The sequence below is a fragment of the Streptantibioticus parmotrematis genome (assembly GCF_019890615.1).
Lineage (GTDB): Bacteria > Actinomycetota > Actinomycetes > Streptomycetales > Streptomycetaceae > Streptantibioticus_D > Streptantibioticus_D parmotrematis.
On sequence record NZ_JAINVZ010000001.1, the window covers coordinates 337,837 to 393,835 of the forward strand.

The 55,999-nt window shown below is 72.7% G+C and carries 58 protein-coding genes and 1 pseudogene (2 of these 59 running past the window's edge); 35 read left to right on the forward strand and 24 right to left on the reverse strand.

The genetic code is table 11. The annotated features are described in order from the left end of the window. From K7472_RS01570 to K7472_RS01610, 9 genes are all read left to right on the forward strand, one after another. A protein-coding gene (locus K7472_RS01570) for a VOC family protein (protein ID WP_222973174.1) crosses the window boundary here: on the forward strand, window positions 1–86 show its end. The gene continues 325 nt to the left of window position 1, outside the view; the window shows 86 of its 411 coding nt (coding positions 326–411); its start codon lies beyond the left edge, outside the window; its stop codon occupies window positions 84–86. Between the two features lie 239 nt (window positions 87–325). Next, the gene (locus K7472_RS01575) at window positions 326–493 is read left to right on the forward strand and encodes a hydrophobic protein (protein WP_222973175.1); all 168 of its coding nucleotides are present in this window, start codon (window positions 326–328) and stop codon (window positions 491–493) included. Between the two features lie 239 nt (window positions 494–732). Further along, window positions 733–1,923 (forward strand): carboxylate-amine ligase, encoded by a 1,191-nt coding sequence (locus K7472_RS01580; protein ID WP_222973177.1) that lies wholly within the window; start codon window positions 733–735, stop codon window positions 1,921–1,923. Next, window positions 1,920–3,017, forward strand: coding sequence for an iron-containing redox enzyme family protein (locus K7472_RS01585; protein WP_222973178.1), 1,098 nt, complete (start codon window positions 1,920–1,922; stop codon window positions 3,015–3,017). The genes K7472_RS01580 and K7472_RS01585 overlap by 4 nt, the downstream gene beginning before the upstream one ends. A 15-nt stretch (window positions 3,018–3,032) precedes the next feature. Beyond that, complete coding sequence (locus K7472_RS01590; RefSeq protein ID WP_222973179.1) at window positions 3,033–3,704, forward strand: HemK2/MTQ2 family protein methyltransferase; 672 nt, start codon at window positions 3,033–3,035, stop codon at window positions 3,702–3,704. Beyond that, window positions 3,685–3,930, forward strand: a complete 246-nt coding sequence (locus K7472_RS01595) for a CDGSH iron-sulfur domain-containing protein (protein WP_222973180.1) — start codon at window positions 3,685–3,687, stop codon at window positions 3,928–3,930. Before K7472_RS01590 ends, K7472_RS01595 begins: the two co-directional genes overlap by 20 nt. 245 nt (window positions 3,931–4,175) lie before the next feature. Further along, window positions 4,176–5,501 (forward strand): PP2C family protein-serine/threonine phosphatase, encoded by a 1,326-nt coding sequence (locus tag K7472_RS01600; RefSeq protein ID WP_222973181.1) that lies wholly within the window; start codon window positions 4,176–4,178, stop codon window positions 5,499–5,501. Window positions 5,502–5,743: 242 nt separating this feature from the next. After that, window positions 5,744–6,028: a Rieske (2Fe-2S) protein gene (locus K7472_RS32380; RefSeq protein ID WP_372457882.1), complete on the forward strand. Its 285-nt coding sequence runs from the start codon at window positions 5,744–5,746 to the stop codon at window positions 6,026–6,028. 74 nt (window positions 6,029–6,102) lie between these two features. Continuing rightward, window positions 6,103–6,906, forward strand: coding sequence for an SDR family NAD(P)-dependent oxidoreductase (locus K7472_RS01610; protein ID WP_222973182.1), 804 nt, complete (start codon window positions 6,103–6,105; stop codon window positions 6,904–6,906). Between the two features lie 64 nt (window positions 6,907–6,970). Here K7472_RS01610 and K7472_RS01615 read toward each other — a convergent pair whose 3' ends face one another. The 10 genes from K7472_RS01615 to K7472_RS01660 form a co-directional block, all read right to left on the reverse strand. After that, window positions 6,971–7,387 (reverse strand): gas vesicle protein K, encoded by a 417-nt coding sequence (locus tag K7472_RS01615; protein WP_222973184.1) that lies wholly within the window; start codon window positions 7,385–7,387, stop codon window positions 6,971–6,973. Between the two features lie 53 nt (window positions 7,388–7,440). Then, on the reverse strand, window positions 7,441–7,713 hold the full coding sequence (locus tag K7472_RS33630; RefSeq protein WP_372457890.1) for a gas vesicle protein: 273 nt from the start codon (window positions 7,711–7,713) through the stop codon (window positions 7,441–7,443). Window positions 7,714–7,757: 44 nt separating this feature from the next. Continuing rightward, entirely contained in the window at window positions 7,758–8,612 is an 855-nt protein-coding gene (locus K7472_RS01625; RefSeq protein ID WP_252394912.1) for a GvpL/GvpF family gas vesicle protein, read from the reverse strand. Further along, window positions 8,609–9,034: a gas vesicle protein gene (locus K7472_RS01630; protein ID WP_222973186.1), complete on the reverse strand. Its 426-nt coding sequence runs from the start codon at window positions 9,032–9,034 to the stop codon at window positions 8,609–8,611. The genes K7472_RS01625 and K7472_RS01630 overlap by 4 nt, the downstream gene beginning before the upstream one ends. A 61-nt stretch (window positions 9,035–9,095) precedes the next feature. Continuing rightward, window positions 9,096–10,316 carry an SRPBCC family protein gene (locus tag K7472_RS01635; RefSeq protein ID WP_222973188.1) on the reverse strand — a complete coding sequence of 407 codons (1,221 nt, stop codon included), beginning with the start codon at window positions 10,314–10,316 and terminating at the stop codon, window positions 9,096–9,098. Beyond that, a complete protein-coding gene (locus tag K7472_RS01640) occupies window positions 10,309–10,938 on the reverse strand; it encodes a hypothetical protein (RefSeq protein WP_222973190.1) in 630 nt (209 codons plus the stop codon). Before K7472_RS01640 ends, K7472_RS01635 begins: the two co-directional genes overlap by 8 nt. A 30-nt stretch (window positions 10,939–10,968) precedes the next feature. Next, window positions 10,969–11,235: a gas vesicle protein GvpG gene (locus K7472_RS01645; protein ID WP_222973192.1), complete on the reverse strand. Its 267-nt coding sequence runs from the start codon at window positions 11,233–11,235 to the stop codon at window positions 10,969–10,971. 77 nt (window positions 11,236–11,312) lie between these two features. After that, window positions 11,313–12,026 (reverse strand): GvpL/GvpF family gas vesicle protein, encoded by a 714-nt coding sequence (locus K7472_RS01650; RefSeq protein WP_222973194.1) that lies wholly within the window; start codon window positions 12,024–12,026, stop codon window positions 11,313–11,315. A 3-nt stretch (window positions 12,027–12,029) separates the two neighbouring features. Then, entirely contained in the window at window positions 12,030–12,455 is a 426-nt protein-coding gene (locus K7472_RS01655) for a gas vesicle structural protein GvpA (protein WP_222973196.1), read from the reverse strand. Between the two features lie 226 nt (window positions 12,456–12,681). Further along, on the reverse strand, window positions 12,682–12,996 hold the full coding sequence (locus tag K7472_RS01660) for a gas vesicle protein GvpO (RefSeq protein WP_222973198.1): 315 nt from the start codon (window positions 12,994–12,996) through the stop codon (window positions 12,682–12,684). A gap of 359 nt (window positions 12,997–13,355) precedes the next feature. Here K7472_RS01660 and K7472_RS32385 point away from each other — a divergent pair, with 359 nt between their 5' ends. After that, window positions 13,356–13,460, forward strand: a complete 105-nt coding sequence (locus tag K7472_RS32385; RefSeq protein WP_252394913.1) for an LPFR motif small protein — start codon at window positions 13,356–13,358, stop codon at window positions 13,458–13,460. A gap of 410 nt (window positions 13,461–13,870) precedes the next feature. On the opposite strand, the gene K7472_RS01665 is transcribed toward K7472_RS32385, so the two are convergent. Together K7472_RS01665 and K7472_RS01670 are read right to left on the reverse strand one after the other, a co-directional pair. After that, window positions 13,871–15,190, reverse strand: a complete 1,320-nt coding sequence (locus K7472_RS01665; protein WP_222973200.1) for an HAD family hydrolase — start codon at window positions 15,188–15,190, stop codon at window positions 13,871–13,873. Between the two features lie 123 nt (window positions 15,191–15,313). Continuing rightward, a complete protein-coding gene (locus tag K7472_RS01670; protein WP_308013721.1) occupies window positions 15,314–15,793 on the reverse strand; it encodes an HAD family acid phosphatase in 480 nt (159 codons plus the stop codon). A 416-nt stretch (window positions 15,794–16,209) separates the two neighbouring features. Here K7472_RS01670 and K7472_RS01675 point away from each other — a divergent pair, with 416 nt between their 5' ends. After that, window positions 16,210–17,196 carry a DISARM anti-phage system protein DrmE domain-containing protein gene (locus K7472_RS01675; protein WP_222973205.1) on the forward strand — a complete coding sequence of 329 codons (987 nt, stop codon included), beginning with the start codon at window positions 16,210–16,212 and terminating at the stop codon, window positions 17,194–17,196. A gap of 131 nt (window positions 17,197–17,327) precedes the next feature. On the opposite strand, the pseudogene K7472_RS01680 reads toward K7472_RS01675, so the two are convergent. The 3 genes and pseudogenes from K7472_RS01680 to K7472_RS01690 all read right to left on the reverse strand — a co-directional run. Next, window positions 17,328–17,417: pseudogene (locus K7472_RS01680) on the reverse strand (L-serine ammonia-lyase, iron-sulfur-dependent, subunit alpha); the annotation flags it as partial. Window positions 17,418–17,585: 168 nt separating this feature from the next. Further along, the gene (locus K7472_RS01685) at window positions 17,586–18,266 is read right to left on the reverse strand and encodes a S1 family peptidase (RefSeq protein WP_222973207.1); all 681 of its coding nucleotides are present in this window, start codon (window positions 18,264–18,266) and stop codon (window positions 17,586–17,588) included. A 427-nt stretch (window positions 18,267–18,693) separates the two neighbouring features. Continuing rightward, complete coding sequence (locus K7472_RS01690; RefSeq protein WP_308013722.1) at window positions 18,694–19,896, reverse strand: FUSC family protein; 1,203 nt, start codon at window positions 19,894–19,896, stop codon at window positions 18,694–18,696. A 189-nt stretch (window positions 19,897–20,085) separates the two neighbouring features. Between K7472_RS01690 and K7472_RS01695 the strand changes: the two genes are divergently transcribed. Both K7472_RS01695 and K7472_RS01700 read left to right on the forward strand, forming a co-directional pair. Further along, window positions 20,086–20,496 carry a hypothetical protein gene (locus K7472_RS01695; protein ID WP_222973209.1) on the forward strand — a complete coding sequence of 137 codons (411 nt, stop codon included), beginning with the start codon at window positions 20,086–20,088 and terminating at the stop codon, window positions 20,494–20,496. Window positions 20,497–20,693: 197 nt separating this feature from the next. Next, window positions 20,694–21,851 (forward strand): putative hexosyltransferase, encoded by a 1,158-nt coding sequence (locus K7472_RS01700; RefSeq protein ID WP_308013723.1) that lies wholly within the window; start codon window positions 20,694–20,696, stop codon window positions 21,849–21,851. 27 nt (window positions 21,852–21,878) lie between these two features. Here K7472_RS01700 and K7472_RS01705 read toward each other — a convergent pair whose 3' ends face one another. Beyond that, window positions 21,879–22,214, reverse strand: a complete 336-nt coding sequence (locus K7472_RS01705) for a DUF4326 domain-containing protein (RefSeq protein WP_222973210.1) — start codon at window positions 22,212–22,214, stop codon at window positions 21,879–21,881. 100 nt (window positions 22,215–22,314) lie between these two features. Continuing rightward, on the reverse strand, window positions 22,315–23,259 hold the full coding sequence (gene cynR, locus K7472_RS01710; protein WP_222973211.1) for a transcriptional regulator CynR: 945 nt from the start codon (window positions 23,257–23,259) through the stop codon (window positions 22,315–22,317). A 138-nt stretch (window positions 23,260–23,397) separates the two neighbouring features. Between cynR and K7472_RS01715 the strand changes: the two genes are divergently transcribed. From K7472_RS01715 to K7472_RS01735, 5 genes are all read left to right on the forward strand, one after another. Next, entirely contained in the window at window positions 23,398–24,081 is a 684-nt protein-coding gene (locus tag K7472_RS01715) for a carbonic anhydrase (RefSeq protein WP_222973212.1), read from the forward strand. Between the two features lie 24 nt (window positions 24,082–24,105). Beyond that, window positions 24,106–24,576 (forward strand): cyanase, encoded by a 471-nt coding sequence (gene cynS / locus K7472_RS01720; RefSeq protein ID WP_222973213.1) that lies wholly within the window; start codon window positions 24,106–24,108, stop codon window positions 24,574–24,576. A gap of 31 nt (window positions 24,577–24,607) precedes the next feature. Continuing rightward, entirely contained in the window at window positions 24,608–25,114 is a 507-nt protein-coding gene (locus tag K7472_RS01725; protein WP_222973215.1) for a nucleoside deaminase, read from the forward strand. Between the two features lie 131 nt (window positions 25,115–25,245). Continuing rightward, entirely contained in the window at window positions 25,246–25,818 is a 573-nt protein-coding gene (locus K7472_RS01730) for a PadR family transcriptional regulator (protein WP_222973217.1), read from the forward strand. 66 nt (window positions 25,819–25,884) lie between these two features. Further along, window positions 25,885–27,606: an acyl-CoA dehydrogenase family protein gene (locus K7472_RS01735; RefSeq protein WP_222973219.1), complete on the forward strand. Its 1,722-nt coding sequence runs from the start codon at window positions 25,885–25,887 to the stop codon at window positions 27,604–27,606. Between the two features lie 104 nt (window positions 27,607–27,710). On the opposite strand, the gene K7472_RS01740 is transcribed toward K7472_RS01735, so the two are convergent. Beyond that, the gene (locus tag K7472_RS01740; protein ID WP_222973221.1) at window positions 27,711–28,325 is read right to left on the reverse strand and encodes an HdeD family acid-resistance protein; all 615 of its coding nucleotides are present in this window, start codon (window positions 28,323–28,325) and stop codon (window positions 27,711–27,713) included. A 192-nt stretch (window positions 28,326–28,517) separates the two neighbouring features. Between K7472_RS01740 and K7472_RS01745 the strand changes: the two genes are divergently transcribed. After that, window positions 28,518–29,093, forward strand: coding sequence for a hypothetical protein (locus K7472_RS01745; protein WP_222973223.1), 576 nt, complete (start codon window positions 28,518–28,520; stop codon window positions 29,091–29,093). A gap of 37 nt (window positions 29,094–29,130) precedes the next feature. Here K7472_RS01745 and K7472_RS01750 read toward each other — a convergent pair whose 3' ends face one another. Together K7472_RS01750 and K7472_RS01755 are read right to left on the reverse strand one after the other, a co-directional pair. Then, window positions 29,131–29,466, reverse strand: coding sequence for a DUF4387 domain-containing protein (locus K7472_RS01750; RefSeq protein WP_222973225.1), 336 nt, complete (start codon window positions 29,464–29,466; stop codon window positions 29,131–29,133). Continuing rightward, window positions 29,463–30,872, reverse strand: a complete 1,410-nt coding sequence (locus tag K7472_RS01755) for an acyclic terpene utilization AtuA family protein (protein WP_222973226.1) — start codon at window positions 30,870–30,872, stop codon at window positions 29,463–29,465. Before K7472_RS01755 ends, K7472_RS01750 begins: the two co-directional genes overlap by 4 nt. Window positions 30,873–31,061: 189 nt before the next feature. Between K7472_RS01755 and K7472_RS01760 the strand changes: the two genes are divergently transcribed. Together K7472_RS01760 and K7472_RS01765 are read left to right on the forward strand one after the other, a co-directional pair. Then, window positions 31,062–31,784: a peptidylprolyl isomerase gene (locus K7472_RS01760; protein WP_222973228.1), complete on the forward strand. Its 723-nt coding sequence runs from the start codon at window positions 31,062–31,064 to the stop codon at window positions 31,782–31,784. Window positions 31,785–31,901: 117 nt separating this feature from the next. Then, entirely contained in the window at window positions 31,902–33,125 is a 1,224-nt protein-coding gene (locus K7472_RS01765) for a multicopper oxidase domain-containing protein (protein WP_222973229.1), read from the forward strand. 24 nt (window positions 33,126–33,149) lie between these two features. Here the strand turns inward: K7472_RS01765 and K7472_RS01770 are convergent, their stop codons facing one another. Next, window positions 33,150–34,787, reverse strand: a complete 1,638-nt coding sequence (locus K7472_RS01770) for an FAD-dependent oxidoreductase (protein WP_222973230.1) — start codon at window positions 34,785–34,787, stop codon at window positions 33,150–33,152. Between the two features lie 174 nt (window positions 34,788–34,961). Between K7472_RS01770 and K7472_RS01775 the strand changes: the two genes are divergently transcribed. The 14 genes from K7472_RS01775 to K7472_RS01840 all read left to right on the forward strand — a co-directional run bounded on the left by K7472_RS01775 (window position 34,962) and on the right by K7472_RS01840 (window position 51,648). Beyond that, window positions 34,962–36,065 (forward strand): SchA/CurD-like domain-containing protein, encoded by a 1,104-nt coding sequence (locus tag K7472_RS01775; RefSeq protein WP_222973231.1) that lies wholly within the window; start codon window positions 34,962–34,964, stop codon window positions 36,063–36,065. An 80-nt stretch (window positions 36,066–36,145) separates the two neighbouring features. Then, complete coding sequence (locus K7472_RS01780; RefSeq protein WP_222973233.1) at window positions 36,146–36,586, forward strand: cupin domain-containing protein; 441 nt, start codon at window positions 36,146–36,148, stop codon at window positions 36,584–36,586. Next, window positions 36,583–37,851 carry a beta-ketoacyl-[acyl-carrier-protein] synthase family protein gene (locus K7472_RS01785; RefSeq protein WP_222973235.1) on the forward strand — a complete coding sequence of 423 codons (1,269 nt, stop codon included), beginning with the start codon at window positions 36,583–36,585 and terminating at the stop codon, window positions 37,849–37,851. The genes K7472_RS01780 and K7472_RS01785 overlap by 4 nt, the downstream gene beginning before the upstream one ends. Beyond that, window positions 37,848–39,065, forward strand: a complete 1,218-nt coding sequence (locus K7472_RS01790; RefSeq protein ID WP_222973237.1) for a beta-ketoacyl synthase N-terminal-like domain-containing protein — start codon at window positions 37,848–37,850, stop codon at window positions 39,063–39,065. Before K7472_RS01785 ends, K7472_RS01790 begins: the two co-directional genes overlap by 4 nt. A 42-nt stretch (window positions 39,066–39,107) precedes the next feature. Further along, window positions 39,108–39,365 (forward strand): acyl carrier protein, encoded by a 258-nt coding sequence (locus tag K7472_RS01795; protein WP_222973238.1) that lies wholly within the window; start codon window positions 39,108–39,110, stop codon window positions 39,363–39,365. A gap of 1 nt (window position 39,366) precedes the next feature. Continuing rightward, a complete protein-coding gene (locus tag K7472_RS01800) occupies window positions 39,367–39,825 on the forward strand; it encodes an SRPBCC family protein (protein WP_222973239.1) in 459 nt (152 codons plus the stop codon). Then, window positions 39,822–40,151: a TcmI family type II polyketide cyclase gene (locus K7472_RS01805; protein WP_222973240.1), complete on the forward strand. Its 330-nt coding sequence runs from the start codon at window positions 39,822–39,824 to the stop codon at window positions 40,149–40,151. The genes K7472_RS01800 and K7472_RS01805 overlap by 4 nt, the downstream gene beginning before the upstream one ends. Then, on the forward strand, window positions 40,151–41,941 hold the full coding sequence (accD, locus tag K7472_RS01810) for an acetyl-CoA carboxylase, carboxyltransferase subunit beta (protein WP_222973241.1): 1,791 nt from the start codon (window positions 40,151–40,153) through the stop codon (window positions 41,939–41,941). Before K7472_RS01805 ends, accD begins: the two co-directional genes overlap by 1 nt. After that, window positions 41,938–42,516, forward strand: coding sequence for an acetyl-CoA carboxylase biotin carboxyl carrier protein (locus K7472_RS01815; protein WP_222973242.1), 579 nt, complete (start codon window positions 41,938–41,940; stop codon window positions 42,514–42,516). The genes accD and K7472_RS01815 overlap by 4 nt, the downstream gene beginning before the upstream one ends. A gap of 6 nt (window positions 42,517–42,522) precedes the next feature. After that, window positions 42,523–43,881 (forward strand): acetyl-CoA carboxylase biotin carboxylase subunit, encoded by a 1,359-nt coding sequence (locus tag K7472_RS01820; protein WP_222973244.1) that lies wholly within the window; start codon window positions 42,523–42,525, stop codon window positions 43,879–43,881. A 121-nt stretch (window positions 43,882–44,002) separates the two neighbouring features. Then, window positions 44,003–44,665 carry a lysophospholipid acyltransferase family protein gene (locus K7472_RS01825; RefSeq protein ID WP_222973247.1) on the forward strand — a complete coding sequence of 221 codons (663 nt, stop codon included), beginning with the start codon at window positions 44,003–44,005 and terminating at the stop codon, window positions 44,663–44,665. A 436-nt stretch (window positions 44,666–45,101) separates the two neighbouring features. Next, window positions 45,102–46,418, forward strand: a complete 1,317-nt coding sequence (locus tag K7472_RS01830) for a hypothetical protein (RefSeq protein ID WP_222973249.1) — start codon at window positions 45,102–45,104, stop codon at window positions 46,416–46,418. Between the two features lie 14 nt (window positions 46,419–46,432). Further along, window positions 46,433–48,634: a tetratricopeptide repeat protein gene (locus K7472_RS01835; protein ID WP_222973251.1), complete on the forward strand. Its 2,202-nt coding sequence runs from the start codon at window positions 46,433–46,435 to the stop codon at window positions 48,632–48,634. A gap of 158 nt (window positions 48,635–48,792) precedes the next feature. Next, window positions 48,793–51,648, forward strand: a complete 2,856-nt coding sequence (locus tag K7472_RS01840) for a helix-turn-helix transcriptional regulator (RefSeq protein WP_222973253.1) — start codon at window positions 48,793–48,795, stop codon at window positions 51,646–51,648. Between the two features lie 20 nt (window positions 51,649–51,668). On the opposite strand, the gene K7472_RS01845 is transcribed toward K7472_RS01840, so the two are convergent. The 3 genes from K7472_RS01845 to K7472_RS01855 form a co-directional block, all read right to left on the reverse strand. Then, window positions 51,669–54,545, reverse strand: a complete 2,877-nt coding sequence (locus K7472_RS01845; RefSeq protein WP_222973254.1) for a helix-turn-helix transcriptional regulator — start codon at window positions 54,543–54,545, stop codon at window positions 51,669–51,671. Between the two features lie 184 nt (window positions 54,546–54,729). Then, on the reverse strand, window positions 54,730–55,233 hold the full coding sequence (locus tag K7472_RS01850; RefSeq protein WP_222973255.1) for a DUF4232 domain-containing protein: 504 nt from the start codon (window positions 55,231–55,233) through the stop codon (window positions 54,730–54,732). A gap of 214 nt (window positions 55,234–55,447) precedes the next feature. Continuing rightward, window positions 55,448–55,999: the 3' portion of an SDR family NAD(P)-dependent oxidoreductase gene (locus tag K7472_RS01855; RefSeq protein ID WP_252394914.1), read on the reverse strand. 309 nt of this gene lie beyond the right edge of the window; 552 of the gene's 861 nt are visible here — the last part of the coding sequence; its start codon lies beyond the right edge, outside the window; it ends in the stop codon at window positions 55,448–55,450.

Here is a 55,999-nt window from a genome sequence, read left to right on the forward strand (position 1 = left end):
CGTTGGGCGGCCACGGTTTCAGCGCGAAGTTCGGCTGGGTCAACGACCGGTTCGGCGTCTCGTGGCAGCTGAACCTGCCGGAGTGAGCCACGGCCTCCCGAGGGCCGCGGGAAACCGTGAGCCATGGGCCTCCTGAGGGTCACGGGAACGACGCCTCGGGACAACAGGGTCGTGGCGGTGGCTCGTTGGCCCGGCGGTGCGTCCCGTTGCACTCGCGCTCCGGTCACCACGACCGCGTGCCTCCCCGGCGGAATTCGCCACTTCCTCGTGCCGGAGGAATGATCGCCCGGCGCCGGGGCACTGGCCGTTGTGGAGGTGGATGACAATGGGTCCCTTGCTTTTGGTTCTTCTGCTCGCCCTCATCCTTTTCGGTGCGGGTTTCGCGCTCAAGGTGCTGTGGTGGGTCGCGGTGGCGGTCCTGGTGATCTGGCTGCTCGGATTCCTGATCCGTGTCGGCGAAGGCTCCGGGCGCAGTCGCTGGTATCGATGGTGAACTGACGTCTGATCAGCCTGATCAGGACATTCGTACACGGCCGGAGCGGCACCCCGGGGACGGGTGCCGCTCCGGCCGTGTTCCCGCGGGAACACGCTTCTCGCGCGTCCCGTGGCATCCGGGTGAACGCGGTCGTCGACGCGACGGGGCACGCCGATCCCATGACGGCGCTCCCTTCGCGTCGGCGTGGTAGGCGTTGACCGAGGCGGTTCCAGGCGCGCGCGACCAGGAAGTGGGCGGTGGAGGACGCGGGACGCACCCTCGGTGTGGAGGAGGAGTTCCTGCTCGTCGACCCGGTCACACGGCAGGTCTCACCCGCCGCACCCGCGGTCCTGGCCACCGCGGGCGACCCGCCCGGCGAGGACGGGTGCTTCCACCCCGAGCTGCTCTCCAGCCAGGTGGAGCACGCCACCGGGGTCTGCCGCGACCTGCCCGAGCTGGAACGGCAGCTCGGGGCGGGCCGACGGAAGCTCGCCCTGGCCGCGATCGCACACGGCGTCCGCCTGCTGTCCTGCGGCACCGCCGTCACGACGGCCGACGCGCCCATCACCGCCGGCCCCCGCTACGACACCATCGCGGGCCGCTTCGCGGGCGTGGTCACCGACTACCACGCCTGCGGTTGCCACGTCCACGTCGGTGTGCCCGATCGCGACACGGCCGTGGCCGTCGTCAACCATCTCGCCCCCTGGCTGCCCACGCTGCTCGCGCTGTCCGCCAACTCGCCCTTCGAACGCGGGAAGGACACCGGCTACGCGAGCTGGCGTGCGATGCGGCAGTGCGGCTTCCCCGGCAGCGGGCTGCCGCCCTGGTGCGGATCGGCGGGCGCCTACGACGCCATGGTGGGGCGGCTGGTTGACTGCGGTGTGCTCGTGGACGAACACATGACGTTCTGGTTCGCACGGCCCTCCGGCAGACTTCCCACGATCGAGGTGCGGGCCGCCGACGCGGTCACCGAGGTCCGCGAGGCGGTGCTCCAGGCGGCGATCACCCGCGCGCTCGTGCGCACCGCGCTGGACGATCTGGCCGCCGGGCGGGAGGCGGCACCGGTGGAACCGCAACTGGGTGCGGCCGCCGTGTGGTCCGCCGCACGCCACGGGATGACGGGCGCCGCGATCGACCCCTTCACCGGAGCCCGCACGAGTGCGTGGGACCGGGCCGGGCGGCTCCTGGAGCACGTCCGCCCCGCCCTGGAGGACAGCGGCGATCTGGCCACCGTACGGCGGGGGCTCGGCGACCTGCGGTCGCGCGGGACCGGGGCGGAACACCAGCGCCGAGCCGCCGCTCGATCCCACGGCGCCGATCCCACGGCGGCCGTCGTCGACGTGCTGATCCGGCGCACCGCGCCCGCCCGGAACCCGCAGGAGTGGGACGGCCTCACCAGGGCACCCGTTACCGCGACGCAGGACCCTGATCCCACGGAGGCGCCATGACCGCGATACCCGTCCGGGCCGGGCCGCGCCCTCCCGTACGGCCGGGAGCCCCCGCACAGCCCGCGCACCACGCACCGCCGCCACGGCCCCGCGGCGAGCTGTCGGAGGCCGCCCTCGGCGCGCTGACCGGGGCCGACCCCGGCGAACCGCTGCGCCTGCCGTCCGCCCGCGAGGCCGCCGCCGTCGATCCGCTGGGGGAGGACTCCCAGCTCACCCTCTACGTCCTGTACGAACTGCACTACCGCGGCTTCCCCGGCGTCCCGGCGTCGTGGGAATGGCATCCGGACCTGCTGCGGTTGCGCGGCGACCTGGAACGCGGGTTCGAGGACGCGTTGCGCGAGCGGACAGCCGGCGGCATCGACCTGGCCGCCGAGCTCGACGCGCTGCTCGTGGAGCCGGTCCACCCCCAGGACCCGTCCGTCTCCCACCACCTCGCCGACACCGGTGTGTGGTGGCAACTGCGCGAATATCTCGCCCACCGTTCCGTCTACCACCTCAAGGAGGCCGATCCGCACGCCTGGGTCATCCCACGGCTGACCGGGCAGGCCAAGGCGTCGCTGGTGGCGGTGGAGTTCGACGAGTTCGGCGGCGGACGCGGGGAGCGGGTGCACGCCCGGCTCTTCGCCGACCTGCTGGCCGCCGCGGACCTGGACGACCGGTACGGCGGCCACCTCGACGCAGCGCCCGCCGTCACCCTCGCGACCGTCAACCTCATGTCCTTGACCGGGTTGCACCGCTCCCTGCGCGGCGCCCTGGTCGGGCACTTCGCCGCCGCGGAGATCACCACGGCGCCTTCGGCCCGTCGCATGGTGCGCGCCCTGGAACACTCCGGACACGGCGAGCCCGGGTTCACCCGCTTCTACACCGAGCACATCGAGGCGGACGCCGTCCACGAACAGGTGATGCGCCACGAGGTCATCGGCGCCCTGCTGGCGGCGGAGCCGGAGCTGACCGCCGATGTGGTGTTCGGCATCCAGGCCACGGGCCTGCTGGAGGAGCGGCTCGCGGCCCACCTGGTGGACGCCTGGACCGCCGGCCGCGTCTCGCTGCGCGTACCGCTGCCGGACGGGCCGCACGCGGGTACGGACGCCTGACCGGGGAGGCTCGCCATGTTGCTGCTGCGTCCGCCGGGTGTCTACCGGCCCCAGTCCGATTCCCTGCTGCTGGCCCGTACCGCACTGGACCGTGCGAGCCCCTGCGCCACGCGTGAGGGGCGCAGACCGCGCGTGCTGGACCTGTGCACCGGTACGGGGGTGCTGGCGCTGACCGCCGCTCGCGCCGGTGCGGACGTGACCGCCGTGGACATCTCACGCCGCGCTGTCCTGGCCGCCCGCTGCAACGCGGCCCTGCACGGCGTCCCCCTGCGCGTCCTGCGGGGCGACCTGGCCGCGCCGGTCGCCGCCGAACGCTTCGACCTCGTGGTGGCCAACCCGCCCTACGTCGTCCGTCTCGCCGGGCGGCCCGGCCGCCACAGCCGCGCCCGCGCCTGGGACGCCGGGCCGGACGGCCGGGAACTGGTGGACCGGATCTGCGCGGCCGCCCCGGCCCTGCTGGCCCGCGGGGGAGCGCTGGTGATGGTGCACTCCGGGCTGTGCGGCGTGGGCGCCACCCTGCGGTGTCTGCGGGACGGCGGGCTGCGGGCGGACGTGGCGGCCCGCCACGACGAGCCGTTCGGCCCCGTGATGTCCGCGCGGGCCGCCGGTCTCGCCGGGCGCGGCCTGATCGAGCGGGGCCGGCGGTCGGAGGAACTGGTGGTGATCCGTGCCGAACGCGACGGGTGAGAGCAGGCCTGCGGTGCGCGTCCGGCTGGACCCGGGCGGGCCGCTGATGGTCGAGGGGCCGGTGGAGGTCGAACTCGAGGACGGCACGGTCGTGCGCTCCGACCGGTTCCAGTGCGCGGTGTGCGTCTGCCGCCGCAGCCGTACCTACCCGTGGTGCGACACGAGCCACCGCGGGCGCTCGCACGACGGACGGCGACGCGGGGACGAGGGCGGGAGGGAGCGTTGAGCCGCCGACGCGCATGGCCGGGCGGTCTCAGCAGCCGGAAACACCCGAGAGGAAGGCATCCGGCGCGTTCAACCGGTCATTTCCCGATCGACCGGTGCCGCATCCCCGGGCGTAGGCTGAGGACCGCCGTGGCGTGAGCGTCGCCGTCCGCTGTTCCGCCGAGCCGATGGCGTCGCGAGACCGACGAGGGGTGCCCCCGTGCTCCCGCTGACGCCGCGGCCGGAGCACCGGGGAGGCAGGGCGACATGGACGACCACGACCTGGACGGCGCACTGCAGAGCGCGCTCAGCCGCCTGACCCTGCTCAACGAGATCGCCACCGTGCTGTCCAGCACCCTGGACGCCACCGAGGCCATCACACGGGTCTGCCGCATCCTGGTGCCCGCCCTGGCCGACTGGTGCACGGCCGACCTCACGGACGACGACGGCGGTGTGCGACGGGTGTGCGCCACCCACCGCGACAGCAAGGTCGACCTGGCCGGCATCACCGGGCCCCTGCCACGGCCCCCGGCGGCGGCCTCAGGACCGCTGTCCCGCGTGCTGCGCGGGGAGGGCCCGCTGCTGCTGCGGGGCAAGGACCTGCCACGCGCCGAAGAGGCCTTCGACCCGCTGCACAAACTGAACCTGGAACTCTTCGCCCGGCTGGGCGGCGGGACCCTCGTCGTCGCGCCCATGCGGGTGCGCGGCCGGGTCTTCGGCGCCCTCACGCTGGTCAGGAGCGACGAGCGCGCGCCGCTGGACGAGGCGGACCTGAGCCTGGTCGACGACCTGACGCACCGGATGGCACTGGCCGCCGACAACGCCCGCCTGCACGCCGAGGCGAAGACGACGGCCGAGCACCTCCAGCGCTCTTTGCTGCCCGACCTGCCGGACGTGGGCGGCCTGGCCATCACCGGCCGCTACACGCCCGCGCGCAGCACCGCCCAGGTCGGAGGGGACTGGTACGACAGCTTCGTGCTGCCCCAGGGCGACGTCACCATGATCATCGGGGACGTCACGGGCCACGACCTCCAGGCGGCCGTCACCATGTCGCAGCTGCGCAACATGCTGCGCGGCATCGCCTGCGACCGCCACGAACCACCCGGTCGCATCCTGCGCCGCCTGGACGCCGCGATCGACACGCTCTACGGCCACACCACGGCCACCTGCGTGTACGCGCTGGTCAAGGAAGTCGGGGTGGGCCACTACGCACTCGACTGGTCGCAGGCCGGTCACCCGCCCCCGTTGCTGATCACGGCGGACGGCGACGCCCAGTACCTCGACGCCGCCCACGAGGTGATGCTCGGCGTGGTGCCGGAGGTCGACCGCCCCTCGGTCCGGCGTGAACTCCCGCCGGGCGGCACGCTGTTGCTCTACACCGACGGCCTGATCGAGCGCCGGGGCGAGGTCATCGACCACGGCCTCACCCGCCTGCGCCAGCACGCCGCCGCGCTCGTCGACCGTGAACTCGGCCACTTCTGCGACGAGTTGCTCCGCCTCCTGACCCCCGAGGCCGACGACGACGTGGCGTTGCTGGCCCTGCGGCTGCCCGTAACCGGCGCGGGGGAGGACGACACGAGCGATCAGACGTAGTCCTCGCCGGTCGTCCTCCGGTTCCTCGGCACGCCGCCCGGTTCCGCCAGGCCGCCGGGACGGGACGCCTACGCCGCACGGAGGGGCACTCGCGGCGGTGCGTTTGGGGTCGGCCGGTCACCAACGGCGCCGCCATCGCCCTGTACACCGGCTCGCAGGCCGCGGGCGCCAACAAGACGGAACCCGTACCCCACCTCGTCGAACCCGGCTGGCACACGGTCGGCCGGGCGGAGGAGTTCGCGGTGGGCGAGCCGGTGCGCCGGACGCTGGGGGAGGTTCCCCTGCTCGTGGTCCGCGTGGACGACGCCACGGTACGGGTGCTCGGCGACCGGTGCAGCCACTTCTCCGGTCCGCTGTCGGACGGGGAGGTCGCCGACGGCTGTGTCGAATGCCCTTGGCACGGAAGCGTGTTCAGGCTCTCCGACGGTCTGAACGTGCGGGGGCCTGCCACCGCGCCGCAGCCCTCCTTCGAGACGCGTACCCGCCCCGGCGGCACCCTGGAGGTCCGGCTGCCGAACGCGGGCTGAGCGCCGCGTCCTGGTTCGTCCGATCGGGCCACCCGCGGGATGATTGGAACGCGCCTCGCGGGTACCCGGAGCGCATGACGGACGACACACCACTCGCCCTCGTGACCGGCGCCTCCCGTGGCATCGGCTACGAGCTGGCCAAGCAGTTCGCCGACCACGGCTTCGATGTGATGGTGAACGCCGAGGACGCCGCCATCGGCGACGCCGCCGAGACGCTGCGGGCCACGGGACGCGAGGTCACACCGCTGCGCGCCGACCTCACGGACCGGGACGGTGTGGAACGGCTCTACGCGGCCGTGGCCGCCACCGGACGGCCGGTGGCGGCTGCCGCGCTCAACGCGGGTGTCGGCGTGGGCGGTTCGTTCCTGGACAACGACCTCGCGGACGAACTGCGGCTCATCGACCTGAACGTGAAGTCGACGGTCCACCTGGCGAAGCGGTTGCTGCCCGCGATGGTGGAACGCGGGGAGGGCGGCATCCTCTTCACGTCCTCGATCGCCTCGACCGTGCCCGGTTCCTTCCAGGCCGTCTACAACGCCTCGAAGTCCTTCGTCCAGTCGTTCGCGGAAGCACTGCACAACGAACTGAAGGACACCGACGTCGTGGTCACCTCGCTCATGCCCGGCCCGACGGACACCGACTTCTTCCGCCGCGCGGGCATGCAGAACACCCGGATCGGGCGGATGGGCAAGGACGATCCGGCGCTCGTCGCGCGGCAGGGTTTCGACGCCCTCATGGCCGGCCGGACCAAACGTGTCGCCGGGTCGGTGAAGACCCGCGCGCAGGGGCTGGCCAACGCGTTCCTGCCGGACGGCGCCAAGGCCCAACTGCACCGGCGGATGGCCGAACCGGACGGGAAGAGCGGCGCGGGACACTGAGCGCGGGCGGTGAGGGCGCGGGCGGTGAGGCGCGGCGTCACGTCGGCGACGGCCCGCCGGGAGCCTACTCGCCGCGCGGCAGCAGCGTACCGAGCGGGCCGAGGTCCAGGTTCAGGTCGTCCATCGTGAGGCCGTAGCGCTCGCACAGCTCCGCCATGCGGTCCGCGAGGATCATCAGGGTCGACCCGATCCGCTCCTCCTGCTCCTCGCTCAGGTCGCCTTGGTCGACGCGGTTGAGCGCGGTGCGTTCCATCAGCTGCCGCAGCAACTCCACGATGGTGAGCACCAGCCGGATCAGATCGCGTTCGACCGTCTCGGGGTCCGTGTGCAGCCGCTGCGCCACCTGACTGCCGCGGGCCGGACCGCTCTCGTCCGGTCCCACGGGCAGCAGGTCGAACGCCTTGGCGGCCGCCTGCGCCACGTCGTCCAGACGGTTGCGTGGCGTGGTCGGCCCGGCGTGCGGTCCGCTCGTGTCGTTCATGGGATCTCCCGGCTCCGGTCCTTCCGTCTCGTGGGCCCGCGGCCGCCTTCCGCTCACCATGGCGCGGGTTCGTCGCCGGTGACGGATTTGATGACGGCGCGCAGATTGATGTGGACCAGGTCCACGTCGGCGATCGACAGCACCAGGTCGCCCGTGAGGACCGCGCCGCCGGTCAGAAGCCGGTCGAGCAGGTCGATGAGGGCCACCTGCCGCTGCGCCAGCGGCCGTTCGTCCTCGGGCTCGGGGTCGTCGAACCCCGTGACGTCGGCGCCGTACGACGTCAGCTCGGACTCGGCGGCCGCGGCACCGCCCTGCGGCACCGGCATCGCCCCGGCCGTCCGCCGCTCCACCGAGGGCCGTTCGACAGCCATCACGGCCCCCCTTGGATCCTGCCGGAATCGTCCGGGGTCGCGAACGAGTACGGGGCCCACGGCCCGGTGATCTCCAGGCGCACCCCCGGAACGACACCGGCCGCGTCCTGCACCGCGCGCCGGAACCGCTCACCGTGCTCGGCGGGCACCAGGAACGCCCAGTTCACGATGTTCTCACCGGGCCCGGTCGCCAGGTCGCCCTGCTGCGGCCGGTGGGCCGCGCTCGCGGACGCCCAGCTCGCCGCCTCCTGGGAGATACGGCGGGCGGCGTCCTCCGCGGCCCCGTGCGCCTCCGCCGCGCCGCGACGCGCCGCACGGCGCGCCTGGAGATAGGCCCGGCCCGAACTCGTACCGGGCCGGGGCGCGGGCTGTGTGTCCCGGGCGGCCCGCACGTCGAGGTAGAGCTTCACACCCCACTCGACCTGTCCGGTCAGCCAGTCGAGCATCGAGGTGAACTCCTCCTCGCGCTCCTGGAGCATCCCGGCCGCCCGCTCGTCGTCGAAGTAGACGGTGGCGAGCCGCATGGGAAGGACGGTGGTGTGCTCCCAGGCCGACGCCACCACGTCGTGATGGCGTCGGGCGACGGCCTCCAGCCGGTCCAGGTCGCCGAGTTGGGCTCGCAGACCGCGCTCGTCGAACTGCCCGGCCGGAACGTCGGCGACCAGGGCGGTGAGCCCATGGGCGGTCACGACGCGCAACGCGACCCCGCCGGGCCGCTCGGCGGCGGCGTTCCGCAGTGCCCGCTCATCGCGGCCGACCGCGTACACGTACGACATCGAGGCGTCCGGTTCGGCCTGCGCGGCGGGCCCGGGCACGGCGGGGGAGGGCATGGCCGGATCTGGGACACTGGTCATGACGTGCCGTCTCCTTCCTCTTCCTCGTCGACACTGACACGGTGCCGGGTGGACCCGTCCGGGGCCGCGTCCTGCGCAGCGGGTTCCAGAGCCCGCATGCGCTCGATCTCCTCCCTCAACCGCTCGTTCTCCCGAGCCAGTTCCTCATGACTGCCCGAGTGCGAGGACGACACTTCGGGGCGATGGGCCGAGGACGAGAGCGACGGGTCGTGCTCCCACCAGTCGATGCCCATCTCCTTGGCCTTGTCGACCGAGGCGACCAGCAACCGCAGCTTGATGGTGAGCAGTTCGATGTCGAGCAGGTTGATCTTGATGTCACCCGCGATCACTATGCCCTTGTCGAGCACGCGTTCCAGGATGTCCGCGAGATTGGCGGACGTCCCCTGCTGCCCGTACGGGGACAGGCCGCTGGACGGCCCCATGCGCCTGGACACTGAGTCGGACACGGTCGATCACACTCTCGTCTCTCGTTCGGCAGCCGGTTCAGCGGGCTGCGACGCGGCGCCGCGAACGGCCACCACGGGGGGCGTCCTCGTCGTCCCCGGCATCCTCTTCGCCCTGATCGGCGTCGGCTTCTTCGTCCTCGTAGCGGTCGTCGTCGAGCGGCTCGTCCTCCGCCTCGACGTCCTCGTCATCGAGTTCGTCCTCAGCCGGGTCCTCGTCCTCGTAACGGTCCTCGTCCTCGTCCTCTTCGGCGTCCTCGGGAAGCTCGTCGTCCTCGTCGGCGTCGTCCTCGAAACCGTCGTCGTCGCGGTCCTCGTCCGCCTCGTCGTCGGGCTCGTCCTCGTCGCGGACGTCCTCCTGCGCGTCGCCGCCGTCCTGTGGTTCGCGCTCGTCCGCCTCGGTCTCGCGCGCCTCGTTCTCCTCGCGTTCCACCGCCTCGTCGTGGTCCTCGACGACCTCGCCGTCGCGGATCTCACCACGCCACCCGTCGGTCGCCTCGCCGCGCATCATGATGAACTTCCGGTACAGCTTCAGGTCGAGCCGCGCCCGCCGGCCCTGCGCCCGCCAGATGTTGCCGGTCTTCTCGAACAGCCCCTTGGGGTGGTATTCGAGGACCATCAGCACACGGGTGAGGTTGTCGGTGATGCGATGGAACGTCACCACGCCCTTGACGGTGCCCTTGGCGCCCTCCGTGGTCCAGGCGATCCGTTCGTCGGGGATCTGCTCGGTGACGTTGGCCTTCCAGCTGCGGGTGGACTTGGCGACCTTCACCTTCCAGTTGCTCGTGGTGTCGTCGGCCTTCTCGACACTGACGACGCCCTTGGCGAAGGTGCTGAACTCCTGGAACTGCGTCCACTGGTCGTACGCCTCGCGCACCGGCACGCCGACGTCGATGTCCTCGCTGACGGTCACGGCCTTGGACTTGCCGCCACCGCCCTTGCGGCCCTTGCCGAAGATCTGCTTGACCTTGTCCTTGAGGGTCTCCTTCAGATGCGAGGTGCCGACGGCCATTGCGGCCTTCGCCGGCGACTTGCCCTCGCTCAGCGCCTGACCGCCCTTGGCGAGGGATCCGACGAGCCCGCCGGCACCCTGCTTGGGGTCGGCGAGTTTGTTGAGGCTGTCGCCGAGCCGCTCGCCCAGGCCGGTCAACGCGTGCGTGGCGCGGGCTTCGAGATAGCCGCGCAGCTCTTCCTTCAGCCGGTCGGTCGCCGGGTTCTCCGCCACCTGGTCCTTGATCCTCGTGAGGGGTGTGTCAGCCACGGCTGCCTCCTCGGCTGGTGGCCTTACGAGCCGACGACGCGGTCTTGCGCGCGGTCGTGCCCGTCTTGCGTGTCGCACCGGAGGCGGTCTTGCCGGAGGCGGTCTTGCGCGCCGTTCCGGACGCCTTGCGGGAACTCGTGGAGGCGGTCTTTCGCGTGCCCGACGAAGCCTTGGACGCAGTCTTGCGTGCCCCCGAAGACCCGGAGCGCGCCTTGCGGCGTTCGCCCTTCTCCTCCTCCTCGCCCTCCTCCTCGTCCTCGTCCCGCGCCCGGTCCGGCTCCTCGTCGGCCTCGGGCTCGGCGTCGGCCTCGGCCTCGGGGCGTTCGCCGCTCTCCAGGCTGAGGGTGCGCTCGTGGAGCGAGTCCGCGAGGAGGTTGACCCGGTTGGTGAGGGCGTTGGTCGCCGCGCTCTTCGTGGCGTCGACCAGCTGCTTGCGCGCCTGGGCGCTGAGCCCCTCGAACAGCGGTGACTCGGAGACCAGCTTGCCGATCGCCTGCGGGTCCAGGCTGATCTTGCGGCCCGCCAGGAACATCCCCAGCCCGATCGCCAGCCTGGCCTTCTTCGTCCTGCCGAGGAGGTAGCCGCCCACCAGGGCCACCCCGACCTTCGCGTTGTTCACCATCTGCTCCTCACCTCGAGGGTGCCGTCTGTCTCATGGGGACTGGCCGGGGCCGCGCAGTCGTGCGTACTCGGCCTCCAGCCACTCCAGCCTGTCGAGGAGTTCGTCCTCACGGCGGTCGAACTCCTCCTCGTCGATGTTTCCGTCGAGCAAGTCCTGCTCCAGCGCGGCGAGTTGGGCGCGCACCGGAGCCGGGTCGTAACACTCGGCCTCGGCGGTGCGGACGACCTGCTGGATCACCCACGCACTGCCCCGGGCCGGAGCGAGCGGGAGGGTGAGGATCTGCGTGATGAGTCCCATCGAGAACACCTCGGATCTCATGTCGCCACCGCTTCGCCCGTGCCCCCGCCCGCCCCGGCCCGTCCGGCCGGGATCGTTCAGACGAAGCTGTACGGGGGAAGCGGCCCGCGCAGCCGGAACGCGTAGGCGTCGCCGCGCCGGTTCGCCTCTTCGGTCACCGCCCGCGAGAACGCGTCGGCGCGCTCGCGCTTGACCAGGAAGGACACGTTGAGGAACGCGGACTCCACGGGGTCACTCACGGCATGGCCGTCAGCGGCGTCGGACAGCCGCTCGACGACGTCCCTGGCCTCCTGCTCCTCCCGGGTCCGCACCTCCTTCGACAGCAGCTCGCCGAGCGCCATCTTCTGGTCCTGAGCGGTGGGATTGGCACGGGTGAACTCGTTCAGCCGGCGCACGTCCTCCGAGCCGTCGACGATCTCCCGCAGCAGGTCGTCCTCGTCGCGCGAGACCTTGAGGTTGTACTCGACGCGTCCGTCGACCTCGCCCAGTCGCTCGGCGTAGGACGTGGCGTTCGCCTCCAGGACGGAGACCACCTGCTCGTCGTCGGCGCCGATCAGCCCGAAGCGCATCGGCAGCACCGCGCCGTCCTCCAGGAGCCGCTCCAGCACGCTCTGGTGCGCGGCCAGGTCGCGGCGCTTGGCCCGCAGCTCGGGTGGCGCGTCGCTCACGACGGCCCGCAGGTCCCCGGCCTCCACCGCGCGCAGCGCGCCGCCGGGATCCCCGACGCCCTTGAGGCCGTCGAGCCGCAGGGGGTGGTCGGTGTCGACGATCGCGTACACATAGATCGACACGGGTCAGTCCTCCTTACTGCGGCTGGTGCGACGGCTCGACGTGCTCTTGCGCGGCTGACGCTGGCGTTCCTCGTCGCCGCCCCCCTGGAGCGATTCGCTGAGCGCCTCGACCGCGCCGGTCAGCGCTCCTTTCGACTTGCCCTTGGCGCCGCTCTCCACGGTGTCGCCGACGATGTCGGTCAGCTGCGTGGGCGCCTTGCGGCCGCTCTCCAGGTCGAGGCGGTTGCAGGCCTCGGCGAAGCGCAGATAGGTGTCGACGCTCGCGACGACCACACGCACGTCGATCTTGAGGATTTCGATGCCGACAAGGGAGACCCGCACGAACGCGTCGATCACCAGACCCCGGTCCAGGATCAGTTCGAGTACGTCGTAGAGATTTCCCGAGCCGCTTCCGCCGGAGGCGGAACTCGTTTGCGGAACTACGCTCACGATGAGTTCATCCTTCCTGGGTTATGGGCCTTTTTGCTGGACGGGCTTTCCATGTGCCGTTGTGCCTGCGGAGCCAGGGCAGGCCGAGCGGCATGCGCCACGTGGTGCGGCGGCATGCCGACACTCTGTTCGGGCCGACGGCACGGCGCCCCGTACCGGCCGACGCCGGTGACGGTCCGGGGCGGCATGTGCGCCCGGGTCCTGTCGGCGGCTACGGCCGACCGTGTCAGTGCTGGTCGATCTGCCCGCGGGTGTAACGCCGAGTGCGTTCGTATCCGGTGATCTCGCCGTCCTCGTCCAACTGGACGTGGTAAGAGGCCATCACGCTCGTCGTTTCCGGGATGCGCTCGACCTCGACGATCTCCACGTCCGCCACCCATCCGTCCCGGGTGGACTTCACCGACGACACGGAGACCGCGTCGCATCCCAGCAGCTCACCCAGCTGTTTCGCGGCCCCACGCATGACCTGGGGGAGCGTGACGCGGCGTGCGGGACGATCTCCGTCTTCTCCCGCGCCCTTGTCCTGCTGCTTGGTGGTCATGCCGTATCCGTCCGTTCGGTCAATGGAATGGTCAATCAGTGTCGTCCGGCAATTCTGAGCTGGTGGCCGCCTGCCCCCTGGGATCGAACGTATGCACCGGAGGGAGAGGTCTTGGCTCAATACGCCGTCAAGTGAGCGGGCGTTCCGGACGGACCGCCACGCAACGACGACGAGTGATGACCCCGGGTCGTCCGGGAGACCGCACGGCCCGCACGAGGTCACCGGAGCCACTCGACATCGCACACGCCACACGCCACACGCCGCGCGCGTGGCACCATGCCGGTTCACCGGACCCGCCCCTGAGGGACAGCGCGACAATGGACGGACGGACATATCCGACGCACAGGCTGGAGGAGCTCATGCTGCAACCCATCGCGGACGCGCTGGCAGCCGTGGGAAGTGCGATCGCCGCCGTCGTCTCCGCCCCCTTCAAGTTGCTGGCCCGCCTCTTCGGCGGGGCGTAGCGGGGACGGCGGGTCCGGGCGTGCCGTTGACTGAAAGCGCGGTGGGCGCGGATCGAGCCCGTTGCTCCCGGACGGCACCCCGAAGCGGGGTGTCCGGTGGCGGGACTCTCGTGAGGTGATCGACACGGTCGCCGACCGACGGCACCTGGGAACAGGTCTTCACCACGCCGCTGGCCCTGGCCCACGCGGAGGAGACCCTCAACTGGGCGATCTCGGTGGACTCCACGATCGTGCGGGCCCACCAGCACACGGTCGGGGCCCGCGAAATGGGGCCCCGACCGGTGAACCGGACGGCTCTGCCCAGGCGTTGCTCTGCGCCTTGAGCTGGTCGAGGTCGCGCGGTGCCGAGCCGACGTGCTTTCGCTGTGCTCCTCGGGTATGACCGCTTCGGTGTGCTCGGGCGCGCGGGTTCAGAAGACCGTGTCGTCCTGGTCCGGGATGATGCTGCCGTCGTCGCGCCGCACCGGACCGAGGCTGCCGTCCGGGTTGGTGTATCCGGTCGTCGCGCAGGGGTAGGGCGTCGTGCGTTGCGGAAGCGGCTGGATGAACATCGGGTTGATGAGCCACTTGCCGTCGGCGTCGTCGTACGCGTGGCACATCAGCTCGGTGATGTTGCGGTTGATGGCCAGGTGGACACCGATCGCGTCGCCGACGAACACCACGTCGGTCGAGGAGTCGCCGGCCGCCAGCACGGCGTGCTCGCCGGCCGGCGCGGGCTGAAAAGCCGCCGCGCCGCGGATGCCGAAGACGTCCTGGTTGACGAAGCACCGTTTGCCGTTGACATAGGTCAGCACCGAGTCCGCGCCGTCCGGGACGCCGCCGCAGCCACGCAGGTGCGGGGTCTGGCGGCCGTGCGCGTACAGATTCTGGATGCCGATCACACGGCCGGGCGGGATGCCGAGGCCGGCCGCCCACACCTGGACGTCGATCTGCGGGGAGGCGCTGGCCACCCATACCGCGTAGCCGTCGCGTACGAGGGTGTGGATGAGGTCGCGCTGCTGGACGTAGTAGCGCACCCAGCCGGTGACCTGATGGCTGCCGACCTGCTGGGTGGTACCGATCGGCGCGGCGAGGTTCTGGGTCCTGGCGCGTTCGGCGTACGAGGCGATCTGGGCCGGGGTGTGCCCGGTGAGGAGTTCGGCGACCCAGGCCGAACCCGGCGACATCAGCCGGTGGTCGTACCCCGCGAAGGCGGTCGCTCCGGTGGTGGACGTGCCGTGGTAGACGGCGTAGATCTCATCGGCGCAGGCCGTGTCGGCGGCCGTCGGCAGGGGCGATCCCACGGCGGCGGATGCGTCGCAGGCGCTGTCGAGGGCGTTGGCCGCGGCCGGGGTCAGGTAGCGGTTCAGGGACGACCAGTCGGCTGGGCGCAGCACCTTGTCGTTGCGCAGGATCCAGTAGAAGAGTGCGTCGCCCACGTCGTTCTTGACGACGGTGTTGTCCCAGTCGAAGACGGCCACCGGGGCCTTGCCGTCAAGGGCGCTGCGGTCGGCCAGAGTTGAGGGGGTGGAGGGTCCGCAGGGCGCGTACGCGTCGATGACCTGCTGGAGGCGCGCCCGGTTGTCGCCGTACCAGGCGGGGGACCGGGGCAGCTCGGCGCAGGCGCGTCGCGGGGTGGCGGAGGCGTTCACGGGTGTGAGGGCGACGGCCAGCACAGCCAGCACGGCCAGGCCTATGGCCGTGCGCGGGCGGAGCTTGCGGGTGAGCGGGGATGCCGTTCTTCGGAGCACGGGCACTGCGTCCGTCCTTCGTGGAGGTGAGCGGATTCCTCGGCGAACTCCTCGTGTCGTCGACCGATGCTGTCCGCCAACGGGGAGGGGGGAAGCGGGAACCGACAGGGACGAGCCGGTGGATCAGCTGAGCAGGCCGTTGTAGTCCGGCAGCTTGAAGGCCTTCTCGTAGTGGCCTCCCTGGAAGTCGGTGTCCTGGTTCCCGATGTTCGCGGTGAGGGTGTAGCCCTCTTTCTCGTAGTTGATCCGGCAGTCGAGCTTCACCTGGGCCTTGCCTTCCGAGCTGCCGTCGGGCCGAAGGCAGAGCCCGTCCACCGGATATCCGGCGTTCTGCAACTGGCCGAGTGTGGAATGGTACGAATCCTGCTGCCGATAGGAGGCGAACAACACAGCGGCGTGGTGCTGTTCCGCGTACTGCGCGATTCGCAGTATCGCCTGCACGGGTTTTCCGGGGTCGAAGTGCGTCGCCAACGCCGTGTTGTCGATGTCGAGCACGATCGCCGGACGCTCGCCGGGGGTGACGTTCGCCAGGCGTTGCTGAAGCCAGGACTGCGCCTGGTTCGCCACCTTCTGGACGTCGGACAGCCAGGTCTGTTCGGTCACGTTCTGGCTGCCGGAGGCGGGAGCATTCCGCACGGAGTCCGCCGCGTACGCCTCCTGGACCGTACTCAGGAGTAGGCAACCCAGCAATGCCACAGTGGTCGCTTTGCGCCGCGCCGACATGGGTCCTCCAAATTTCAACACATCGTGAGGGAGAGTGAGGCCGGACGGGGCATCCGAGTCCCGGGACCCCCTCTCCCGACCTTGCCCCGGCCGGCTGCGACAGAATGTAGCGGCCTTGCGGACAAGGCGGTCAAGCCCTGGAATCACGGGGGTTGACTCCCTTGAAGACGGGGACGGTCCGCCCAGTGAGACCGGTTCGATGTGTTCAATGGCCTTTTCGTTCAGTTATCACTCTTGACAGGCGTCGGACGACGGCTCCACCATCAAGCCCCCACATCCTCACGCACCACATCACCATGGCTACCGCTGCAAGTGAACGCGAACACCAGGAAGCGCTCTCCACCATGCCTGAGAGACGTCGTCCCTATTCCGAGATCGAACGAAACCTGCACACCGGACTGTTCAGCGACGCATTGCGGACAGCGATTGAAGACAGCGGGCTCAGCCTCAACCGCATCAGCAGCAAGCTCGCGGAGCGAGGAGTCAACGTCAGTGCGACGGCCCTGAGTTACTGGCAGCGCGGCAGCAACCGCCCGGAGCGCACCGACTCGCTCCGGGCGGTCGGTCTGCTGGAGGAGATCCTGAACCTGCCCCCCAACACTCTGATGACCCTGCTCGGCCCGCGCCGCTCCCGCGGCCGGTGGGCCGCGCCGTCCACGCCGCTGCCCACCGGAGCGCTGTGGTCCAACTCCTCGCATCTCAACAGGACGTTGAGCGATCTGGAGAAGGACGCACTGCGTTCGCTGTGGACGGTCTCGACGGTCTACGCGCATCTGCACAAGCGCGTCCTCGCCGACCGGACCCTCGCCGAGACCCGGATCCGCAAGGTGGTGCGGGCCGAGTCCGACGGGGTCGACCGGGTCATCGCCGTCGCGCACACGGAGGGCCTCACGATGCATTTCGAGACCGTCAACACCGTCCGACTGGGCCGCATTCGCACCGACCCTGAAACGGGCTACTCCGTGGCGGAGTTCATTCTCGACCGCATGCTCAATGCCGGGGAGACGGCGACGATGGAATACATCTCCTACAGCACCGTGCCGGAGCCGAGCACACGGCCGTACATACGGCATTCGCTCTACCGGCCCGCCGCCGTGCTGGTGCTGGAGGTCGAGTTCGACCAGAAGGCCATTCCGGCGCGCTGCGAGGGCTTCTATTCGCCGCGCCGCGAGACCCCGGAACGGAGCCTGGGCTCCCTCTGGATCGGCACCAGCAACAGCGCCCACCTCGCGCTGTCCGCTCCGGACGCGGGAATGTACGGAATCCGGTGGGACTGGGACTGAAAACACGGTCCTGCCGGACCCTCGTCGGCCTCCGTCGTGGCGACGGTCCCGGCCTCCACGCGGGCGACGGCGGGCGGCTACTCGGCCTTCGCGCGGGCGACGGCTTCAGCAGCTTCCTCACACACCAGAAACAGGGACATCCTGGCGGCGGTGACGGCCTTGGCGGCGGCCATGCCGTTGCGTTCGGTGCACGGGATCTGGACCAGGCCGATCGGGGTCGGGTGGCAGGACGGATCGCGGCGCCGTCCGGCTCGGGGTGCAAGGAACGGGGCGGCCCAGCGAACCAGGGGAGTGGTCGCTGGGCCGTGGTGCCCGGCAGCTGTGTTCGCGGTGTCCGGGAACCGCTCCCGTTCCAGCGGTCCCCGGTCACCGGTCGAACGCGGCTGAGGTCAGGAGCCGATGGTCTGCGCGATCCAGCTGTGGTAAGCCGTGATGTCCGAGTAGTCCTTCACCGTGTCGGTGCCCCGGCTGTCGGTGCCGACAATCACGCCGCCGTAGAAGGCGGGGCCGCCGGAGTCGCCCTTGGAGGAGATTCCGGAGCCCTTGGTCAGCTGGATGACGTGGCCGTTGGCATCGTCGCTCGCGTTGTCGTCCTTCACGTTCATCGTGCAGGTCTTGAGGGTCGTCGACTTGCTGCCGTTGTTGTCGGTGTCGCCGTAGCCGTATGCGGTGACGGACTTGCCGTCGGCCGGGCGGTCGGACGACGAACCGTACTTGGCGTAGGTGGTGTTGTAGGGCTTGGTGAGATGCAGGAGCAGGATGTCCTCGCCGTTCGGCTGTAGCTGCTTGTCGGTGCTGATCTGCGTGCCTTTGCCCTTGGTGACGCTGCCGAGCAGCACGTAGTCGTCGCTGGCCTTGCAGTGGCCGGCGGTGAGCACCCACTGCGGGGCGATGAGCGCGCCGGAGCAGTGGCTGTCGCCTCCGTTGAAGCGGATCTGTGCCGCCCACGGAGCGTCGGAGATGCTGTTGACCGAGGAACCGCCGATGATGGCGTACGCCGGAGCGGCCGTCAGGAGGCAGCCGGCCGCGGCGAATGCGGCGAGCGCGGCGTGACGTCGGGTGTTCGTCATGGTTTCCTTCCGTCCTGCGCACACTTCTCACGAGACGTGTGGTGCGCCACGGGGTGAGCGGACGACAGGGACTGTAGGACCCGGACGGAGAGGCCCGTCAACGGCCCGAATCGGCTTGATGGAAGTCCTTGAACGGAAGGAGGAGAATTACCTGGAGACCGGGCTCGCTCTCATGGAAATGCCTGTTCGTTCAGTTGCCTTTCTTGATACGCAGAGCCCGTGAGGGAAGCCTCGACTGAGAACGCCTGACGAGGTGATCCTCGAAGTGGCCGGATCGCTTTGGAGAGCGGGATCCGGGGGTGTGGGATGGCGCGGCCGAAGCCGTGGGAAGTCGATGCCGACCGGGAACAACGGCTCGATCCGCGCCCACCGCGTTTTCAGTCGACCGCACACCCGGACCGACGACCGACTGATCCGAACGAAACCGCTAGTTGTTGTCGGCCCGGGCTGCCGCGAGGAGCGCGTCGCAGGTGTTGCGCAGCTCCTCCATGATCCGGCTGGCCTCGACCACGAGGATGCCGTAGGGCCGGTCGGGATCGGACAGCGGGAGGTGGTCGGCGTCGGCCTGTTCGGCCACCCGGCGGCGCTCGGCCCCCGCGCGGTCGGCCAGGTCCACCAGGCGCGACGACTGCGCCGCGAGCGCGTCCTCGTCGATCTCGGCCAGGACCCGCATCATGCCGTCGACGTCGTCGAGGAAGTCCGCGTACCGGTTCAGCAGGTTCCGGTAGGGAAGGCTCTCCGGCTCCTCCCACTGCCGCAGCGCGCGCACCAGCGACGACAGTTGATACGTCACGCGCTCCAGGGCGTTGATCACCGACCGGTAGCGGTCGAACGACGTGCGGGCGCGGTGGCGCGGCAGGAAGCGGCGCGGGTTCAACCACACGCTTTGCTGCGCGGTCTCCACGGCCGAGCGGGCCTGGGCGATCAACCCCTCGGCGCGCAGCGCGAGTTCAGCCAGCCGCTGCGTCTCCTGGCCGTCGAGACGGCCTTCGCGCAGCGCCGGTACGAGCTCGCGCAGCAGGCCGTCGACGGCCGCCGCGAGCGACTGGATGGCGTACTCGGCACTTCGGTAGCGCAGTGGCGGTGCGACGAACAGGTTGATCGCGACGCCGAGCGCGCAGCCCAGGAGGACCAGCACGACGATCCAGCCCAGCTGCGCCGCCCTCTGCTCCGACCCCGACGTGGTGACGTAGGTGGCGAACGCGAAGAACGCGGCGGTGGAGACCTGGGCACGTTGCGACCTCAGGACGGGCCATCGTTCGATGACGAGGGTGATCGCGGCCAGCAGGACGAACGCCAGCAGGCGCGGCCCCGCGACGAAGCCGATGCCGGCCTGCACGGCCACCCCGATGGCGACCGCCCCGACGTACAGGGCCGCCTGCCGCAGCGACTCGTACAGCGTCACGTTCATGATCAGCACGGCCGAGAACGGCGCGAACGCGGGCGACCGCGCGTGCAGGACATCGTGGGCGACGAACCACGCCAGGGCGGCCGCCACCACGCTCTTGCCGACCAGCAGCACCGTGTGCCGCTCGTGACCCGGCACCCGCACGGCCCGCCGCAGCCAGGCCGACGCCCGGCCCCGGCGATCCGTGCGACCCCCCGCCGTACCCACCGATTGTTCCGCCACGCCACCTCCCGCTCGTCGACGGCTTTTCCGCACACCGGATGACTTCTCCCCGTTCCATCGCCGGAATACCGCCGGAGTACCGCCAGGCCCCGCCTGGTCCGGCCGGAATGGGCGACACAGGCGGATGCCACGGCGCGGTGCGAGTGGCAGGGTGGGAAACGTGGGGCCCTCAGAAGGAGGAACACACTCATGTCGAAGACGCCCAAGCGTTCGCATCCCCCGCACGGCGAGGGCCCGAGCCAGCACAAGGGCACCGACCAGCACGGCTGGTCCCCCGACGTCGACGCGGAGCGCCAGCAGGACAACCCGAGCGCGCACCGCTCCTTCCACGCCGACCAGTACGCGCCGGACGCCGACGAGACGCAGCGCGCGGACCCCGCGGAACGGGAGCGGGCCCGCAAGCAGAGCACCGAGCCGTCGAGCAGGACCGGGGAGAGCCAAACGAAGAGCGGCGAGGAACACGCCCGCCGGTCCGGGCAGAAGGGCCACCGCGACACCGGGACCCGCGGCCGCTCCCAGCGGCCCAGCGGCACCAAGGACGCCTCGGCGTACACCGGTGTGGATCCGCAGGACGAGTCGGGCAAGGGCGACGACCGCTGACGCTCCGGACCGCGAGCCCCGGGGCACGATCCCGGTGGCCGTCGTCCGCGGCCCACGTCACCCCGCCTGAGGCACACGCCTCCAGGACAGCCGTCCTGGAGGCGTTCTCCTTTCCCGTGGCGGCGCTCTGTGCGGCGGACAGGTGATAACGGCGGCGTCCCCGTGCGTGCGCGGGCAGGCGGAGGAAGGACCACCGGGTGGGAGACGTGCGGGTGGTCCGATCGCCGGGTGCCGTGCGGCTGGAGCGGCCGGGCGGCGCGGTGCGCCGGGCCTTGCCCGCGGTGGCGTGTGTGCTGGCGGTCCGGCTGCTGGGCGTGGCGACGCTGGCCCTCTTCGGGGCGTTCGGCGGCCAGGCGCCGCAACGGCTGCTGGCCGGGCGATGGGATTCCCTGTGGTACGCGCGGGTCGCCGCGTACGGATACGGATACCGGTTGCGGCTCGGGGACGGGCGCGTGCTGTCCGACCTGTCGTTCTTCCCCTTGCTGCCCTGGCTCGAGCGGGCGCTCTCGCACGTCACCGGTGCGCTCGGGCCGGCCGTGGCGGGGGTGCTGGTCAGTGCGGTGGCCTGCGCCTTCGCCGCCGCGGGCGTCTCCCGCGTCGCAGACGGCGTGCTGGGTGGGCGCGCCGCCTTCCTCACGGCGGTGCTGTGGGCGGCGGTGCCGGTCGGCGTCGTGGAGTCGATGGCCTACAGCGAGGCGCTCTTCGTGGCACTCGCGGCCTGGGCCTTGGCCCACGCCACGGAACGCCGCTGGCTCGTCGCCGCCGTCCTGGCCTGCCTCGCAGGGCTCACCCGGCCCGCCGGGCTGGCCGTGGCGGCGGCCGTCGTCGTCGGCGCGCTGTGGACGGGGCGCGGTACGGGCCGCGTGGCCGCCCGCACCGCCGCAGCGATCCTCGCACCGGCCGGTGCCGTCGGCTACGTCGTGTGGGTGGCGTTCACGACCGGGCGGCCGCTCGGCTACCTGGACGTCCAGCGCGGCTGGGGCAACGGCATCGACGGCGGGCTGTCCTTCGCGCGGTTCACCGTCCGGCTGCTCACGACGGGCAGCGTGGCCGCGGGGCTCGCCATCGCCGCTGGCGTGGCGGTGCTGTTGTGGTGCCACTGGCTGGGGTGGCGCGACCGGTACCCGGTGGAGCTCCAGGTGTACACCGGCGTCATGCTGCTGCTGGCGCTCACCACCGCCGGGTACTTCGGGTCGAAACCCCGGCTGCTGCTCCCCGCGTTCGGCCTGCTCCTCCCGCTCGCAGGGGCGCTCGCACGCGTGCGTCCGGTCACCCGGACGGCCGTGATGTGCTGTCTGGTGGTGGGATCGGCGCTCTACGGGGCCTTCTGGCTCAACGGTTCCGGTCCGCCCTAGGCTCCGCCGGCCGGGACGGGGCGGCGGCTACGGCCTTCCTGCGTCCGCGAGTTCGGCGATGACCTGCGCGTGGCACGGCAGCGGCGCGCACCAGCACCCCAGCCGGTGGCCGCGCAGCCCGGGCAGGAGCGCCAGCAGGTCCGGCCGATCGAGGAGGTAGGCGCGGTACTGCTCGACCACCTCCTCGCGGGTCCCGTCAGGGCCCGGCCGGTACGGGCAGGCGAACGGGGACGCCGCCAGGTGCCAGCCGCCCCGGTGCATCGCGCGGCCGACGTAGACCACGTCCGCGTAGTCCGGGTCGTCGCGATGGCCCTTGAGGTTGACGACGGTGGTCCTGCTCCGGTGCGCGGCGCCACTGCCCATACGCCCATCGTGCGACGCTCTCGTGCCGACGGCACCCGGGGCTCTCGTGCGAACGGCACCCGGGCCCGGCGACCGAGGGGCGAGAGCCGCCGTGCCGTGGTCACCCCGCCGGGTAGCCCCGCTCTCGTACGACATCGCGTACCACGGTGCGGAAGGCCGCGGCGGCCGCCGTCTCGTAGGCGTTCTCGCGTCGCAACAGCACGACGGTGCGCGGCGGCAGCGGGGGATCGAGGGGTATGGGGACCAGCCGGGGGTGGTCGTGGGTGACGGCGTCGGGCAGCACGGTCGCCAAGGGGGTCCGCTGGACGATCTCCGTGAGAGCCTGGACGGAGTCCGTCTCGACGGCCACACGCGGCCGCACCCCGTGCCGGGCGAAGTACGCGTCGATGTGACGGCGGGTGGCGAAGTCGGTGCTCAGCAGCGCGAGGTGATGACCTGTCGAGCCGTCACCCGGCCGCGACTCGTCATTCGACGTCAACTCCCGTACGAGAAGCGGATCCTGGCCCTGCCGCAGGCCCTCGTGTCCCGGACCGACCACCAGACTGAGGCTCTCGGTGTACAGCGGGGTCGCCCGTACCCCGGCCAGGCGGGCCCCCTCGAAGCCGACGGCCAGGTCCAGTTCGTCGGCGAGAAGACGCGCCTCCATGTGATCCTGCGTCAATTCCCTTACCTGAAGCGCGATTCCAGGGTGCCGGGCCTGCGCCTCGCGGACCAGCGGGCCGACGAGGTAGCCGGTGAAGGTGGGGGTGACCGCCACGCGCAGGGTGCCGCGGGTGAGGTCCTTCACGTCCGCCGCGGCCCGTTCGGCGGCGGCGAGTTCCCGCAAGGCGCGGTGTGCGTAGTGCGCGTAGGCGGCTCCGGAGTCGGTGAGCCGCACCGTGCGCCCGGTGCGGTCGAGCAGCTGCGCGCCGACCGCGCGTTCCAGCTGCCTGATCTGCTGCGACAGCGTGGGCTGCGAGATGCGCAGCTCCTGGGCCGCGCGGGTGAAGCTGCCGTGTTCCGCGACAGCGAGCAGGTAACGCAGATGGCGCAGTTCCGGGGACATGCCGCCACCCTAGCCGATGTCATAGATGACACCAATGGCTGCCATGCTCAGCGCGTCTTGGACGCTATAGGCCCAGGTCGTGCATGGTGGATTTCGTCAGCCCGGCGGCAGCGCCATCCACCACCGAAGGGATCGACCGTGCACCATCTCATCGAGGGCGTCGCCCGCTTCCGGCGCGACGTCTTCCCCGCGAAGGCCGAGCTGTTCGCCGGTCTCGCCACCCGGCACCGGCCCAGCACCCTGTTCATCGGCTGCTCCGACGCCCGGGTGCCTCCGGAGCTGATCACCCAGTGCGAACCGGGCGAGCTGTTCGTCGTGCGATCCGCGGGCAACCTGGTCCCCGCCCACGCGCCCGGCGCCGACGCGGTGGCGGCGGGCGTCGAGTACGCCGTCGCCGTGCTGGAGGTCCGCGACCTGGTGGTCTGCGGTCACTCGGGATGCGGCGCGATGACCGCGCTGGCCGAGGAACACGACCTGACCGCGGTGCCCGCCGTCGCGGACTGGCTCCGCCACGCGGACGCGGCCCGCTCCCGCGCAGGACTCGGGACCGGCCGGGCACCGGCACCTTCCGCCTCGGACCGCGCCACCCTGCTGGACCGCCTGGTGCGCGAGAACGTGCGGGCCCAGCTCGCCAACCTCGCCACCCATCCGTCCGTCGCCCGCGCCGTGGCGAACGGCACGCTCACCACGCACGGCTGGGTCTACGACATCGCCACCGGCACCGTCACCGACCTGACCGCGACCGGCGCCGCCACCGACCCGACGGCGCCCGACACCGACACCGACCCGACCGCGCCCGCCACACCTCCGGCCGCGGCCTGACCCCTCACCCCTCAGGAGATTCCCATGACACACGCCCACGTCAATCCCGCCGCCCGTGCCGCCCTCGCCGACCGCGTCGTGGACGTCAAGATCCGCGAGGACCTGACCTGGCAGTCCATCGCCGACACCACCGGGCTCTCGGTCGGCTTCGTCACCGCGGCCCTGCTCGGCCAGCACGCCCTGCCCGCCGACGCGGCGGCGGCCGTCGGCGAACTGCTGGGCCTGGACGACGAGGAGACCCGACTGCTCCAGGTGGTTCCCACGCGCGGCTCCATACCAGGCGGCATTCCCACGGACCCGACGATCTACCGCTTCCACGAGATGATCCAGGTCTACGGAACCACACTGAAGGCGCTCGTCCACGAGCAGTTCGGCGACGGCATCATCAGCGCCATCAACTTCCGGCTGGACGTCAAGAAGGTCGCCGACCCCGAGGGCGGCGAACGCGCGGTGATCACCCTCGACGGCAAGTACCTTCCCACCAAGCCGTTCTGACGCAACGTCACCTCACCCCAAGGAGGACGCCGTGAACGCCACGGACTTCGTCCAGCGCACCATCGACCTCGCCCGCGAGAACGTCACCGAGGGCGGTAGGCCCTTCGCCACCGTCATCGTCAAGGACGGCGCCGTGCTCGCGGAGAGCGCCAACAAGGTGGCGCAGACCAACGACCCGACCGCACACGCCGAGATCCTGGCCATCCGCGAGGCGTGCACCCGGCTGGGCACCGAGCACCTCGTCGGGACCACCATCTACGTCCTCGCCCACCCCTGCCCGATGTGCCTGGGCTCGCTGTACTACTGCAGTCCTGACGAGGTGGTCTTCCTCACCGCCCGCGAGGACTACGCCCCGCATTACGTGGACGACCGCAAGTACTTCGACTTCGACAGCTTCTACGGCGAGTTCGCCAAGAGCTGGCAGGACCGCCGACTGCCCATGCGCTACGAGCCGCGCGAGGAAGCGGTCGAGGTCTACCGGCTGTGGCAGGAGCACAACGGCGGCGACCGCAGGGTGCCGGGGGCTCCCACCGGCTGACCAGGGCGAAGGGGGACCGGGGGCGCACCGGGCGGGCCGGGTGCGGCCGGCGGCCGGGGCGGGCGTGACAACCGTCTCATCCGCCCCGGCCGCTCTTGCCTATGCAACGAGTTGCATACCAGGATGCGGGCATGGCACTAGAGCACGCCATCCTCGTCTCCCTGCTGGAACGGCCGGGGTCCGGCTACGAGCTGGCCCGGCGGTTCGACCGGTCCATCGGGTACTTCTGGACCGCGACCCACCAGCAGATCTACCGCGTCCTCAAGCGGATGGAGGCCGACGGGTGGATCGACGCGCAGGACGTCCCGCAGGACGGGCGGCCCGACAAGAAGGTCCACTCCGTCGCCGCCCCCGGCCGGGCCGCGCTGGCCGCCTGGATGGCGGAGCCGGTCGAGCCGGAGTCCGTACGGCACACCCTCGCGGTGAAGATCCGCGGCGCCGCCTACGGCGATCCGGCCGCCCTGATCGCGGAGACCGAACGCCACCGCACGGCGCACGCGGACCGTCTCGCCCGCTACCTCGCGGGAGAGCGGCGCGACTTCCCCGAGGGCGGCGAGCCGACCGAGAGCGAGGAGCTCCAGCACGTCGTCCTGCGCGGTGGCATCGCCTACGAGCGGATGACGCTGGAGTGGCTGGACGACGTGCTCGCCACCCTGCGGCGCCTCGCCCGCGCCCGCACGGCGAGTGACCGTACCCAGAGCTGACGCGCCGTCACTCAAAGCCCGTACCCGTACCCCCGACGAACCCTCACCCAGGAAGGCGCTGCGCACATGGCCGACGCCCTGCTGTTCAACCCGCACACCTACGACCCGGCGCACTTCGACCCCGAGACGCGGCGCCTGCTGCGCGCCACGGTCGACTGGTTCGAGGAGCGCGGCAAGCGCAAGCTGATCGAGGACTACCGCAGCCGCGCCTGGCTGGAGGACTTCCTCGCCTTCTCCGCCAAGGAGAAGCTCTTCGCGACCTTCCTCACCCCGTCCGCGCAGGCCGGTGGCGACGGCGACAAGCGCTGGGACACCGCACGCGTCGCCGCGCTCAACGAGATCTTCGGCTTCTACGGGCTCGACTACTGGTACGCGTGGCAGGTCACCATCCTCGGCCTCGGCCCGGTCTGGCAGAGCGACAACGCCGAGGCACGTGAGCGGGCGGCCCAACTCCTCGACGAGGGCGAGGTGTTCGCGTTCGGCCTGTCGGAGCGCACCCACGGCGCCGACATCTACTCGACCGACATGGTGCTCACCCCCGACGGTGAGGGCGGCTTCACCGCGAGCGGCTCCAAGTACTACATAGGCAACGGCAACGCGGCGGGCCTGGTCTCCGTCTTCGGCCGTCGCGCCGATGTCGAGGGCCCGGACGGCTATGTCTTCTTCGCCGCCGACAGCCGCCACCCCGCGTACCACCTGGTCAAGAACGTCGTCGACTCCTCCAAGTACGTCAGCGAGTTCCGCCTGGAGGACTACCCGGTCCGGCAGCGGGACGTGCTGCACACCGGCCGTGCCGCGTTCGACGCCGCGCTCAACACGGTCAACGTCGGCAAGTTCAACCTGTGCACCGCCTCCGTCGGCATCTGCGAGCACGCCATGTACGAGGCGGTCACGCACGCCCACAACCGGGTCCTGTACGGGCGCCGGGTGACCGCGTTCCCGCACGTGCGGCGGGAGTTGACGGACGCGTACGCGCGACTGGTGGGCATGAAGCTGTTCAGCGACCGCTCGGTGGACTACTTCCGCTCGGCGAGCCCCGAGGACCGGCGCTACCTGCTCTTCAATCCCATGACGAAGATGAAGGTGACCACCGAGGGCGAGAAGGTCATCGACCTGATGTGGGACGTGATCGCCGCCAAGGGCTTCGAGAAGGACACCTACTTCTCGCAGGCGGCGACCGAGATCCGCGGCCTGCCCAAGCTGGAGGGCACGGTCCACGTCAACCTGGCCCTGATCCTGAAGTTCATGGGCAACTACCTGCTGGCCCCGGCCGCGTACCCGGCCGTCCCCAGTCGCCTCGACGCGGCCGACGACGACTTCCTGTTCCGTCAGGGCCCGGCGCGCGGCCTGGGCGCGGTGCGCTTCCACGACTGGCGTACCGCCTACGACGACCACGCGCACCTGTCCAACGTCGCCGTCTTCCGCCAACAGGCTGACGCGCTCTGCGAGTTCGTCACCACGGCGGCACCTGACGAGGAGCAGAGCAAGGACCTCGACCTGCTGCTCGCGGTCGGCCAGTTGTTCGCGCTCGTCGTCTACGGACACCTGGTGCTGGAGCAGGCCCGGCTGACCGGCCTCGACGAGGACGTCCTGGACGAGCTGTTCGGCATCCTGGTCCGCGACTTCTCCGCCCACGCGGTGGAACTGCACGGCAAGGACTCCGCGACCGAGGCGCAGCAGACGTGGGCGCTCGCCGCGGTGCGCCGGCCGGCCGCGGACCCGGAGCGCTCGGCGCGCGTGTGGTCCCGCGTCGAGGCGCTGTCGGGTGCGTACGAGATGCGTCCGTGACGCGTTCCCGGTGACGCGGCCCCTGTGGCGCGTCCTTGAGCGCGTGCGACGGGCGGAGGTCCGCAGGCCTCCGCCCGTCGCCGTGTCCGGCCTGCGAGGACCGCTCAGACCGCGGGCACGTGGTGCGCGTGGTGCCGGGTCGGCCGGTGGCCACGGGTGGCGGCCCGCAGCTCGAAGGCGCTGGTGGCGCCCAGCAGCCCGACCACGATGAGCATGATGCCCAGCAGCATCGCCACGGCGAACACCGTCGGCGCGGGGAAGCTCAGCAGGACGATTCCCGCGATGAAGGTGATGACACCGCCGACGATCATCGGGGCCCGGTGCGGCGACTCCCGGTCACTGATCGCGGTGAACATGTTGACCAGCCCGGTCGCCGTCCACAGCACGCCCAGCACCAGCACGATCAGCGCGACGGTCTGGAACGGGTGACGCAGCACGAGGATCCCGGCGAACAACGAGAAGGTCGCCATCAGGATCCGCAGCACCTTGATCCCGGTGTCGTCCGTGGCGAACGCGTGGAAGAACTCGTACCCCGCGACGACGAGCAACTGGATGCCGAAGAGCACCGCGATGACATGGACGGTCCGGCCCGGCCAGGCGACGGCCAGCACCCCGGCCGCGAGCGTCAGCAGCGAGAACGTGAGCATCATGCCCCAGTGGCCACCGGCCCTGGCCATCACGTCGTGCGGGTCCCCGGTCGAGGGGGAGGTGCGATCCATCTCAGGCCTCCTTGAGAGATCCCATGCCAGATGCTTCCCATGCCATCGCACGCCCGGGCGCGGCCACAGGGCCGAAGGTCCCGGGTCCTTCGGCCGGAGGACACCTGCGGCCACGGACGGCACACCCCGCTGGCCAGGGGTGACTCAGCGTGGCCGACCAGCCTGGGACGAACCGTTCGTTATGGTGCGGAAGTGACCCCTGAGGCGTTCCGCGAGTTCTTCACCGCGTCCGCCGGCGCGAGCGGCGCGCTGATCGGACTGCTGTTCGTGGCCATCACCGTCGCGCCGGAACGCGCGCACCGCGTCGAGACGCAGGTGGAGTTCCGGGTCCTCGCGTCCGCGGCGCTGCTGGTCTTCACCAACGCGCTGGTGCTGTCGCTGGTGGCGTTGGTGCCGCAGGGCTCGCTCGGCTACTGGGCACTGCTCGGAAGTGTCTTCATCGTCGCGTTCGCCGCCGCCACCGCGCGCTCCGGCGTCACCGAAGGCCGCCATCAGCGGGGACGGCGTCAGCACTTCACCCTCGCCGCCGGGCTGGTGGTGATCGCGGCCTTCGAGGCGTACGGCGGGGTGCTGCTGATGGCCAACCCGTCCGACCGGACCGGCGGGGAGGTGCTCTGCTACATCGTCGTCGCCGACCTGCTGCTGGGGATCGGCCGGGCCTGGCAGCTGACCAGCATGCGCGACACCGGGCTGGTGTCCTCCCTGCGCGTCCTGGCGCACGGCGAGGACCTGCCTCCGGCCACCGACGAGCCGGAGTCCGGCCAGTGACGGCAGGCGTCGAGAGCCCGCCGCGCCCGGTCGCGCGTCATGGCGCCGCCGGAAGCCTCAGGGCGAGCAGCGGACCGTGCTGCTGGGCGCCGTAGACGTCCGTATCGCCCACGGCGCCGGAGACCAGTGGCCTGCGCAGGGTGACCTTCACCGCCCTGGCCGGGGCGTAGTAGACCGGCTCGCCGACATCGGCCACCGGCACGCCGTACGCCTCGGCGACCCACTCCCTGCTGATCGCCCGCTCCCGCGCCACCAGGTCGAACTGCTCGCGCCGGGTGAAGACGATGTCCAGGGTGAGTTCGAAGGGGCCCGCGTTCTTGCTGCGGACGACGTCGGCGAGTTCGGCGACGGGGACCAGGACGGGGACGGTCACGACACTCCCTGCGGATCGGCGGTTTCCCGTGGCCAGGTGGAGGAGTGGACCGGGAAGAGCGCGCCCGGATCGTCGACCTCCATCAGGTGGTACACGCTCCACTCGTAGACCTCGCCCGCGTGGAAGTCCGAAGGGGAGTACGGGAAGGCGAGGTTGCCCGCCGTGGAGACCCGGCCCGGGTAGCCCAGGTGCAGCATGGTGGAGCGGGCGAACGCGCACAGGGTGTCGGCCAGGGCCTGGTCGGCCGCCACCGCCTCGATCACGATGCCCACCTCGTGGCCCACCGGCGCCGGGGTCGGCTCCAGCGGCCCCATGCAGCCGTCGGCGCCGTACACCCGCACCAGCAGCTCGTAGGAGCCCGCCGGAACACCGGGGAAGTTGTCGGCGGTGCGCTCCCGGACTGCCTTCACGATCCCGTCCAGCTCGCGGAGGAAGAACGGGTCGCGCGCCCCCGCGATCGACACCGTGCGGTGGCCGCGCAGCCGGGCGCCCTCCAGCTTGACGGTGTACGGCTCTTCCACGTGCCGGGAGCCGCTGACCCGCACCGCGCGGTCGCTCTCCGGCTCGAACACGCAGTCGTCCAGCAGGAGGCAGCCGCCGGGCCCCGGCAGCCGCACCGGGTCGCTCTTCTCGTACAGCGTGTGCGCCGCCACCGAGGTGGGGGTGCAGCGGCGGCCGGGGCTGAGCGGCTCCACCACGAAGTGGTCGGCGCGCAGCGTGCCCAGCATGCAGTCGCCGCCGCTGCCGGGGGAGGTGGCGATCGCGGCGCACTCCAGGATCTTGCTCATGTGCAGGGCCGGGCCCGGATCGAAGCCGTGCAGCAGGGGGAGCGCGGCGAAGACCGCAGGGTCGTAGGCCCGCCCGGCGAGCACCACGTCGGCGCCGTCGCGCAGGGCGGCCACGATCGGTTCCGCGCCCATCTGCCCGACGAGGTGGGTGCTGGCGAGCACGTCTCGCTCCGTCAGATCGGGACCGTGGGGTACGGGACGGATCCTGCCGTTCCGCAGCGCCTCGATCACCGTCGCTTTGTCGACATCGGCCGGGATGGCCGCGACGCGCGGGGCGGTGCCTTGCTCGCGGACGATCTCCTCGGTGATCCGGCACAGCCAGGACAGGTGGGGCTCGGCGCCCGCGCCGCCCGCCGACCCCACCACCACGGGGACGCGCAGGCGGTGGGCGGCGGCCAGGATCCGCTCGAGGTCACGCCTGACCGCGTTCCGGTCGGTGAACGAGCGACCGGCGCCCAGGTAGTACGGGCCGGGGTCGGTGGAACCGGCGTCCACGGCGATGACGTGCGGCCGCCGGGCCACCCCGGCCTCGAACGACGCGTCGGGGAAGCCGTACCCGAGGATCGCCGTGGGCGCCAGCACCCGGATCTCGTCCCTCGCGGCCTTTCTCGCCGTCACATGCCGTCCCTTCTCCCGCTCGTGCTTCCTGCTGTTCCCGCGAACTGCTGTTTCCCGCGAAGCGCCCCGGCTACCCGTGGCATCGGCCGTCGGCCCGCTTCACCAGGACCCCACGCGGCGCTTGGGCACCACCGCCGTTGGGCAGGACTTCCGGGACATGACAACTTCCCCGATCCGGAGGTCCGCCCCATGAACCGCAGCCGGTTGTCGCTGAACCGCAGACGGTGGTCGCTCGTCGCCGCGGCCGCCCTCGTCCTCGGCGTGTCCGGGGTCGCGTCCGCCGACAGCGGTTCCGCGCCGCACACCCTGGCCCTGGCACCCCATCACGTGCGCGCCGCGGACACCACGGACTCGCCCTGCGGCTTCACCCCCGCGGTGCCCGCCGACCGCTTCAAGGGCATCCCGGTCTTCAACGCGGCCGAGGCCGCCAAGCCGTACACCGCCCGGCTCGACACCAGCCAGGGCCCGATCACGGTGCGGGCGATGACCGCGCAGGCGCCCTGTACCACCTTCTCGTTCCGCTTCCTCGCCCAGCGGCACTACTTCGACGGCACCCACTGCCACCGGCTCACCACCCAGCACATCTACGTGTTGCAGTGCGGCGACCCCACCGGCACCGGAAGCGGCGGCCCGGGCTACTCCTTCAAGGACGAGAACCTCACCGGCGCCACCTACCCGGCCGGCACCGTGGCGATGGCGAACGCCGGACCGAACACCAACGGAAGCCAGTTCTTCTTCGTCTGGAAGGACACCCAACTCCCGCCCGACTACACGCCGTTCGGCACGGTGACCGGCGGCATGGACGTGCTCCAGCGGATCGCCCGGGCCGGTGAGGACGACCAGAACGCGCCCGGCGACGGCTTCCCCACCCTCCCGGTCGACATCCGGCACGTCCAGCTCACCCGGCACTGACCAGGGCCGCGCGGACGGCCGCCGCGGGGGAGCGCCGCACACCCGCCCGAGGGACCCCGTCACCACATCGGACGCTCCCCTGAGCGGCTCCGGCACGGGTCACCTACCGTCAGGACCATGGTCGTCCCCACGGTTCACTCCCGTCGTCGTGTCCTGAGCTGGGTCGCCGGACTGGGCGGCGGGGCGATCGCGGCAGCCCCCGCGCCCGGTCCGGCGCACCGGGCCGCCGCGCACCCCGCCGCGTACCGCCCCGTCACGGCGCGCCCTGTCGCCGCGCGCCCCGTCACCGCCCGCACCCGGACGTACTTCGTCGCCGCCGACACCGTCGTGTGGAACTACGCGCCGCAGGGCCGCGACCTCGTCGACGGGCGGCCGTTCGACGCGACGGAGGCTCAGGTCGCGCTGCCCGGCCCCGGCCGGCTCGGCCCGGCGTACCTCAAGTCCCGCTACCGGCGGTACACCGACGCCACGTTCACCGAGCGGTACACCGGCCCGGACGACGACGGCTTCTCGGGGATCCTCGGGCCGGTGATCCGGGCGCGCGTCGGCGACACCGTCGAGGTGGTGTTCCGCAACAACACCCCGTACCCCGCCTCGATGCACCCGCACGGCGTGTTCTACACGGAGGCGAACGAGGGCGCGCTGTACGACGACGGCTCCGCGACGGCGGGCAAGGCGGGTGACGCGGTCGCCCCCGGCGCCACGTTCACCTACCGCTGGCAGGTGCCCGACCGGGCCGGGCCCGGGCCCGGTGACCCCTCGTCGGTCGTGTGGCTCTACCACGACCACAGCGCGGGCATGGGCGTCCCCGGCGTCCAGGCCGGGCTGACCGGGCCGATCGTGGTGACCCGCGCGGACGCGGCGACCGCCGACGCGACGCCGTGCGACGTCGACCGCGAGGTCTTCGCCCTGTTCACCGAGTTCGACGAAAACCTCAGCCCGTACCTGAAGGACAACATCGCCCGCTTCGGACGCGGCCAGACCCTCGACCCGTCGAACGCCGCCTTCCAGAACTCCAACCGCAAGGAGACCATCAACGGCTACCTCTTCGGCAACGGCCCGAGCGGCACCACCGACGACCACCCGGCGCTCACCCTCAAGCGCGGCTCGCGGGTGCGCTGGTACGTGCTGGACATCGGCGGCGCCCGGGACGCGCACACCCCGCACTGGCACGGCAACACCGTCCTGGTCCACGGCCACCGTGAGGACGTCGTCCAGCTCCTGCCCGCCACGACCGTCACCGCCGACATGCGCCCGGACGACCCCGGCATCTGGCTCTTCCACTGCCACGTCGACGAGCACATGCTCAGCGGCATGTCCACCCGCTACCGCGTGCTGTGACCCGGCCGCCCGGCGCGGCTCCCGTCAGATCAGGCGCAGCAGGGCGCGCAGCACCTCGGTCAGCTCGCTCTCGGGGTCCGGCACCGCACCGGAGGACCGCCAGGCGATGAAGCCGTCGGGCCGCACCAGCACCGCCCCCTCGGGCGTCGTGCCGTGGGAGGCGGCCCAGTCGGCGTCCTGCTCGGTGACGAGGTCCGCGCCGGGCCCGCTGCCCAGGCGGAGGCAGACCAGCGGGACGCCGAGTCGCGCGGCCACCGCGTCCGCGGTCTTCCGCCAGCGTTCACCGGCCTCCCCGTCGCCCGCCAGCAGCGTCATCCCCCGCTCGTACGCGTCCAGCGTGGACCGGCGCTCGCCGTCCGCGTCGGTCACCCACAGGTGCGGTGCGCGGCCTCCGGGCACGCCGACCGGTCGGAACTCCTCGGGCACCACCGGCGCCGAAGGATCGGTGCCGAGCACCGCGCCGTCCTGATAGCGGTAGCCCAGGGCGACCACCATCACGCCCTTGCGCGGGCCGCCGCCGGGAGGTGGCGCGTAGCCGGGGTGGCTGTGCTCGGCGGAGCGGGCGGAAGCGCGCTCGGCGGTCGCGACCGCTACCGGACGGCGTTCCCGCTCGTAGGTCTCCAGCAGCCCCCGGCCCGCCCAGCCGTCCAGGACCGCGGCCAGCTTCCAGGCGAGGTTGTGGGCGTCCTGGATGCCGGTGTTGGAGCCGAAGGCGCCGGTGGGGGACATCTCGTGCACGGCGTCCCCGGCCAGCAGCACCCGCCCGTGCGCGTACCGGTCCGCCACCCGCTCGGCGGCCCGCCACGGCGCCTTCCCGGTGATCTCGACCTCCAGGTCGGGCACGCCCACCGCGGCGCGGATGTGCGCCGCGCACCGCTCGTCGGTGAAGTCCTCCAGCGTCTCGCCGTCCTGCGGGCGCCAGGGGGCGTGGAACACCCAGTGCTCGCGGTTGTCGACCGGCAGCAGCACACCCTCGGCCGCGCCGCCCGTCAGGTAGCAGGCGATGAAGCGCCGCTCGCCCACGGTGTCGGCCAGGCGCTTGGCGCGGAACGTCACGCTGACGTTCGCGAACAGCTCGCCGCTGCCGGACTGCCCGACGCCCAGCCGCTCGCGCACGCCACTGCGCGGGCCGTCGGCCGCCACGAGGTAGTCGGTGCGCACGTTCCGGCGTCGGCCGGTGTCCCGGTCGAGGAGCACGGCGGTCACGCCCTCGTCGTCCTGCTCGAACGAGACCAGCTCCGTGCCGAAGCGGATGTCGCCGCCCAGCTGCGTCGCGTACCGCAGCAGGACCGGCTCCAGGTCGTTCTGGCTGCACAGGCACCAGCCGGAGGGGCTGATCCGGCCCAGCGCACGGCCGGGGTCCATGTCCTTGAAGAGCCACTCGCCCTCCTCCCCGGCGAGGGAGGCGGCCTGCAGGATGCCGTGGTTGTCCGCGAGGACGCGGGCGGCGTCGCGGATCAGCGGCTCGACGCCCGCAACCCGGAACAGCTCCATGGTGCGCAGGTTGTTGCCGCGGCCGCGGGGATGGCCCGAGGTGCCGGAGTGCTTCTCGACCAGCAGGTGGCGCACGCCGAGCCGGCCGAGGAAGACCGAGGTGGACAGCCCCACCAGCGAGCCGCCGACGACGAGGACGGGAACGTGCGGGGCGGGCGTGGAGGTCATGGCTGCCTCTATAACCCGGTCGTCGTTGAATGTTTCGCGGTTCACCCGGATGGCTCACATAAATCGCGCTGATCGGATGAATCTGCCCATGGTCGAACAACGTGAGCCTTGGCCCCATCGAGGTTCGGCAATCGACGACAGTCGGTGTGCGACGACGTTGACGGAAGGGTGAGCATGACTTCGCCGACCACGACGGTCTCGCAGTCCGCCCTCGACGACTCCCGGCTCCGTGTGGTGCTGCTGGTGGACGTCGTCAGCGGTGCGGAGGACCGTTTCCTGGAAGCCTACGCGCAGATGTCCCGCCGGGTCAGCGCGGTCCCCGGCCACCTCAGCGACCAGTTGTGCCAGTCGATCGAGAACCCCTCGCAGTGGCTGATCACCAGCGAGTGGGAGAGCGCCCTGGCGTTCCTGGCCTGGGTCGACAGCCCCGTCCACCTGGAGATGGTGGAACCCATGCACGGATGCGTGCGCGACACCCGGTCGCTGCGCTTCAGCGTGATGCGCGAGACGCCCGGCGGCGTCCCGGTGACCGAACACCTCACGGCCCCGCCACGGCGCGGCGACGGTGTGGTGCGGCACGCCATCACCTTCACCGTGCGGCCCGGCAGCGAACCGGCCGTCGCCGACATCCTCGCCGGGTACACCTCGCCGCAGCCGGTGGTCGACGACACCACACGGCTGTGCCGCACCACGTTGTTCATGCACCGCAACCGCGTCGTGCGCGCCGTCGAGGTGCGCGGCGAACTCGTGCGGGCACTGCGGCACGTGGCCGCGCAGCCCGAGGTGCGCGCGGTCGAGAAGGCCATCGACCCGTACCTGGAACAGGAGCGGGACCTGAACGACCCGATCTCCGCGCGGACCTTCTTCGCGAACGCCGCGCTGCCCGCCGTGCACCACGTGGGCGTGCCCGCCGACAGCGCGGAGGGCCTGCGGCGGCACGCGCTGCTCTACCCGGCCAAACCCGGCTGCGGCCCGGCCGTCGCCAGGTTCCTCGCCCGGCACGACGAGCGCGGCGCCGCGCGGCCGGACGAGCCGGTCGCGGCGGCCACCGTCTTCCTCCGCGACGACCTGGTGGTGCGGCTGGTCGACCTGCGCGGGCCGGCCGCGGAGCATCCGGCGGAGGTCATCGGCGCGGCCGGTCCGCGCAGGACCGCCGTCCTGGCCCGGCTGCTCGACCTCCCGCCCGAGTCCGCCCCGCACGGCGCGGGCGCCGCCGAACGCCTCCTGGCCGCACACGACATGCGGCTGATCACCGACCGCCGCGCGGCCACCGGTTGACCGCGCCCCCGACCCGCTCGACCGACCCGCCTGACCGCCCGCCCGCCCGGCGCACCGTCGCGCCGACAGGAGGAGTGATCGTGAACGACGCCCCGAAGTCCCCCCGCATCGTCACCCTCGCCGACACCCCGCCCAACCGCCGCCGCGGCGGGGACCTGCGGGCCATGCTCACCCCCTCGGCGGTGGGCGCGACCAGCGGATTCATGGGCGTCGCGCTGATCGCCCCGGGGGAGCGCATCGGCGAGCACTACCATCCGTACTCCGAGGAGTTCGTCTACGTCGTCCACGGCGACCTCGAAGTCGACCTCGACGGCGCACCGCACCCGTTGCGGCCCGACCAGGGCCTGCTGGTGCCCATCGGGACCCGGCACCGGTTCCGCAACGTCGGCGACCAGCCCGCCCGCATGGTCTTCCACCTCGGCCCGCTGGCGCCCCGCCCCGACCTCGGGCACGTCGACACCGAGGAGACCCCGGCCCCCGCGCCACCGGACGCCCGCGTGCCGGGAGGCGGGGCGTCATGAACCGGCGCGTGGCCGTCACCGGCGTCGGCGTCGTCGCACCCGGCGGCGTGGGCGCCCCCGCGTTCTGGGACATGCTGACCGCCGGACGCACCGCGACCCGTGGCATCACGCTCTTCGACCCCGCCGGGTTCCGCTCGCGGATCGCCGCCGAATGCGACTTCGACCCCTACGCCCACGGACTGTCCGTCGAGGACGTCCAACGCGCCGACCGCTACACGCAGTTCGCGATGGCCGCGACCGACGAGGCGGTGCGCGACAGCGGACTCGACACCGGCGGCGAGGACCCGTGGCGGCTCGGGGTGTCCCTGGGCACCGCGGTCGGCGGCACGACCCGCCTCGAACACGACTACGTCGCGGTCAGCGACCGCGGGGCGCGCTGGGACGTCGATCCCGACCGCGCGGGACCCCATCTGCACCGCGCCTTCGCACCCAGCGCCCTCGCCTCGGAAGTGGCCGAACGCGTCGGCGCGCACGGCCCGGTGCAGACGGTCTCCACCGGCTGCACCTCGGGCCTGGACGCCATCGGCTACGCGTTCCACACCATCGAGGAGGGCCGCGCGGACGTGTGCGTCGCGGGGGCGTCCGACTCGCCCATCTCGCCCATCACGGTGGCGTGCTTCGACGCCATCAAGGCCACCTCGCCCAACAACGACGACCCCGCCCACGCCTCGCGCCCGTTCGACGCCCACCGCGACGGGTTCGTCATGGGCGAGGGCGGCGCGGTCCTGGTCCTGGAGGAGTTGGAGCACGCCAGGCGGCGTGGCGCGCGGATCCACTGCGAGATCAGCGGCTACGCCACGTTCGGCAACGCGTACCACATGACCGGGCTGACCCGGGAGGGCCTGGAGATGTCCGCGGCCATCGACGAGGCGCTGCGGCACGCCCGGCTCGATCCCACCGACATCGACTACGTCAACGCCCACGGCTCCGGCACCCGGCAGAACGACCGGCACGAGACGGCCGCAGTCAAACGGTCCCTGGGCGACCACGCCCGCACCACCCCGATGAGTTCCATCAAGTCGATGGTCGGGCACTCGCTCGGTGCCATCGGCGCGATCGAGGTCGTCGCCTGCGTGCTGGCCCTCGTGGGCGGTGTCGTCCCGCCGACCGCCAACTACGAGACACCCGATCCCGAGTGCGACCTGGACTACGTGCCGCGCCAGGCACGGCCGTCGAGGCTGCGCAACGTGCTGTCGGTCGGCAGCGGGTTCGGCGGCTTCCAGTCCGCCGTCGTCCTCGGCCGCACCGAGGGGAGCCCGCGATGAGCGGCCGGACCGTGATCACCGGGATCGGCGTCGTCGCGCCGAACGGCATCGGGGCGGACGCCTTCTGGAAGGCCACCAAGGAGGGCGTGAGCGTCCTGGACACCATCGGCCGGGACGGCTTCGACGGACTGCCGCTGCGGATCGCCGGGCAGGTCCGCGAGTTCGACGCCACCGCGATGGTCGAGGAGCGGTACGTCGTCCAGACCGACCGCTTCACCCACTTCGCGATGGCCGCCGCCGACCTCGCCCTCGCCCAGTCCGGTCCGCCCGCCCCCGGCGGCTCACCGCTGGACGTCGCCGTGGTCACCGCCGCCGGTTCCGGAGGCGGCGAGTTCGGGCAGCGGGAACTCCAGAAGCTGTGGGGGCGCGGCTCCCGGCACGTCGGCCCGTACCAGTCCATCGCCTGGTTCTACGCGGCCAGCACCGGCCAGATCTCGATCCGCGGCGGCTTCAAGGGCCCCTGCGGGGTGGTCGCCAGCGACGAGGCGGGCGGCCTGGACGCGCTCGCGCACGCCCGCCGCAGCCTGCTGCGCGGCACCCGCGCGGTGGTGGTCGGCGCGGCGGAGGCACCGCTCGCCCCCTACTCGGGGGTCTGCCAGCTCGGCTACGAGGAGTTGAGCCTCGTCCCCGATGCCGACCGGGCCTACCTGCCGTTCACCACGAGCGCCCGCGGGTTCGCCCCGGCCGAGGGCGGCGCGATGTTCGTCGTCGAGGACGAACAGAACGCGGCTGATCGCGGGGCGACTGCCCGCGCCGTCGTCGCCGGGCACGCCGCCACGTTCACCGGTGCCTCGCGCTGGGCGGAGTCCCGCGAGGGGCTGGCCCGGGCCATCCGCGGCGCCCTGGGCGACGCCCGCCTCGCGCCGAGCGACGTCGACGTGGTCTTCGCCGACGCGCTCGGCACCCCGTGGGCCGACCGGGCCGAGGCGCTCGCCCTGCGCGACGCCCTCGGCCCGCACGCCTCACGCGTACCGGTGACCGCCCCCAAGACCGGGACCGGGCGGGCCTATTGCGGCGCGCCGCTGCTGGACACCGCGGCGGCCGTGCTCGCCCTGGAGCACGACACCGTGCCGCCCACCCCGCACGTGCACGAGGTCTGCCACGACATCGACCTGGTCACCGAGCGGTCGCGGCCGGCCGAACTGCGCACCGCACTCGTCCTCAGCCGCGGGCTCATGGGCTCCAACGCCGCGCTCGTGGTCACCACACCCTGACACCACCCCACCGGAAGTCACCGCTCCCCGAAGGAGGAACCCGTGAACAGCCAGCTGACCTACGAGGAACTGTCCGGCCTGATGAGGTCGAGCGCCGGCGTCCGCGTCGAACAGGCCACCCTGGAACGCGATCCGGAGACACCGTTCGCCGAGTACGGTCTCGACTCCCTCGGACTGCTCGGCATCATCGGCGAGCTGGAGAACCGCCGCGGCACCTCGATCGCCGGCGACGTCGACGGCTGCCGTACCCCGCACGCCTTCGTCGACGCCGTCAACGCCTCACTGGCGAAGGGGGCGTGAGATGGCCGCCCACACCGAGAACGAGATCACCGTCCCCGCGCCGTTCGACACGGTCTGGGATATCACCAACGATCTGACCGGCTGGACGGACCTGTTCAGCGAGTACGCCGACGTGGAGATCCTCTCCCGCGACGGCGACCGCGTCACCTTCCGGCTCACCATGCACCCCGACGAGCAGGGACGGGTGTGGAGCTGGGTCTCGGAGCGCACCGCCGACCGCGACAACCGCACGGTCAACGCCCACCGGGTGGAGACCGGCCCGTTCGTCTTCATGGACATCCGCTGGGAGTACGAGGAGGTGCCCGACGGAACCCTGATGCGCTGGGCCCAGGACTTCGCCATGAAACCCGGCGCCCCGCTGGACGACGCGGGCATGGCCGCGATGATCGACCGCAACTCCCGCACCCAGATGGCCCTCATCAGCGACCGGATCGCCGAACAGAAGGACCGGGCCGCATGACGTACCGCACCCTCATCGTCGCCCGGATGCAACCCGGGGCGGCCGCCGACGTCGCGGAGGTCTTCGCCGACTCCGACCGCGGCGCGCTGCCCGGGCTGATCGGGGTCCGCGGACGCAGCCTGTTCCAGTTCGAGGACCTCTACCTCCACCTCGTCGAGGCCGACGAGCCACCCGGACCCCGCGTCGCCCGGCACCGGGAGCACCCGGCCTTCGTCGACGTCAGCGAGCGCCTCGCCGCCCACATCACCCCGTACGACCCGGCGACCTGGCGCACCCCGCAAGACGCCATGGCCCGCGAGTTCTACCGGTGGGAGCGGGAGGAGTGATGGATTCCGCTGACGAGACGACCACTCCGGCGGCGCGGGCGGCCCCCAGCCACGAGGTGCCGGCATGGGTCCGCTGCGACGGCTGCGAGACGCTGATCTACGGCAAGCGGTTCGCACGGAGTTTCCGGGTCTGCCCCGAGTGCGGCGACCACGCCCGGCTCACCGCGCGCGACCGCATGGATCACCTGCTCGACGCCGGGTCCGCACGGCTGCTGGAGACCGAGGGGCCGCCCCACGACCCGCTCGACTTCACCGACACCAAGCCGTACACGGACCGGCTGGCGGAGGCCAGGGACGCCACCGACCTGAGCGAGGCGGTCCTGTGCGCCCACGGCACCATCCAGGGGCAGCCGGTGGTGGCGGCCGTCATGGACTTCCGGTTCCTCGGCGGCAGCCTCGGCTGCGGCGTGGGCACCCGCATCACCCACGCGGCCCGCACCAGCCTGCGGACACGCGTGCCGCTGCTGCTGGTCACCGCGTCCGGCGGGGCCCGGATGCAGGAGGGCGCGCTGTCGCTGATGCAGATGGCCAAGACCGCACAGGCACTCGCCGACCTCGACGAGGCCGGGATCCTGGTCGTCTCGCTGATCACCGACCCGACCTACGGAGGCGTGGCCGCCTCGTACGCGACCCTCGCCGACGTCATCCTCGCCGAACCCGGCGCGCGGCTGGGGTTCGCCGGACCCCGGGTCATCGAACAGACCACCCGGGAACGGCTCCCGGCCGGATTCCAGACGGCGGAGTTCCTGCTCGGCCACGGCCTCGTCGACGACGTGGTGCCGCGCGCCGCCCTGCGCGGGCGACTGGCCAACCTGCTGGCGCTGTGCCGGCCGGGAACGGAGCCGGGGCCCGGTCAGCCGGAGTCCGGTCAACCGGCGCCCGGTCAACGGGAGTCCAGCCTTCCGGAGCCCGCCGACGCCGAGTCCGTGGCCGAACGGCCACCCGGCAAGGACGCGTTGCTGCGGAGTCTGGAGGACCTGCCACGGCGTGAGGCGTGGGAGACGGTCCGGCTCGCCCGGCACCCCGACCGGCCCACGACGACGCAGTACGCGGAACACCTGCTGGAGGACTTTCACGAACTGCACGGGGACCGCTCCGCCGCGGACTGCCCGGCGCTCATCGGCGGTCCCGGCAGGCTCGACGGCCATCCGGTGATGCTCATCGGCCACGACAAGGGCGGCCCGCGTCTCGCCGAACGACAACGCTGTCACTTCGGCATGGCGACCCCCGCGGGCTACCGCAAGGCGGCGCGGTTGATGCGCATGGCGGCCAAACTCGGCCTGCCCGTCGTCGCGTTGATCGACACACCCGGCGCCAACCCGGGCGCCGACGCCGAATCCGGCGGGCAGGCCGTCGCCATCGCGGAGAACCTGCGGCTGATGTCGCGGCTGCCGGTGCCGATCATCGCGGCGATCACCGGCGAGGGCGGCAGCGGCGGAGCGCTCGCCCTGGCCGTCGCCGATCGCGTGCTGATCAGCGTCAACGGCATCTACTCGGTCATCAGCCCGGAAGGCTGCGCCGCGATCCTGTGGAAGGACGCCGAGGCGGCCCCGGAAGCCGCCAGCGCCCTGCGACTGCACGCCCGCGACCTGCTGCGCCTCGGTGTGGTCGACGGGGTCGTGCCGGAGCCCGCGGGCGGCGCGCACCAGGACCACACCGAGGCCGCCGCGCTGCTCGGCAGGGCGCTCACCACGACCCTGCGGGGGCTGGTGCCCTGGGACCCCGAGGAACTGCTGCGGGCCCGGCACGAACGATTCCACCGCTTCGGACTGGAAGAGACATCACAGTGAAGACCAACAGCGAAAAGTGGACCGAACCGATCGTGCGCGCCCCGCTGGACGAGCACGAACCACGGCCTGAACACCCGCCGCGCCAGGCCGACGTCGAGCGGCTCTGCCACGGCGTCGCCGACCTCGCGCGCACCTTCGACGAGCCACCGCGCCGGATCAGGCTGCGCAGCGGCACGGCCTGCGTCGAGGTCGAGTGGCCCGCGGCCCCCGCCGCCCCGGCGCCGCTCCCCACAGGTCCGACGGGACTCGCCTCCGCGGACCGGCAGGAGCACGCCGCGACCGGCCGCACCGCGGACGACGGCGCCGGACGCGACACCACGCACTACGTGAACGCGCCCGGCGTGGGCACCTTCTACCACGCCTCCGAGCCCGGCGCGCCCGCGTACGTCTCGGTCGGGGACGTGGTGCGGCCCGGGCAGCCGGTGGGCGTGCTGGAGGTCATGAAGATGATGAGCACCATCGAGGCGGACGCCGCCGGGCGGGTCGTGGAGGTCCTCGCCAAGGACGCCCAGGGAGTCGAGTACGACCAGCACCTGATCGCGCTGGAACCGCTCGCCACGACCCCGGAGGAGTGAACCGCCGTGTTCTCCACCGTACTTGTCGCCAACCGCGGCGAGATCGCCCTGCGCGTCGCCCGCGCCTGCCGTGAACTGGGCATCCGTACCGTCGCGGTGTACTCCACCGCCGACCGCGACTCCGCGGTGGTCCGGTTCGCCGACGACGCGGTGCACATCGGGCCCGCACCGGCCAAGGCCGGGTACCTCAACATCCCCGCCGTCGTGGAGGCCGCCCGGCTCGTGGGCGCCGAGGCGCTGCACCCCGGCTACGGGTTCCTGTCCGAGGATCCCGACTTCGCGGAGGTCTGCGAGGCGGAGGGCATCACCTTCATCGGGCCCTCGCCGCAGGTGATGCAGCGTCTCGGCGACAAGGCGGCCTGCCGCGCGCTGATGGCCGACGCGGGACTGCCGGTCCTGCCGGGCAGCACCGGCGCCCTGACCTCGGCGGCGGAGGCCAAGGACGTGGCGCGGCACACCGGTTACCCGGTCATCCTCAAGGCGGTGGCCGGAGGCGGCGGCCGGGGCATGGCCGTCGTCCGCGACCCCGCCGACCTGGTCGCGGCCTACCGCGCCACCCGCGCCCAGGCCTTCGCGGTCTTCGCGGACGACCGGCTGTACCTGGAGCGGTACGTGGAGCAGGCCCGCCACGTCGAGGTGCAGGTGCTGTGCGACCGGCACGGCGGCGCCGTCCACCTGGGAGAGCGGGACTGCTCGGTGCAGCGCCGCCACCAGAAGCTCATCGAGGAGTCCCCGGCCCCCGGACTGACCCCCACGCTGCGCGACCGGATGTGCGAGACGGCCGTGCGCGGCGCGCTGGCCGCCGGGTACACCGGCGCGGGCACCTTCGAGTTCGTCCTCACCCCGGAGGACGACTTCTACCTGATGGAGGTCAACTGCCGCCTCCAGGTGGAGCATCCGGTCACCGAGATGGTCACCGGCATCGACATCGTCAGGGAGCAGATCCTCATCGCCGACGGACAGCGCCTGGCCTTCCGTCAGGAAGACGTCGTGCCCAGGGGAGTCGCCATCGAGTGCCGGGTCAACGCGGAGGACCCGGCCCGCGACTTCGCGCCCGCCCCCGGCACGCTGACCGAGTTCGTCCCGCCGGGCGGCCCGTTCGTACGGGTCGACACCCACGCCTTCGCCGACTGGCAGGTCGGACCGCACTACGACTCGCTGCTCGCCAAGGCCGTGGTGTGGGCGCCGGACCGCGAGCAGGCCAGGGCCCGGATGGACCGGGCGCTGGGGGAGTTCAGGATCGACGGCGCGGGGATGCGCACCACGTCGGAGTTCCTGCGCTCGGTCCTGGCCCATCCGCGGTTCCGCGCCGCCTCCCACACCACGTCCCTGGTCGCGGCGATGGCCGACGAGGCGGCGGTCTGACACCCGAGGTCCCCACCCACGCGGGACGGCGGGAGAATTGAGTGCGCGTACTCATGACGCGTGCCGTGGGCCACCGCCACAGTGGGCGGTCAGCCGACACACCGTGAGGGAAGGGCCGACCGTGCTCACTTCAACCGCCGCCGCCGTGGTCCCCGTCTTCGGCAGGCTGACGATCAGCGACGAGGCGGGTGACGCCCTCGCGTCCGGCGGCATCGTCGCCGCCAACCACACCTCGCTCGCCGACCCCGCCCTCGTGCTTGCCGCCCTGCACCGCGTGGGTGTGCGGCCTGTCGTGCTCGCCGCCGCCGGGCTGTGGCGGATCCCGCTGCTGGGCCGGATGCTGACCCGCGAGGGCTGCGTCCCCGTCCACCGGGACTCCGGTCGCGGCGCGATCGCGCTGGAGGCCGCGACCGCGGCGCTCGCCGCCGGGCGGCACATCCTGATCTACGGCGAAGGCAGGCTGCCGCGCCGCCGGGACGCGGGCGAGGCGGCGCCCGAGACGTTCCGGTCCGGTCTCGCGCGCCTGGCGCTGGAGTCCGGTGCGCCGGTCCTTCCGGTCGGGCAGGCCGGAGCCCGCAGATTCGCCTCCGGCCACGGCGTCAAGCAGGTCTCCGGTGTGCTGACCGCGCCGCTGCGCCGGCCCAGGGCCCACGTGCACTTCGGCGCGCCGGTGCACCTGACCGGCAGGGTGCCGGACGCCACCGCCCAGGCGCGCGACGCGGTGACCGCCGCGTGGCGCACGGCCGTCGAGACGCTGGGGGAGCCGGTGGTCCTCGCGGCCTGAGGGGGCGTCACCGGGCGTGGGCCGTGGGCGTCCGGGCCATGTGCCTCATCGGCACGTGAAGCGGCGCCACCACGACATCGGGTGGCAGTTGTAGGGGTTCCCCCAATGTCGCGATTCCGCGTGAGTGCCAGGCTGCTGTCCGGTCGGAAGACCGACCGCAGCGCGGTAACGCGCAATCGCGTCACGGACGTCCCACCCGGGGCGTCCGCGTGTCCTCAGGACGGAGAACCCGATGAAGAAGATCGCCATCCGCAAGCCCGGTTCCGTGCGTCTGACCTCCGCCGCCCACGCGCTCTACGGCGGCTCCTGCGGCATCATCATCGCCAAGGCCTGACGCGTCGGCGCGTTACCGCGAAGGAGAGCCCGGTCCACGGGGGCCGGGCTCTCCTCCCGCCCCCACGGTCCACCCCGCCGAACCGACTGGAGCGCACCGGCCGTGTCCACCGTGATCCCAGGCGACGAACTCCCCGGCGAGCCGGTACCGTCCGGCGAGGCCGCACCCGTCGGCGCGTCACCCGGCGACGTGCCGACGGGCGGCGCCCCGGCGCCCGTACCGCCCGGCGCGCCCGTCCGCCTGTACCCGCTGACCTATCTGGACGAGGGCGACGAGGTCACCGTGGGCCGCCCCGACATCGACTCCTACGCGGTGCTGCCCGCGGACGGCGCGGCACTGCTGCGCCGGCTCGGCGACGGTGTTCCGCCCGCTCAGGCCGCCGCGTGGTACCGGCAGACCTACGGCGAGCCCGTCGACATCGACGACTTCGTGGACACGCTGCGGGAGCTGGACTTCGTCCGGGAGACCGGCGACGACGCGGAACCGGCGCCCCGGCCGGTGCGATGGCGGGCCCTGGGCGCCGCCGTCTTCTCACCCGTCGGCGCGATCTGCCTCGCCGCGCTGCTGACGGCATGGGTGGTGGCCATGGTCCGCTCACCGGCGCTGGTCCCCACGTACCACAACCTGTTCTTCACCCGGTACATGACCGTCCTCGAACTGGTCACGTTCGTCTGCCAGTTCCCGCTGATCCTGCTGCACGAGGCCGCCCACGCGCTCGCCGGGCGACGGCTCGGGCTGCGCTCCCGGCTGTCCATCGGGCGGCGCCTGTACTACGTGGTGTTCCAGACCACGATGGACGGCCTGGTGTCGGTGCCGCGCCGCAAACGCTACGTGCCGATGCTCGCCGGAATCCTCACCGACCTCGCCGTCCTCGCCGCGCTCACCCTGGGCGCTGCGGCCACCGAAGGGCCGGACGGCACCCCCTCGACGACCGGACGCATCCTGCTGGCGCTCGCCTACATGACGCTGCTGCGGGTGTCGTGGCAACTGTGGTTCTATCTGGAGACCGATCTGTACTACGTCGTCGTCACCGTGCTGGACTGCGTCGACCTGCAGGCCACCGCCCGCGACGTGCTGCGGCAACGGTTCAACCGGATACTGGGCCGCCCGCACACCGTGCCGGACGAGACACGGTGGCATCCGCGCGACCTGTCGGTCTCGCGCTGGTACTCCTGGCTGCTGCTGGTCGGCTGGACCGTCTCGATCGGCACGCTGCTCGCGGGCGTGCTGCCGGTCGCCGTACGGGTGCTGTCCACCGTCCTGGGACGCCTGGTCACCTCCCACACGCACGGCACCGCCGGCCTGCTGGACAGCGTGGGCTTCCTCGTCATCAACATCGCCCAACTCGCCGTCATCGCCCACCTGGTGCGACGCGAACGCCACGCGCGCCGGACCCGGCCGTCCACCGTCCCGTCCTGACCGGAGGAACACCCATGACCGTGACGCCCCGGCACCAGTGGATCGAGGCCCCGCGCCGGTCCCAGCGGGCCAGGACCGCCGAACTGGCGCGAACCACCCAGGAGTTGACGCCGGTCGTCGACGCACACCGGCGGCTGCGCGGCCCCTACACGGCGGCGGGCACCATCGCGCGGGCCCTGGTTCCCCTGATCCTGGAAACGGCACCCGGCACGGTGACCGACCACACCATCGAACTGCTCACCGTGGCACCCGAGTTGCGCGGCACCGTGCCCGCCACCCGGGAGACGCTCACCTCGCTCGCCGTGCCCGAGGAGCGCACCCGCTTCTACTCCCGGCTGCGCACCCTGCGGATCGCGCACGGCCTCGCCGAGTTCCTGCGCGATCACGCCGCGAACGCCCCGGGCGGCCCGTACGGCCTGACCGTCGAGAACGTGCACGCCGCCGACGCGACCGACCGCGAACTGCTGGCCGTCCTGCTGCGCAGGATCGACCCCGCGCTGCTGCGCCTGACCCTGTGCGGCGCCCCCGACGGCGCGGAGGCCGCGGAAGGCACCGAGTCGCTCGCCGAGGCCCTGGAACGCCACGCCGAACGGGTCGAGCCCCTGCCGCTCAGCGAGGCCGACACGCTCGTGCTCTCCGGTTCGCGGGACCTCGCGTGGGAGTACATCGCCTCCGACTGCACCGACGACACCCCTGCGCTGAAGGCCGCCTACCACGCGCTGCCGCTTCCCGAACGCGCCGCGCTGCACGACCGCAGGGCGGCGGAACTGGAGGCCACCGGCGAGGCGTCCCTCCTGCTCGGCGCCGTCCCGTACCACCGCGAACACGGCACCGATCCGGCCGGCGTCGGAGTGCGCGCCCTGCGCACCGGGCTCGACACCTGCATCGACACCGGCTTCTACGAGGCCACCGTCGACTTCGGCAGACGCGGGCGCGCGCTGGTCGACCAGGACCGCGACCGCGACCAGTGGTGGGCGTTCACCACCAAGATGACCACCTCGCTCGCGGCGCTGTCGCGCCCCGAGGAGGCCGAGGCGCTCTACGACGAGGCCCGGGCCCTGTGCGCCGACCCGGCCGTCCACCTCCAGGCCGCCTACGCCACCGCCATGCTCTACACCCGCCACCACGGCACCGAGCGGCGCGACCACCAGACCGCGCTCGGCTGGATCAACGAGGCCATCGCCCTCTCCACCCTGCTGCCCGACGAGCGGCAACGCGCCTTCCACACCGTCTTCCACCAGAACGGCCTGGCCCTCATCGAGAACCACCTCGGCCGCCCCGAGGAGGCGTTGCGCCTGGTCACCGAGGGACTGGCGCGCCTGGAGCGGGAGTTGGGCCCGGACGAGCACCGGCTGCACCGCTCCGTGCTGCGCTACAACCGCGCCCAGGTGTACGCGGGCCTCGGCCGCCTCGACGAGGCACTCGACGACTTCACCGACGTCATCGCCGAGGACCCCAACTACCCCGAATACCACTTCGACCGGGCGGGCGTGCTGCGGCGGCTCGGACGCGACGACGAGGCGCTGACGGAGTACGAGACCGCGATGCGGCTCAGCCCGCCCTTCCCCGAGCTGTACTACAACCGCGGTGACCTCAGAGCGGCCCGTGGGAACGTCGACGGGGCGCTCGCCGACTTCGCCTACGTCCTCGACATCGAGCCGCGCTACGTGGACGCCCACGTCAACCTGGCCGGGCTGCTGGTGGAGATCGGCGACACCCGGTGGGCGGCCGAAGTGGTCGCCGCCGGGCTCGCGGTGGACCCCGCCAACGCCTACCTGCTGTGCCTGCTGGGACGCCTGGAGTCGGAAGCGGGCCACGCCGACCGGGCCCGCGCCGCGCTGGACGCCGCCGTAGCGGCCGACCCGCGCTGTGCCGAGGCCCTCGCCACCCGCGCGGTCCTGTCCTTCGAGACCGGCGACCTTCCGGGAGCCGTCGAGGACTTCAGCCGTTCACTGGAGATCGCGCAGGATCCGGTCGTGCTCTTCAACCGCGGCAGCGTCCACGAAGAACTGGGCCGCTGGAAGGAGGCCGCCGCCGACTTCGACCGCGTCGTGGAACTCGACCCGGAGGGGCCGGACGGCTGGCTGCGGCGCGGCGCGTGCCGGTTGCGGCTCGGCGACGAACCCGGCGGCCGGTCCGACCTGCGGCGCTTCACCGCGCTGGCGCCCGAGCGGGCCCCCGAGGCGGTGGCGCTCGGCGCCCCGGCGGGCGGCTGACGGGGGAGCGCCCGCGCCGGGGGCCTGCCGGGTCCGGCGCGGGCGCGGTATGACGGTGGGAGGGACCGGCGCCGCCTCGGGGCGGCGGACGGGGCCGGGCGGGGCGACCCGCCACGGGTGTCGTGCCCCGGGAGGAGTCCCGCGGCTTCGGGGGAGCCATGGAACGAGTCGACCCAGGCGGACGTACGGCTCATGCGCACCGGGCACGGGCGGCCGGGCCGCGCGCGGCCTTCCCGGAGCGGGCCCTGCCCGTCCCGATGACCGGCCGGGACCGCGAACTCGCCCGCGTGCTAGAGGCGTTGACCGGCACCGACTCGGGAGGGACACCGTTCGTCGAGGTCACCGGCGACCCGGGGACCGGCAAGAGCCTTCTGCTCACCGAGGCGTGCGAACGCCTCGCGGCCCGGGGCACGGTCGTCATCCGCTCCGACGCCGCGCGCGTCACCGGCGCCGTGCTGTCCGTGCTGCCCGCCCGCAGCCGCTCCGGACGGCGGCTCCTGCTCGTCCTGGACGACCTGCACCGCGCCACCCCCGAAGCGTTGGACGCGTTGCGCCGCCTGCGCCCGGCCGTGCTGTGCGCGTACCGCGCCCGCCGCACGCCGCCCGGCCTGGCCCGGCTCCTGCGGGAACTGCCGGCCGACCGCGAACGGGTGGGCGTCGACCTCGGCCCGCTCGACCCGGCCGACGCCCGGCGGCTGACAGGCCTGCCCGTGGACGGCGAGGACGCGGCCTGGTGCGCCCGGGCCGGCGGGGGAGTGCCGCGCCACGTCATCTGGGTGGCGCGCAGCCCCCGCCTGCCCTCGGCGGCACGACGCCGCGCGGGGGACGGCTTCACCGACCTGCTGCCGCTGCCCGCGCACCCGGTCGTGGACGCCGAACTCGACGCCCTGGACGGCGTGTTGGGGCGGGTCGCCCGTGCGGCCGCGGTGGTCGGCGACCCCTTCGCGGCCGAACCCACGGCCGCCGTCGCGGGCGTGGACGCCGCGACGTTCCTCGCCGCCGTCGACGAACTGGTCCGGCGCGATCTCGTACGACCCGACACCGAGGGCTGCGGTCTGCTGCGCTTCCGGCACCCCCTGGTACGCGCCCGCCTCTACCAGCGGATGCCTGTCGCCGACCGCCTCGTGGCCCACCGGCACGCCGCCACCCTGCTCGCCGCGACCGGCACGCCCGCCGCGCGCGCCCGCCATCTGTCCCGGTGTGCGCCGGCCACCGATGCCGAGGCCGCGGCGGCGCTGGCGCGGGCGGCGGCGCGCGACCTGGACCGGTACCCGGCCCGGGCGGTGGTGTGGGCGGGCGAGGCGCTACGACGCCTGCCCGCACGGGCGGCCCGCGAGCGGAGCCGGACGCTGGTGCTGCTCGCGGAGGCGCTGGGCTCCGACGGACGCCTGCGCGAGGCGCGGACGGTGCTGGGGACCGCGGCCGCCGCGGCGGCCGACCCCGGGCAACGAGCCGCCGTGGCACGCCTGAGCGCGCGCTACGCCCGCCTGCTGGGGCGGCACGCCGAGGCGGCCGACGCGCTGGGCCGGGAACCCACGGGCGGCGGGGATCCGGACTCCGCCGTGCGCGACCCCTTGACCCGGGCGGGCCTGCGGTGGGAGGCGGCCGTCGGCGCGCTGGCCGCGGGGGACACGGCCACGGCCCGGCGGTCGGCCACGCAGTCATGGGACTTCCCGCGCCCTCAGGCCCCGGACTCGCGGCTGCGCGGTGCGGTACTGCGGGCGGCGACGGAGGCGTTCGATCACGGCCCACGCGTGGCCGATCACCAACTACTGGGCGTCGTGCGGGAGTTCGACGCCCTGCCCGATCCGGCGCTGGTGCCGATGCTGGACGCCGTGATCCTCACCGCCGCGGCGCGCCGCGCGGTCGGTCCCACGACGGAGGCCGCGCGGCTCGCCGACCGCGCGGTGGGAATCGCCCGGCACGCGGGTCAACGCGGCGTGCTGCCGGACGCGTTACTGGTCAAGGCCGCCGCACTCCTGGACCTCGGCGCGCTCGACGCGGCCGTCGCCTGCTGCGGTGACGCGGCGCGCCTGGCCCGGGACACCGGGGCCGCGGAACACACCGGTGGGGCGCTCGCGCTGCTGGCGGAGTGCGAACGCCACGGCTCGGGGAACGGCCCCGGCGCCGCGTACCAGCAGGCGCGGCGCGCGCTGGAGGGCCGCCCGGCCTCCCGGCTCACCGTCCTGGCGCGCGCCCGGCTGTGGTCGGTCTCGCCCGCGGGGCGGGCCTGCGGTCTCGTGGCGATCGCAGGCGGCGAGGGCCTGCCGGGGCTCGACCGCTGTGAACGCCCGCGCTGGATGCGGGTGCTGGCCGAGGCGGAACTGCGCGGCGGGGACGCCGAGGCCGCCCGGGTCTGGGCGCGCCGGGCCGCGGAGGCCGCCGCCGACCTCGGCTCTCCCGTGCAGACGGCGCACGCGCTGGCGGCGGGGGCCGCCGTCGCGCTGGCCCGCGGCGGCTTCCCGGCGGCCGGGGGCGCGGCGCGTTCGGCGGCGGCGGCGTTCGGGCGGGCGGGGCTGGCGCTGGAGGAGGGCGCGGCGCTGCTGTCGCTGGCCCGCGCGCTCGCGGGGGAGTGGCGGTGGGCGCTGGTGCCGCCGGTGCTGGCCAGGGTCCGCGGCATCGCCGCCGAGTGCGGCTCCCGGCGGCTGCACGGGCTGGCGGTGGCGGAACAGCGCAGGGTGATGTCGCTGGCCGGGCGTGTGCCGGAGGGCGCGCGGACGTTCGCCGACCCGCCCGGCGGCGGCACCGAAGCGGTACCCGCGACGAGCGCCGGGGAGGCGGTGGGAGCCCTGCCGCCGCGCGGTGGACCGCCCGTCCTCACCCGCCGCGAGTCGCAGATCACCGGACTGGTCGCCAGCGGCCTGCCGAACAGTCAGGTGGCGGCCCGACTCGGAGTCAACGCCAAGACCGTCGAGGCCCATCTCACCCGGATCTACCGCAAGTTGGGCGTCACCCGGCGCTCGTCCCTGGTCTCGCTGCTCACTGCGGGGACACCCGGCGGGCCCGAATCCTAGGGACGTCACCCCGAGCCGCCTCACGGCGTGCGCGCGGCGCCTGGCGCTGTCGTCGTGCCGTCGCCGGAGATCTCGTGCGTGCCCATCGCCACGAGAGCGGAGCGAGACGTCACCCCGAGCTTGCGGTAGGCCCGGGTCAGATGCGCCTCGACCGCCTTGACGGTCACGTGCAGCCGGTCCGCCACCTGCGCGTTGGTCAGACCTGAGCGCACCAGCGTGACCACGTCGTGCTCTCGGTGCGTCAGGCCCGCCGGGCGCACCCGCTCGCCCGGCGGGGTCGCGGCGGCGGGCGGGCGGACGTCCGCCGTGCTCGACGGGCTCAACTGGCCGTAGCGGTACGCCGCCCGGTCGGCCAGGCTCCGGGCGCCCCCGGCGTCGCCGATGGTCCAGGCCCGCGACAGCTCCGTCCGCGCCGCCCCCACCCTTCCCGAGGCGGCCCGCGCCTCGGCGGCCAGCAGTCGGCAGCGCGCCTCCTCCAGCGGCTGGCCGCAGCGCTCGAACGTCGCCGCCGCCCACCGCGCGACCGAGGCCGCGCCGACCGGATCGCCGGTGCGCAGCAGCAGTTCCGCCCGTGCGGCCAGCGCGTGCCCCCGCTGGGCGGGCAGCGCGACAGCGGCCGCCCGCGTCAGCGCCTCCCGTACCAGGGGCTCCGCCTCGTGCGGCCGTCCGAGCAGCATCAGCGCCTCCGCCTGCACGGCGAGCCACATCGGCAGGGCGCACACGTCGACCCCCGGCATTCCCGGGCCACCGCCCGCGTCGTCCAGGATCCGCAACGCCTCCAGCGCGTCGCCCTCCAGCAGCCTGACCCGGGCCAGGATCCGCCGGGCGACCCCCGTCCACCAGCCACGGCCCCGGCCGCCCAGCCGCACCGCCTGCTCCGCCACCGCAGCCGCCCCCGCGGGACCGTCCCGCCACAGCAGCGCCCCGGCCCGCATCGACAACGCGAACGCCAGCATCGGATCACTGCGCAGCAGGCGGCTGCGCTCCTCCGCCTCGTCGGCGGCGCGCAGGGCCGCGCGCACGTCACCGAGGCGCAGGACGGCGAGGATCTGGCCGACGAGCAGATACGTCGACAGATGACTCTGCCCGGTGCGTTCCGCGGCCCGCAGCCCCCGGGTGAAGTGTTCACTCGCCCGCCCGGGCTGCTCCAACAGCACCTGCGCCCAACCGAGTTGACCCAGACAGTCCAGCAGCGGCGCAAGCTCCTCGTCGGAGCGGCCGGACAGCAGCCCGGTGGCCTGCCGCGCGGCTTCAAGGGCGTGCGGAACGCTGCCCCGGCAGGCCTCGACGAGGGCCCGGGTGCCCAGTGCGAGCAGCCGCGCCTCGTCGGCGACGGATCCGTCGGCGGCCGCCCGCACCGCCCGCCGCACGTGGCCGACCGCCTGGTGCCGTCCCGCCAGCACCTCGCAGGACGCCCGCAGCGCCAGCACCGACGGCAGGTCGGGGCCACCGCGCCGCGACTCCTCGTGGAGCACGGCGGCACCCTCCTCGTACTTGCCCTGCATCCGGTCGACCAGCGACAGCAGCCGCAACGCTGCCGCCCGATGCGGTGCATCGGACGGCAGCGCCGCCAGCAGATCGTGCAGGATGCGCCGCCCGCGTTCGAGGTCACCGGCCGCCGCGCAGGCGTGCGCCAGCAGCAGCGACAGCTCGCACCGCGCCTCGGACTCCTCTTCCGGGAGCAGGGGCAGCGCGCGGCTGAGCCAGTGCGCGGCCGACGCCGGAACGCTGGTGAGCACCGAACGGGCCGCCCGGACCAGTACCGCCGCCGCCTCCCGGTCGCCGGGCGCGGCGCTGCGCGCGACGTGCGGGGCGAGCGCGGTCGCGGGCGCTCCGCGTTCCGCCAGCGCGGCGACGATCCGCCGATGGGTGACCAGCCGCCAGCCGGGGCCCGCGTCCTGGTAGACGGCGTGACGCAGCACGGGGTGCCGGAAGCACAGCAGCCGGCCGCCGGAGGGCTCTGGGCGCACCAGGTCGCGTTCCCGCAGCCCGTCCAGCAGCGCCGCCGCGTCGGGCGCCTCGGCGTGGGCGAGCCCGCTCACGAACTCCGGGTCGAAGGGGTCGCCGACGACGGCGGCCGTGCGCAGCACCGCCAGCGGCGCCGGGTCGAGCGCGCGGGCCTCCGCGAGCAGCACCTGCGCGACCGCGTCGGCCACGTCGCCGGGCGGGCCGTCCGCCTCTCCGTGCCCGTCCGCGGCCCGCAGGCCCTCGGGCCCCGCGGTCATCAGGGCCCGGGCGTACAGCGGATTGCCCTCGCAGCGGGCGTGCAGCCCGGGCGGGCAGAAGGCGCCGAGGAAGCGGGCGAGCGCGGCCACGTCCTCCTCCGACAGCGGCCGGGGCACGATGCGCTCCCGGTGGAAGGCGGCGGAGGTCCCGGCCAGGGCGTCGACCAGCAACTCGCCCGTCTGGCGCGGCCGGTGGGCCACAGCGATCATCAACGGCCGGGCGGGCGTGCCGCGCAGGATGTGCCGGAGCAGTTCCAGCGAGCCGTTGTCCGCCCAGTGCAGGTCGTCGAGGACGACGACCACCGGGCCGCCGCCACCGAGTCCGTCGAGCCGTTCCGCCATCTCCCGGTGGAACCGGCCACGTTCGAGCCCGGGAAGCGAGCCCGGGGGCGGTGGGGACGCCTCGCCGTCGAGGAACGCGGCGAACGCCGAGAAAGGACGGGCCCGTTCGTACTCGCTGCACCGCCCGGCGACCACGGTGGCCCCGCCGCACCGGGCGATCCTGGCGAGTTCGTCCAGCAGCCGGGTCTTGCCCATCCCGGGCTCACCGGTGATCTCCATCAGGACCGACCGACCCTCGCCCAGGCAGGCGAACGCCCGCTGCAACCGGCGCAGTTCGCTCCCGCGCCCGACGAGACCGTGCGCGTCCGCCGTACGTCTTCGGCCACTCATTTCCGACCCCCCGTAGGCCGCGTCCCACCGCGTGAGCCGAGGCTAGTGCGCGGGGCGGACCGTACTGCGGTGGTGTGCGCGGAATGACCGGAACTCTCTCATGGCCTTCGGTCGCCGCGAGCGTCGCGGTACGGGAGCGGGCACCGTGGGGCACGCGTGACACGCGCCCCACGGTGACGAGGCGTCAGGAACTCGGCTTGGTCAGCGAGAGCGCGGTGACCGACAGCCGGCCGGCACCGACCGGCTCCTTGAACGCCACCGTCTTGTACGTACGGGCGTTGGGCGGCGTGACGACCAGGTAGCTGGAGTGGGTGATCTGCGGGTACGCGGTGGCCCACGACAGATCGGCCCAGGCGTCGGCGCCCGGCTTGAGGGTGAGGGTGCGCACGCCCGGCGTCGGGTCGAAGTACGTCGAGCCCCACGTGACGTCGGACTTGAGCGTCTTGTGGGCGGAGTCCTGGAGGCCGAGGCCCGGGTAGCCACGCAGCAGACAGGTGTGACCGCTGGTGTTGGTGAAGCGCAGGAACACGCCATCGTGGCTCATCCCCGCCTGTCCCGGTGCGTTCTGCACGGTGACGCGCAGTCCGCTGGTGTCGCAGCGCGGCGCGGAGACCGCCTGGTGGGGCGTGGCGGCCTGGGCGGACGTGACGCCCAGGCCCACGGTTGCTGCGGCGGTTACGGCCGTCAAGGCCAATATGCGACGCATATGGTGTCCTTACCTGAGGAGTGGTCGTGGGTGAACCGGATCCCCGTTCGCCCGGAATGCGGGCGCGTCACCCGCAGACAGGATGGACGGCTTCTGTGACCGGACCGCAACAACCCTGACCCGTCCTGGTAACCGGCGATCCACGTCACCCGGGCGCCACTTCGGCCCCACTTCGGCCTCGCCAGTGCGTGACGGATCAGCTCAGCCAGGAAGCCGTCAGCTGCTGGACGCGCGAGCCGTCGAGGTCGGCCAGCTTGGGGGCGACGAGGTCGCGGGCCTCGGCGGAGGTCTGCGCGCGGAACGGCGGCCGCTCGGCGGTGAGCACCTCGACGACCGCCGCCGCGGCGTCCGCCGAGGACTGCGCGCCCTCGAAGGACGCCATCACGTGGTCGAGATAGCCCTTGAGCGACGGCGCGTACGGACCGGCCGCCTCGAGCAGGGCGGGGACGTCGATGTCCAGGTTGGCGACGAACTCGCTTGCCACGGCGCCCGGTTCGATCACCGAGACGCTCACTCCCACGGCGGCCGCCACCGGAGCCAGGGACTCCATGAAGCCTTCGGCGGCGAACTTGGCCGCGCAGTAGGCCTCGTTGAACGGCTGGCCGACGATCCCGCCCACGCTGGTGACCGTGATGACCCGGCCTCCGGTGGCGCGCAGCAGCGGCATGGCCGCGCCGGTCAGCTCCACCACGCCGAAGAAGTTGACCTCCATCGCCGTGCGGAACAGCTCGGTGCCGACGCGTTCGAC

Excerpts from the sequence above, each read along its gene's own strand:
- K7472_RS01575 (WP_222973175.1), top strand. The coding sequence starts at position 326 with ATGGGTCCCTTGCTTTTGGTTCTTCTGCTCGCCCTCATCCTTTTCGGT.
- K7472_RS01585 (WP_222973178.1), top strand. The coding sequence starts at position 1,920 with ATGACCGCGATACCCGTCCGGGCCGGGCCGCGCCCTCCCGTACGGCCG.
- K7472_RS01590 (WP_222973179.1), top strand. The coding sequence starts at position 3,033 with ATGTTGCTGCTGCGTCCGCCGGGTGTCTACCGGCCCCAGTCCGATTCC.
- K7472_RS01600 (WP_222973181.1), top strand. The coding sequence starts at position 4,176 with ATGGACGACCACGACCTGGACGGCGCACTGCAGAGCGCGCTCAGCCGC.
- K7472_RS01610 (WP_222973182.1), top strand. The coding sequence starts at position 6,103 with ATGACGGACGACACACCACTCGCCCTCGTGACCGGCGCCTCCCGTGGC.
- K7472_RS01615 (WP_222973184.1), bottom strand. The coding sequence starts at position 7,387 with ATGAACGACACGAGCGGACCGCACGCCGGGCCGACCACGCCACGCAAC.
- K7472_RS33630 (WP_372457890.1), bottom strand. The coding sequence starts at position 7,713 with ATGCCGGTGCCGCAGGGCGGTGCCGCGGCCGCCGAGTCCGAGCTGACG.
- K7472_RS01625 (WP_252394912.1), bottom strand. The coding sequence starts at position 8,612 with ATGACCAGTGTCCCAGATCCGGCCATGCCCTCCCCCGCCGTGCCCGGG.
- K7472_RS01630 (WP_222973186.1), bottom strand. The coding sequence starts at position 9,034 with ATGGGGCCGTCCAGCGGCCTGTCCCCGTACGGGCAGCAGGGGACGTCC.
- K7472_RS01640 (WP_222973190.1), bottom strand. The coding sequence starts at position 10,938 with ATGGTGAACAACGCGAAGGTCGGGGTGGCCCTGGTGGGCGGCTACCTC.
- K7472_RS01645 (WP_222973192.1), bottom strand. The coding sequence starts at position 11,235 with ATGGGACTCATCACGCAGATCCTCACCCTCCCGCTCGCTCCGGCCCGG.
- K7472_RS01660 (WP_222973198.1), bottom strand. The coding sequence starts at position 12,996 with ATGACCACCAAGCAGCAGGACAAGGGCGCGGGAGAAGACGGAGATCGT.
- K7472_RS32385 (WP_252394913.1), top strand. The coding sequence starts at position 13,356 with ATGCTGCAACCCATCGCGGACGCGCTGGCAGCCGTGGGAAGTGCGATC.
- K7472_RS01675 (WP_222973205.1), top strand. The coding sequence starts at position 16,210 with ATGGCTACCGCTGCAAGTGAACGCGAACACCAGGAAGCGCTCTCCACC.
- K7472_RS01685 (WP_222973207.1), bottom strand. The coding sequence starts at position 18,266 with ATGACGAACACCCGACGTCACGCCGCGCTCGCCGCATTCGCCGCGGCC.
- K7472_RS01695 (WP_222973209.1), top strand. The coding sequence starts at position 20,086 with ATGTCGAAGACGCCCAAGCGTTCGCATCCCCCGCACGGCGAGGGCCCG.
- K7472_RS01705 (WP_222973210.1), bottom strand. The coding sequence starts at position 22,214 with ATGGGCAGTGGCGCCGCGCACCGGAGCAGGACCACCGTCGTCAACCTC.
- cynR (WP_222973211.1), bottom strand. The coding sequence starts at position 23,259 with ATGTCCCCGGAACTGCGCCATCTGCGTTACCTGCTCGCTGTCGCGGAA.
- cynS (WP_222973213.1), top strand. The coding sequence starts at position 24,106 with ATGACACACGCCCACGTCAATCCCGCCGCCCGTGCCGCCCTCGCCGAC.
- K7472_RS01730 (WP_222973217.1), top strand. The coding sequence starts at position 25,246 with ATGGCACTAGAGCACGCCATCCTCGTCTCCCTGCTGGAACGGCCGGGG.
- K7472_RS01735 (WP_222973219.1), top strand. The coding sequence starts at position 25,885 with ATGGCCGACGCCCTGCTGTTCAACCCGCACACCTACGACCCGGCGCAC.
- K7472_RS01740 (WP_222973221.1), bottom strand. The coding sequence starts at position 28,325 with ATGGATCGCACCTCCCCCTCGACCGGGGACCCGCACGACGTGATGGCC.
- K7472_RS01760 (WP_222973228.1), top strand. The coding sequence starts at position 31,062 with ATGAACCGCAGCCGGTTGTCGCTGAACCGCAGACGGTGGTCGCTCGTC.
- K7472_RS01765 (WP_222973229.1), top strand. The coding sequence starts at position 31,902 with ATGGTCGTCCCCACGGTTCACTCCCGTCGTCGTGTCCTGAGCTGGGTC.
- K7472_RS01770 (WP_222973230.1), bottom strand. The coding sequence starts at position 34,787 with ATGACCTCCACGCCCGCCCCGCACGTTCCCGTCCTCGTCGTCGGCGGC.
- K7472_RS01775 (WP_222973231.1), top strand. The coding sequence starts at position 34,962 with ATGACTTCGCCGACCACGACGGTCTCGCAGTCCGCCCTCGACGACTCC.
- K7472_RS01785 (WP_222973235.1), top strand. The coding sequence starts at position 36,583 with ATGAACCGGCGCGTGGCCGTCACCGGCGTCGGCGTCGTCGCACCCGGC.
- K7472_RS01790 (WP_222973237.1), top strand. The coding sequence starts at position 37,848 with ATGAGCGGCCGGACCGTGATCACCGGGATCGGCGTCGTCGCGCCGAAC.
- K7472_RS01800 (WP_222973239.1), top strand. The coding sequence starts at position 39,367 with ATGGCCGCCCACACCGAGAACGAGATCACCGTCCCCGCGCCGTTCGAC.
- K7472_RS01805 (WP_222973240.1), top strand. The coding sequence starts at position 39,822 with ATGACGTACCGCACCCTCATCGTCGCCCGGATGCAACCCGGGGCGGCC.
- accD (WP_222973241.1), top strand. The coding sequence starts at position 40,151 with ATGGATTCCGCTGACGAGACGACCACTCCGGCGGCGCGGGCGGCCCCC.
- K7472_RS01835 (WP_222973251.1), top strand. The coding sequence starts at position 46,433 with ATGACCGTGACGCCCCGGCACCAGTGGATCGAGGCCCCGCGCCGGTCC.
- K7472_RS01840 (WP_222973253.1), top strand. The coding sequence starts at position 48,793 with ATGGAACGAGTCGACCCAGGCGGACGTACGGCTCATGCGCACCGGGCA.
- K7472_RS01845 (WP_222973254.1), bottom strand. The coding sequence starts at position 54,545 with ATGAGTGGCCGAAGACGTACGGCGGACGCGCACGGTCTCGTCGGGCGC.